This window comes from Aeromonas sp. R2-1 (genome assembly GCF_040908425.1).
Classification (GTDB): Bacteria; Pseudomonadota; Gammaproteobacteria; order Enterobacterales; family Aeromonadaceae; genus Aeromonas; species Aeromonas caviae.
Genome location: NZ_JBFODR010000032.1, coordinates 1 through 45,137, shown reverse-complemented (window position 1 = coordinate 45,137; position 45,137 = coordinate 1). Strand labels below are relative to the sequence as shown.

The 45,137-nt window shown below is 60.6% G+C and carries 42 protein-coding genes and 2 tRNA genes; 17 read left to right on the top strand and 27 right to left on the bottom strand.

Going from position 1 to position 45,137, the window contains the following annotated elements:
- Positions 1-4: 4 nt before the first annotated feature.
- The 9 genes from AB5Y80_RS11815 to AB5Y80_RS11775 form a co-directional block, all read right to left on the bottom strand.
- Positions 5-967, bottom strand: coding sequence for an IS1595 family transposase (locus AB5Y80_RS11815; protein WP_368172475.1), 963 nt, complete (start codon positions 965-967; stop codon positions 5-7).
- 100 nt (positions 968-1,067) lie between these two features.
- The gene (locus AB5Y80_RS11810; RefSeq protein WP_368172959.1) at positions 1,068-1,673 is read right to left on the bottom strand and encodes an NAD(P)H-dependent oxidoreductase; all 606 of its coding nucleotides are present in this window, start codon (positions 1,671-1,673) and stop codon (positions 1,068-1,070) included.
- Positions 1,674-1,727: 54 nt separating this feature from the next.
- The gene (locus AB5Y80_RS11805) at positions 1,728-2,159 is read right to left on the bottom strand and encodes a MerR family transcriptional regulator (RefSeq protein WP_039040195.1); all 432 of its coding nucleotides are present in this window, start codon (positions 2,157-2,159) and stop codon (positions 1,728-1,730) included.
- Positions 2,160-2,344: 185 nt separating this feature from the next.
- Complete coding sequence (locus tag AB5Y80_RS11800) at positions 2,345-2,929, bottom strand: hypothetical protein (RefSeq protein WP_368172958.1); 585 nt, start codon at positions 2,927-2,929, stop codon at positions 2,345-2,347.
- Between the two features lie 246 nt (positions 2,930-3,175).
- Positions 3,176-3,775 carry a hypothetical protein gene (locus tag AB5Y80_RS11795; protein ID WP_323880523.1) on the bottom strand — a complete coding sequence of 200 codons (600 nt, stop codon included), beginning with the start codon at positions 3,773-3,775 and terminating at the stop codon, positions 3,176-3,178.
- Positions 3,776-4,092: 317 nt separating this feature from the next.
- On the bottom strand, positions 4,093-4,560 hold the full coding sequence (locus AB5Y80_RS11790) for a hypothetical protein (protein WP_368172957.1): 468 nt from the start codon (positions 4,558-4,560) through the stop codon (positions 4,093-4,095).
- Between the two features lie 301 nt (positions 4,561-4,861).
- Positions 4,862-5,290 carry a VOC family protein gene (locus tag AB5Y80_RS11785; protein WP_336580583.1) on the bottom strand — a complete coding sequence of 143 codons (429 nt, stop codon included), beginning with the start codon at positions 5,288-5,290 and terminating at the stop codon, positions 4,862-4,864.
- 380 nt (positions 5,291-5,670) lie between these two features.
- Positions 5,671-6,264, bottom strand: a complete 594-nt coding sequence (locus AB5Y80_RS11780; protein WP_368172956.1) for an MliC family protein — start codon at positions 6,262-6,264, stop codon at positions 5,671-5,673.
- A gap of 110 nt (positions 6,265-6,374) precedes the next feature.
- The gene (locus AB5Y80_RS11775; RefSeq protein ID WP_368172955.1) at positions 6,375-6,743 is read right to left on the bottom strand and encodes a DUF2061 domain-containing protein; all 369 of its coding nucleotides are present in this window, start codon (positions 6,741-6,743) and stop codon (positions 6,375-6,377) included.
- A 180-nt stretch (positions 6,744-6,923) separates the two neighbouring features.
- On the opposite strand from AB5Y80_RS11775, the gene AB5Y80_RS11770 reads away from it, so the two are divergent.
- A complete protein-coding gene (locus AB5Y80_RS11770) occupies positions 6,924-7,145 on the top strand; it encodes a hypothetical protein (RefSeq protein WP_010675517.1) in 222 nt (73 codons plus the stop codon).
- A 114-nt stretch (positions 7,146-7,259) separates the two neighbouring features.
- On the opposite strand, the gene AB5Y80_RS11765 is transcribed toward AB5Y80_RS11770, so the two are convergent.
- Positions 7,260-7,856: an FMN-dependent NADH-azoreductase gene (locus AB5Y80_RS11765; protein ID WP_368172954.1), complete on the bottom strand. Its 597-nt coding sequence runs from the start codon at positions 7,854-7,856 to the stop codon at positions 7,260-7,262.
- 110 nt (positions 7,857-7,966) lie between these two features.
- On the opposite strand from AB5Y80_RS11765, the gene AB5Y80_RS11760 reads away from it, so the two are divergent.
- Positions 7,967-8,896: a LysR family transcriptional regulator gene (locus AB5Y80_RS11760; protein ID WP_201925338.1), complete on the top strand. Its 930-nt coding sequence runs from the start codon at positions 7,967-7,969 to the stop codon at positions 8,894-8,896.
- Positions 8,897-8,946: 50 nt separating this feature from the next.
- On the opposite strand, the gene AB5Y80_RS11755 is transcribed toward AB5Y80_RS11760, so the two are convergent.
- Genes AB5Y80_RS11755 through AB5Y80_RS11745 form a run of 3 tightly spaced genes read right to left on the bottom strand, consistent with a single transcriptional unit; the run spans position 8,947 to position 12,159 of the window.
- The gene (locus AB5Y80_RS11755) at positions 8,947-9,801 is read right to left on the bottom strand and encodes a 23S rRNA (adenine(2030)-N(6))-methyltransferase RlmJ (RefSeq protein WP_368172953.1); all 855 of its coding nucleotides are present in this window, start codon (positions 9,799-9,801) and stop codon (positions 8,947-8,949) included.
- Positions 9,795-10,256 carry a DUF2390 domain-containing protein gene (locus AB5Y80_RS11750; RefSeq protein ID WP_368172952.1) on the bottom strand — a complete coding sequence of 154 codons (462 nt, stop codon included), beginning with the start codon at positions 10,254-10,256 and terminating at the stop codon, positions 9,795-9,797. The genes AB5Y80_RS11755 and AB5Y80_RS11750 overlap by 7 nt, the downstream gene beginning before the upstream one ends.
- A complete protein-coding gene (locus AB5Y80_RS11745; RefSeq protein WP_368172951.1) occupies positions 10,249-12,159 on the bottom strand; it encodes an ABC transporter ATP-binding protein in 1,911 nt (636 codons plus the stop codon). Before AB5Y80_RS11745 ends, AB5Y80_RS11750 begins: the two co-directional genes overlap by 8 nt.
- A 147-nt stretch (positions 12,160-12,306) precedes the next feature.
- Between AB5Y80_RS11745 and AB5Y80_RS11740 the strand changes: the two genes are divergently transcribed.
- The 3 genes from AB5Y80_RS11740 (at position 12,307) to AB5Y80_RS11730 (ending at position 15,426) form a co-directional block, all read left to right on the top strand.
- The gene (locus AB5Y80_RS11740; protein ID WP_042865010.1) at positions 12,307-12,717 is read left to right on the top strand and encodes a CBS domain-containing protein; all 411 of its coding nucleotides are present in this window, start codon (positions 12,307-12,309) and stop codon (positions 12,715-12,717) included.
- 328 nt (positions 12,718-13,045) lie between these two features.
- Complete coding sequence (locus tag AB5Y80_RS11735) at positions 13,046-14,146, top strand: porin (protein WP_039040188.1); 1,101 nt, start codon at positions 13,046-13,048, stop codon at positions 14,144-14,146.
- A 335-nt stretch (positions 14,147-14,481) separates the two neighbouring features.
- On the top strand, positions 14,482-15,426 hold the full coding sequence (locus AB5Y80_RS11730; protein ID WP_010675509.1) for a chemotaxis protein CheV: 945 nt from the start codon (positions 14,482-14,484) through the stop codon (positions 15,424-15,426).
- Positions 15,427-15,512: 86 nt separating this feature from the next.
- On the opposite strand, the gene AB5Y80_RS11725 is transcribed toward AB5Y80_RS11730, so the two are convergent.
- Complete coding sequence (locus AB5Y80_RS11725) at positions 15,513-16,121, bottom strand: arylesterase (RefSeq protein ID WP_039040186.1); 609 nt, start codon at positions 16,119-16,121, stop codon at positions 15,513-15,515.
- Between the two features lie 57 nt (positions 16,122-16,178).
- On the opposite strand from AB5Y80_RS11725, the gene AB5Y80_RS11720 reads away from it, so the two are divergent.
- Positions 16,179-16,889 (top strand): ABC transporter ATP-binding protein, encoded by a 711-nt coding sequence (locus AB5Y80_RS11720; RefSeq protein WP_368172950.1) that lies wholly within the window; start codon positions 16,179-16,181, stop codon positions 16,887-16,889.
- A gap of 64 nt (positions 16,890-16,953) precedes the next feature.
- Positions 16,954-19,395: an ABC transporter permease gene (locus tag AB5Y80_RS11715; protein WP_039040211.1), complete on the top strand. Its 2,442-nt coding sequence runs from the start codon at positions 16,954-16,956 to the stop codon at positions 19,393-19,395.
- Between the two features lie 42 nt (positions 19,396-19,437).
- On the opposite strand, the gene AB5Y80_RS11710 is transcribed toward AB5Y80_RS11715, so the two are convergent.
- Positions 19,438-20,343, bottom strand: a complete 906-nt coding sequence (locus AB5Y80_RS11710; protein ID WP_325784125.1) for a TIGR01777 family oxidoreductase — start codon at positions 20,341-20,343, stop codon at positions 19,438-19,440.
- A 245-nt stretch (positions 20,344-20,588) separates the two neighbouring features.
- On the opposite strand from AB5Y80_RS11710, the gene AB5Y80_RS11705 reads away from it, so the two are divergent.
- Entirely contained in the window at positions 20,589-22,130 is a 1,542-nt protein-coding gene (locus tag AB5Y80_RS11705) for a cyclic diguanylate phosphodiesterase (RefSeq protein ID WP_039040184.1), read from the top strand.
- 63 nt (positions 22,131-22,193) lie between these two features.
- Here AB5Y80_RS11705 and AB5Y80_RS11700 read toward each other — a convergent pair whose 3' ends face one another.
- Both AB5Y80_RS11700 and AB5Y80_RS11695 read right to left on the bottom strand, forming a co-directional pair.
- Positions 22,194-23,375 (bottom strand): PLP-dependent aminotransferase family protein, encoded by a 1,182-nt coding sequence (locus AB5Y80_RS11700; protein WP_039040183.1) that lies wholly within the window; start codon positions 23,373-23,375, stop codon positions 22,194-22,196.
- A gap of 199 nt (positions 23,376-23,574) precedes the next feature.
- On the bottom strand, positions 23,575-24,642 hold the full coding sequence (locus tag AB5Y80_RS11695) for a M28 family metallopeptidase (protein WP_266135779.1): 1,068 nt from the start codon (positions 24,640-24,642) through the stop codon (positions 23,575-23,577).
- 260 nt (positions 24,643-24,902) lie between these two features.
- Between AB5Y80_RS11695 and trmB the strand changes: the two genes are divergently transcribed.
- The 4 genes from trmB to AB5Y80_RS11675 all read left to right on the top strand — a co-directional run bounded on the left by trmB (position 24,903) and on the right by AB5Y80_RS11675 (position 28,314).
- Entirely contained in the window at positions 24,903-25,616 is a 714-nt protein-coding gene (trmB, locus tag AB5Y80_RS11690; RefSeq protein WP_010675501.1) for a tRNA (guanosine(46)-N7)-methyltransferase TrmB, read from the top strand.
- A gap of 26 nt (positions 25,617-25,642) precedes the next feature.
- Positions 25,643-25,975 (top strand): YggL family protein, encoded by a 333-nt coding sequence (locus AB5Y80_RS11685; RefSeq protein ID WP_042879866.1) that lies wholly within the window; start codon positions 25,643-25,645, stop codon positions 25,973-25,975.
- A 96-nt stretch (positions 25,976-26,071) separates the two neighbouring features.
- Positions 26,072-26,992 (top strand): glutaminase B, encoded by a 921-nt coding sequence (glsB, locus tag AB5Y80_RS11680; protein WP_010675499.1) that lies wholly within the window; start codon positions 26,072-26,074, stop codon positions 26,990-26,992.
- A gap of 29 nt (positions 26,993-27,021) precedes the next feature.
- Entirely contained in the window at positions 27,022-28,314 is a 1,293-nt protein-coding gene (locus tag AB5Y80_RS11675; RefSeq protein ID WP_368172949.1) for a sulfurtransferase, read from the top strand.
- 82 nt (positions 28,315-28,396) lie between these two features.
- On the opposite strand, the gene AB5Y80_RS11670 is transcribed toward AB5Y80_RS11675, so the two are convergent.
- From AB5Y80_RS11670 to AB5Y80_RS11645, 6 genes are all read right to left on the bottom strand, one after another.
- Positions 28,397-30,484, bottom strand: a complete 2,088-nt coding sequence (locus tag AB5Y80_RS11670) for a YjbH domain-containing protein (protein ID WP_048207000.1) — start codon at positions 30,482-30,484, stop codon at positions 28,397-28,399.
- The gene (locus tag AB5Y80_RS11665; protein ID WP_201925316.1) at positions 30,484-31,233 is read right to left on the bottom strand and encodes a capsule biosynthesis GfcC D2 domain-containing protein; all 750 of its coding nucleotides are present in this window, start codon (positions 31,231-31,233) and stop codon (positions 30,484-30,486) included. The genes AB5Y80_RS11670 and AB5Y80_RS11665 overlap by 1 nt, the downstream gene beginning before the upstream one ends.
- Positions 31,230-31,874 (bottom strand): YjbF family lipoprotein, encoded by a 645-nt coding sequence (locus AB5Y80_RS11660; protein ID WP_141651337.1) that lies wholly within the window; start codon positions 31,872-31,874, stop codon positions 31,230-31,232. Before AB5Y80_RS11660 ends, AB5Y80_RS11665 begins: the two co-directional genes overlap by 4 nt.
- Positions 31,875-31,940: 66 nt before the next feature.
- Positions 31,941-32,186 carry a hypothetical protein gene (locus AB5Y80_RS11655; RefSeq protein ID WP_158657300.1) on the bottom strand — a complete coding sequence of 82 codons (246 nt, stop codon included), beginning with the start codon at positions 32,184-32,186 and terminating at the stop codon, positions 31,941-31,943.
- A 107-nt stretch (positions 32,187-32,293) separates the two neighbouring features.
- Entirely contained in the window at positions 32,294-33,253 is a 960-nt protein-coding gene (locus AB5Y80_RS11650; RefSeq protein WP_041215738.1) for a Wzz/FepE/Etk N-terminal domain-containing protein, read from the bottom strand.
- Between the two features lie 47 nt (positions 33,254-33,300).
- Complete coding sequence (locus AB5Y80_RS11645; RefSeq protein ID WP_052130455.1) at positions 33,301-35,841, bottom strand: SLBB domain-containing protein; 2,541 nt, start codon at positions 35,839-35,841, stop codon at positions 33,301-33,303.
- A gap of 877 nt (positions 35,842-36,718) precedes the next feature.
- Between AB5Y80_RS11645 and AB5Y80_RS11640 the strand changes: the two genes are divergently transcribed.
- A complete protein-coding gene (locus tag AB5Y80_RS11640; RefSeq protein WP_010675497.1) occupies positions 36,719-36,925 on the top strand; it encodes a YgdI/YgdR family lipoprotein in 207 nt (68 codons plus the stop codon).
- 55 nt (positions 36,926-36,980) lie between these two features.
- Here the strand turns inward: AB5Y80_RS11640 and AB5Y80_RS11635 are convergent, their stop codons facing one another.
- The gene (locus tag AB5Y80_RS11635; RefSeq protein ID WP_368172948.1) at positions 36,981-40,541 is read right to left on the bottom strand and encodes an ATP-binding cassette domain-containing protein; all 3,561 of its coding nucleotides are present in this window, start codon (positions 40,539-40,541) and stop codon (positions 36,981-36,983) included.
- A 97-nt stretch (positions 40,542-40,638) separates the two neighbouring features.
- A complete protein-coding gene (locus tag AB5Y80_RS11630) occupies positions 40,639-41,916 on the bottom strand; it encodes an alpha/beta hydrolase (protein ID WP_368172947.1) in 1,278 nt (425 codons plus the stop codon).
- Positions 41,917-42,152: 236 nt separating this feature from the next.
- On the opposite strand from AB5Y80_RS11630, the gene AB5Y80_RS11625 reads away from it, so the two are divergent.
- Together AB5Y80_RS11625 and AB5Y80_RS11620 are read left to right on the top strand one after the other, a co-directional pair.
- On the top strand, positions 42,153-42,287 hold the full coding sequence (locus AB5Y80_RS11625) for a hypothetical protein (RefSeq protein ID WP_080560565.1): 135 nt from the start codon (positions 42,153-42,155) through the stop codon (positions 42,285-42,287).
- Between the two features lie 155 nt (positions 42,288-42,442).
- Positions 42,443-42,664: a hypothetical protein gene (locus AB5Y80_RS11620; RefSeq protein WP_010675494.1), complete on the top strand. Its 222-nt coding sequence runs from the start codon at positions 42,443-42,445 to the stop codon at positions 42,662-42,664.
- 64 nt (positions 42,665-42,728) lie between these two features.
- Here AB5Y80_RS11620 and AB5Y80_RS11615 read toward each other — a convergent pair.
- Positions 42,729-42,804: transfer RNA gene (locus tag AB5Y80_RS11615), tRNA-Asn, on the bottom strand.
- A gap of 5 nt (positions 42,805-42,809) precedes the next feature.
- A tRNA-Phe gene (locus AB5Y80_RS11610) sits at positions 42,810-42,885 on the bottom strand.
- Positions 42,886-43,601: 716 nt separating this feature from the next.
- Between AB5Y80_RS11610 and AB5Y80_RS11605 the strand changes: the two genes are divergently transcribed.
- Both AB5Y80_RS11605 and AB5Y80_RS11600 read left to right on the top strand, forming a co-directional pair.
- Positions 43,602-44,027 (top strand): hypothetical protein, encoded by a 426-nt coding sequence (locus tag AB5Y80_RS11605; protein WP_368172946.1) that lies wholly within the window; start codon positions 43,602-43,604, stop codon positions 44,025-44,027.
- A protein-coding gene (locus AB5Y80_RS11600) for an IS3-like element ISAeca4 family transposase (RefSeq protein WP_139739419.1) occupies positions 43,966-45,119 on the top strand; the annotation gives its coding sequence in 2 pieces (ribosomal slippage) (positions 43,966-44,203 and positions 44,203-45,119; 1,155 coding nt in all). Before AB5Y80_RS11605 ends, AB5Y80_RS11600 begins: the two co-directional genes overlap by 62 nt.
- Positions 45,120-45,137 lie beyond the last annotated feature (18 nt).

Below are 45,137 nucleotides of genomic sequence, written 5' to 3'. Positions count from 1 at the left end.
ATGGCTATGTCCCAATTACGTGTTGCATCGGGTGCCCTAGCGCCTCATGCAAACACATCTTGGTATTTACCTCCCTGCCGTAACGTTCCAGCATCCTGCGCCAGCCCAGATAATTCCTCAGGTAGTGGGTTGCGACTCCATGGAATCGTTCCATCCACTCCTTCAACCGCCGGTGATATCCGTTCACATGCTGGATGTGGTATGCCCCAATGACTCGCTCACCTCGACGGTTGTACACCACCTGATGTGTTATACCCCGCGCTTGGCTGAAACTGGCATACACCCCTGCACCATCACTGCAGAGCACTGCATCGGGCGCGATGAGTGGCTGCAACACCGCTTTCACCGTCTGCGCATCCAGCCTTTCCAGCTGAAAGTCGGCTTGATGGCCCGCCCTGTCCTGCACCACCATCACCGGGATGTAATCCCGCCCGGTCCCCCGGGTACGCCCTTTCCCGCCACGATGTCTTGCCGGACGAGGCAACCCTCGCTGCCCCTTGAACGATTCGAGGAAGAAGGTTTCATCCACTTCCACAATGCCTTCTTCCCGTGTTGCCTGGTGGTTTGCCATCGCCTTCAGGAAGCGGTGACGCCACAAGAATGCGGTGTTCTTGCAAACACCGCAGCGGACGGCGGCCTGGCGGACAGTGAGCCCGTCGATGAGAGCCTGGGCGTAGTCCTCCCAATGCTCAGCCTTACGTAATCTGGCCAAAGGCGTCTTGGTGAGGAGGGAGCTGGTTCGCCGACACTGCTTACAACGGTAACGACGCAGCCCACGGCTCCAGCCCCAGGGGGTCAGCTGGGTGGCATCCGCCTGGCAGTGGGGACAGCCGCAGCATGTGGGTAACTGGGCATGGAGGGACGTAATCGGGTGTGGAGCGGCGAGCTCATGCTGAGCGACACGGCGCTGACGCAGAGTAAGTAATGGAAAGAGGGACAACAGGTGTTGGAAGGCTGGCGTATCCATGATGAAGGTCCTCGCGGTGATGACCTACTTCCAGATTAGCCTTCCAACACATAATTGGGACAGCGCCTTTTTAATGGGCAAAACATGCCCATGGCAGGGATTAGGCGGGACGCCTGCCCAGCCGCTGCACATCCTGGCGGGCGGCGGCCCCGGCCTGGCCGAGCCAGCGCTGGCGGGCCCCCTCATCCGAGGTGTGGACGGGCCCCAGATGCTGGCGGTGGGTCAGCCGGATACCGCACAGCCCGAGCACCGGCTTGTCCAGGGTGCGCTCCAGGGGGGCTCCCTGCCACCAGCGGTAATACCAGGGGGGGCTGTCCATGGTGAGCAGCAGGCGCGCCGTCTTGCCGGCGAGCAACTGCTCCGGGTGCGCCTTCCCCGGCTGGTAGCGAAAGGCGAAACCCGGCAGCAGGGTGCGATCCAGCAGCCCCTTGAGCCGGGCTGGCAGGTGGCCCCACCAGACGGGGGCGACGATCACCAGATGGTGGGCTTGCGTCAGGCTCTGCTGCACCGCCTGCAGATCGGGCTCGAGGGGTTGCGCCTCGTCATAGCCATGGTGAAGATCCGGCGCGAAGGCGAGCTCCCCCACGTGATGCAGGGTGATGCGCGCGCCCCCTTGCTCGGCACTGCGGGCATACTCTCGGGCGAGGGCGTGGCAGAGGCTGTCGGGTTTGGGGTTGCCGTTGAGAACAAGCAGGTTGGGGGTCATGGTATGGCTCCTTGAAGTGAGCCCCCATTACACCTCTTGTCCCATGGGACAGAGTCAAGCCACCTTGTGCGCCCGATCCGCGGCGGCGGGATGATCCCGCCCGTCGGGGGATTGCCGCGCCGGGGCGCCATAGCGGCAGGGGTGCTGCGCCAGCAGCGTGGCGCACTGGCTCAAGCCCTGATGCTGGCGTTGCAGCCGAGCGACCTCCGCCTCGATCTGCGCCAGCTTGGCTGCGATAAGCTGCTCCACCTTCTGCCAAGGGAAGTGATCGAGGCTGGTGACGCCCGCGAGCAGGGGAACCAGCTCCCCGAGCTTGCAGCCAAGCCGCTGGGCCTCGCGGATAAAGCCGACCCACTCCAGATCCTCGGCCCGGTAGACGCGATACTTGCCGCGCCGCCTGGGCTCGGGCAGCAGCCCGAGCTGCTCGTAGAGGCGGACCGCCTTTGGGGTGGTGCCCGCCAGCCGGGCAAATTCGCCGATATACATGGTGCTGCTCGCAAAGGAGGTATGAAGGTGCCCACTATAGGCCAGTGGCAGGGGGGAATGCATCCCCACGGGGGAGGGAAGAGTTGGATTGGTAGGAATTGACGGGGGACGGCTGACAGAGGACACCCACCATGTCAGGCAAGTCTGCTATCGAGAGGGTGGGGACCCAGATTTTTACCAGTGGATTAAGAAGAGGCAAATGGATAATGAATCGCAATAAATTCACGCCATTCAGGTTCAAGGCTGAGTGCTAACCGCTCCTCTTGGCTCAATGCCTCCCAGAAAGGTAACCACAAAGATGTCCACCAGTATTCCATGTCACCCTGAAGCGAGCCCAAACTTTCGGGGTCAATCAATGGGAAGGAGTCTGCCGGGAGAGGTGGCTCTAACCTTATCTGCTGGAGAGCGTCAATCACATCAAGGTCATCACTGGCAAACGAGACTACCGTTCCAGCAAAAGAAGAGTGCTGAAAAAGCATGAGTTTCTTGCTCGCAGGATCCCCTGAGCGATTTAGCACCTGTGTATTCAACTCAGGCTCCACAACATATCCAGTTTGGGATAGGGCTCGGAAAAGCATCGCTAGACTATCTTCTGAAACGAGGAAGCGAACGAAATAAGCTCCGATTGAATGGTCTGGAGGCAGTGGTGTTGGGTACCCGCAGTACGCATTTTCAGATAAGTGGATAAAACCGGAGTCCTTGAAAAAATCTTTGATATCTGGAGGTATTTTATCCTGTTTTCTCCCAAGCAAATTACTTAGTACACCCATGTTCTTAGTCTTTATATATGTGAGGATATTCCCATTTTTGCGCCATAATATCCATGAGCACTTGCAATAACGTGGGGATATAGGAGCGGAAATGTCGAAGTTTTGACAAAGTATAATTTATTGGGACACCCACCTTGTTAGGCTAACCTGCTATCGAGATGGTGGGTGTCCCAAGTTATATCGTTCAGCCGAACCGAAAATGCCAAGCATTAGTTATCGACTTGAGCAATTTCTATAATTTTACATTCAACTAAACCATCTCAACATTGTGTCAAAATCAACCACTGAAGTACCTCCAGACGTTCGAGATAGATTCATAGATTTTGCTGATTCACTCACAACCCAATTAGCATTACATTTTGGCAGTTGGGTTGAGTAAAATTGATATATTTTTTGGTGGCCATGCTTGGTTTCAAGTTCTGATAAAACCTCCATTATATGGTTGTATACAACCTTTCCAAATTCTATAGCTTCATCCACTGATGGTATGTAACCTTTATGAATTACATCATTTCTAAAGCCTCGCTCTTTACTACTTAGTTCTGGAGGTAACTCACCTAGTGATGATAAGTAAAGGTAAGTAAAGGCTCCAAGTTGCCTTTCAGATTGATTTGACACTTTTTTCCAAGCTTCGTCTGCAAGTTCTGAGGCGATGCCTGCGTTCACCATTTGGAATTTAATAAAGAACTCATAAAAGCGTTCTAATGAGCTAGCAAAAGATGAAACAGACTCTCGTGTATAGCCGTCTCCCAAGGCATTCATACCAACGTCATATAAAATTTCATATTTTGCAGCACTTAATACAACTGAATATTCATGGCCTCTGGGGCACTTAATTTTGTGCACTCCACTATCGTGAAGCATGTGAGGTGTAAGTCTAAATTTGAGGGTCTGCATGCCACTGTTGTCAAATGCTTCTTGCATACAATATGGGCAAATGTGATTTATCCTCATAAAGATCCTCTGAAATTATAACGCAGCATTAAGGTATGAGCGACGCAATACCGGTAAAGAATATTGGGAAACCCAGCTTGCCAAGCTAGCCTGATATCGAGATGGTAGGAGTCCTAGGTTCTATATAACGCTTTGCTAATGGGTTACCACCGCGCAGGCAGTCCTGTGGAGGTCACTTTATTTTAGCTGGAACGTAATTGAGAAACTTGTTAGGTTTTTTTTATTCCCAACTCCTTTACTCCAATACCCTTAACTTTCTCAATGCAAATATCGATCGCAGCACCTTGTTCATCTAGGTGATCAAACCAAGATTCTGCGCTTCTTGCATTTGACAGGCCTCTCTCCATCTCTTGGACTGCTTCTAGCACCTCAGATGAAACTAGGAATGATGAGCTCTCAGTAATTTTCCAAACAATCTTTCTAGCTCTTCTAAACTCTTCCCATAATTCTTGACTATATTCTTCTGAAAGTTCCCTGTGCTCTAAACCAGCGTCAAAGTGCTCACTTGATGGCCACCTCATGTTATGAAGTGCTTCTACTAATTCTGAATAAGCCTCAGATTTCTTTTCCCACCATCGCTCATTCCTAAAGCGACGCGACGCAAGCCATGCGCCCAAGAAAGCAGCGCCTATAGACAATAGTATCTGAATAATAATTTTTAATATTTCTAAATTCACAATGGAACCTTATGAATGCCTGACAGTGATTAGATGGATGGCGGTACTAATTCGATAGTCTAACCTTCCGTATAACTCCATAACGGCTTTATTACCGTGACGGAGAAGTTATTTAAAATCATAACATTGCCAGCTGGTTCTGTGTCTGCCTGTATTCGCTTGACTTCCCCTTTTGGCTCAATCATTACGATTGCATAAAAATACATTCAATAAGGAAATCAGCGCATCACTATATTGAGCAAGGCGTAGTCACCTCGCTGCACTATGGCGAGGCCCATATCACTGGCGTTCCGTTCTTTGTCTAAAACCGAATTTCCACAGATCCCGCGCTGCGCGTTGCCTCGCCGTGATACACAGCTTCGATATTGTTGCCGTCCGGGTCGAGCACAAAGGCGGCGTAGTAGCCGGGGTGATAGACCCGCTCGCCGGGGGCGCCGTTGTCCTGGCCGCCGTGGGCCAGCGCTGCCTGATAGAAGCGATCGACTGTGGCGCGGTCCTGCGCCTGGAAGGCGAGATGATGGCGACCGGTCAGTGCGCCGAGCGCTGCCGGGCTGTCGATGGATGTGACAAACAGCTCGTCAGCCCAGAAGTAACCCTCACCCCCGCCGCCGATTGGCACATCGAGGGTGGCCAGTATGGCCCTGTAAAAGCGCTCGCTGGCGGTCAGGTCTTTCACCACCAGCTGGAGATGGTCGATCAGCCGACCCCGATGCAGTGTGTGCGTTTCCATACATTCACTCCACTCGACATGGTTGAAACAGTCACTTACCTCTTGCCGGTTGTGCCCTTTGGCGACGCTACCGCCCTGAATGTCAGCTTCCAGCTTGCTGCGATTGACCAAAGGGGCGTGGTTGGCATGGCTCATGGGAGACTCCGACGAGGCGTGTGTTGCCAATTGGCTATATTAACGGCCCGCGAGCGAAGGGGAAGGAGGAAATGGCGAATTGCCGGGCAAGATCAACAAATGGAGGCCAGCTCGAAAGCCTGGCGTCCGGGCTGGATTGGCGAGAGGGGGCTGGGGATAGGTAAAAGGGGGCGAGTGGTCACCTGTCGGTGACCCTCTTGCTGCCTGTACGGGAGTGGTTGCCCGGCCTCTGGCCGGGCGGGGGATCAGTTGCCCGGGATCTCGTTGCAGTTGAGGGTGGGCTGACCGTAGCGCTCCAGCATGGCGTCGCTCCCCTTGGTCCAGAGGGTGAGGTTTTGCCCCTCGTACCGGGCGCCGCTGGCGCTGGGGGTCTCATAGGCGAGCACCTGCTGCCGGTTGTTACCCTCGCTCAGGTTGATCATGGCGGCGGGCCTCTTGGCCTCGTTGTAGAAGTAGGTGGAGAGGGTGACGCTCTTGCCGCACTGGTAATCGACCGGTGTCGGCACCCTCAGCTGGCCCCCTTTTATCTGCAACTCGGTGATCCGCAACTGGTAGCTCTCTTCCACGCACTGGCGCAAGTCGCCCGCCTTCCAGCAGTCGTTGCGCCCCTTGATCCAGCCGCGCTGGATGGCGCGCTCGCTCTTCTGCTGCTCGGGGGAGAACCCGGCAATCGCCTTGGGATAGAGGGCTGACAGCTCGTTATCCAGCGCAGCCAGTCCGGCATCCTTGCAGATGAGGGTTTCGGCGGCGCCTTTCGCCTTGGCGCACTCGAAGGACGGGGTGGCCGCCGCGGCCAGCAGAGGGGAAAACAGCAGGGTTCCAAGCAAGATCTTGTTCATCGACAGGGCTCCAACAGGGGGCGTGATGCCCCGTGATCAGAGCACACTTTACACCCGAAGTAGGCAGGAGCACCCCGTGTTTTTGGGTGCCGGGCGGCCCTGCATGGCAATCAGACGCCGGCCAGCGCCAAGGTCTGGCGGCTGCGCCACAGCCGCTCGTGGAAGAAGAAGACGACGGTGTTGATGGCAGGTTCGATCAGTGCCATCACGCCGCCGGTGAGCAGCTCGCCACTCAGCAGGTAGGCGACACCGAAGGCCACCGAGAAGTGGACCAGGGCGAAGCTGCTGGTCTTGGCCTGCAGGCTGTGCTCAGGCTTGAGCTTTTGCCAGCCAAGGTCGTGGAAGTAGAAGGCGACCGTGTTCACGGCGGGCTCGATGAGGGCGATCAGGCTGGCGGTGAGCAGTTCGCCGGTCAGCAGGTAAGCCACGGTGAAGGCGACACAAAAGTGCAGGATGGCGAAGCTGATGGTCTTTTTCATGGTGGTGTCTCCTCTGGCGATGAAGGCAGTATCACCCAGAATCCCATCAAATGAAAATCATTCTCATTTATCGGCGAAATAGAAAATGCCTATCGACCGGGGGAGGCACCACCAGATTGGGAGTTGCCTGGGACCGCAACGGCGCTAGAGTGTGCCTTTTGCCATGAAAAAGGAGCTTTCATGACCATCAACTCCAACCTGTTTGTTCTCTTCATGCTGCTGCTGATGATCGTCGTCGGCGTGGTGGCCTGGCGACTGGCCCGGCGCAAGAGCCGCCACCCGGGGCTTGTCACCTTCCTGTGCGTGCTGCTCTGCCTGGTGCCGCCCTTTGCCCTGCTGGCGCTGCTCATTCTGGCGCTCTGGCGGGACATGCCCGCAGGCCCCGATGCCAGACAAGCCTAGTCCCCCTCAGCCGCCACTGCCGCAGTCATAGAAAAGCCCCTTGCGGGGCTTTTTTACTTGGAATGTCCCGCGCAGCAGGTGGCTGGTTTGAAGGGGCAAGATCGGGTGATGGCCCTACCTGCCGAGGCCAGCGATCCGAGCATGGGCCTCGCGCATTCCCTGCTCCGCCCCGTGGGGGCGCAGATCCATCCCCTCTGCGTAGACGAAGTCCACCGGGATGCCCATCAGGCCGAGCACGGATTGGAGGTAGGGGGTGACCGCATCCGTCGCCTGTCCCTGATGCACGCCGCCGCGGCTGCTGAACACCAGGGCGTTGACCCCCTCCACCAGCCCCATGGGGTAGGTGTCGGTGTAACGGAAGGTCACCCTGGCCCGCGCCACCAGATCGAACCAGTTCTTGAGGGGGGTCGGCACGTTGAGGTTGTACATGGGGGCGCCGATCAGCAGCAGGTCGGCGGCCTTGAGTTCGGCAATCAGCCGATCCGACAGCGCCACCGCCTGCCGGATGGCCTCATTGGCAGGTTCCGCCCCGCGCAGGGCGTGAAACAACGGGCTGTCGAGGGCGGGCAAGTCGAGGGCGGTCAGGTCGCGCACCACCACCTGGTCCTGGTGGCCCTGCTGCCGGCGTGTTTGCAGGAAGTGCTCCATCAACTGGTTGGTGCGGGATGCGGGGCCGTTGAGGCTGGATTGCAGCAGCAGGATCTGGCTCATGAGGGGAACTCCATCTGAAACGTGTGAAGAATGAAGGGAGCTTACCAGTCATTTTTTTTCCGCAGTGCTGATAGTATTTCGCCATATTGGTTCCAAAAGGTATGCAATAGATGGCAAACACGCTCAACGGCATCGATCTCTTCGCCACCGTGGTGGAGGCGGGCAGCTTCGCCCAGGCGGCGGAGCGGCTTCACCTCACCCGCTCGGCGGTGGGCAAGGGGGTGGCGCGGCTGGAGCTGCGTCTCGGCGTGCAACTGTTTCATCGCACTACCCGCAGCCAGAGCCTGACCGAGGAGGGGGCGCTCTTCTATCGCCACTGCCTGCGGGCGCTGGAGGAGGTGCGTCTTGGGGAAACGGCGCTGGCCAGCAACAAGCTCACCCTCAACGGCAGATTGAAGGTCTCCATGCCGGTGCTGTTCGGCCAGCAGTGCGTGGCCCCCATTTTGCTGGCGCTGGCGAAGGCGCATCCCGGGCTGGCCCTGGAGCTGTCGTTCAGCGATCGCAAGGTGGATCTGGTGGAGGAGGGGGTGGATCTGGTGATCCGCAACGCAGAGCCGCCGGACAGCCTGGATCTGGCGGCGCGCAGGCTCGGGGAGCACGGCATGACGCTTTGCGCCTCGCCCGCCTATCTGGCCGAGCGGGGGGAACCTGTGACCCTGGCCGAGCTACCGGAGCACGAGTGCATCGCCTATCTGCGCCAGGGGCGGGTGCTGTCGTGGTGGTGGCAGGAGGCCGAGGCATGGCGCGAAGTCCAGCCCAGAGGGCGGTTGCAGATGGACGATCTCAACGCCATCACCCAGGCGGCCATCGCGGGCTTTGGTCTCGCCTGGCTGCCGACCTGGCTGGCGCGGCCCCACCTTGAGCGGGGCGAGCTGCGCGAGCTGCTGGCCCGATTGCCGGGTCGGCGCTATCCCATCAACGCCCTCTGGCCCCATGGACCGCATCTGCCCCTCAAGACCCGGCTTGCCATCGACTGGCTGGCGAGCCGCCTGCCCGAGCAGCTGGCCAGCGTGAACGTGCCGGGTCATCAGCCCCAATGAAAAAGGGCCTGCTGTGACAGGCCCTTTTTCATTTTCTGTGGTTCCGAGGGTCAGGCCTCGGCCTTGCTCAGCCACTCCATCCTGTACTGGGCGCCGGCGCCCTGGGCCAGCTTGGCGCACAACGGCTTGAGGAAGGCTTCAATCTGCTCGTCCAGCATCCAGGGGGGGCTGACGATCAGCATGCCGGAGCCGTTCATGCCCCAATCGCTGGTCTGGCCGGCCACTTCCAGCTCGGCCACCAGGACGTTGCCGAAGTTCTCCCGCTTGATCGCTTTGAGCATGTCGCGGGACTTGTCCGCCTCTTGCCCGAGGATGGGATACCAGAGGGCGTAGATGCCGGTGGCCCAGCGCTTTTGCGCTTTTTTAAGGGTATCGACCACGGCGAAGTAATCTTCCTTCAGCTCATAGGGGGGGTCGATGAGCACCAGGCCGCGGCGCGGGGTGGGGGGCAGCAGGGCCACCAGCCCCTCGAAGCCGTCGCGATGGTGGACGGCGACGCGGGGGTCGTACCCCATGTTGGCGCGAAGATCTTCCACCTCGTTGTTGTGCAGCTCCATCAGCGCCAGCTTGTCCTGATCGCGGATAAGGCGGCGGGACAGCTCCGGCGAGCCGGGGTAGTAGTGCAGTTGGCCATCGCTGTTCATCTCCTCGATGACGCCGAGATAGGGGGCCATGGCGGACCACTGGGCCCGCTCATCCCACAGGCGGCCTATGCCGTCGGCGTATTCCGCCTTCTTCTGGGACCAGTCGCCGCGCAGGTCGTAGAGACCGCCACCGGCATGGGTGTCCAGCACGATGAAGGGTTTCTCCTTCTTCTTGAGGGACTCGATGATCAGGGCCTGGACGGCATGTTTCAGCACGTCGGCGTGGTTGCCGGCGTGAAAGGCGTGGCGGTAGCTCAGCATATCAGGTCTCTGAGGGGGCCCTGCTGGGCACCCAATAACGATAAGTAGTTCAACAAGTTGTGGCTGTTGCCACGAAACAGGGAGAGGCCGCGCAGGGTCTGCAGCAGCACCCCCTGTTGCAACCGCTCCAGCTCCAGCTCGTGGGCCAGCATGGCCTGGTATTCCTCTTCGGCCAGTCGCGCCTTGGCTTGCTGGCGCAGGGTGCGCCAGGGGAGCAGCACGGCCTCGGTCTGCACCAGGGCCGGTTGCAGATCCGTGAGATCGACCGGGATCCGGAGCAGGTCCAGGTGGTGCAGCAGCAGAGCCAGGTTGACGTTGCCCCCCAGCGCCTGCACGTTGAGCCAGTCATGGCTGCGCCGGCCATAGGCGGCGGTGCTCCACTCCCAGAAATCGAGGGGGCTCGGCAGCTCGTGCACGGCGACCCGCTCGCTTGCCATCAACCGTTCGTCACGCAAAGAAGGCCTGCTCCATGGTTTCCAGCTCCTCGCTGAGGCTCATCCACTCCAGCTCCACCTCTTCCAGCTGCTCCTTGAGGGGGCCCTGGGACTTGAGCAGCTCGGAGAGGCGGTTCTTGGCGCTCTCTTCGTAGATGGCGGGATCGACGAGCTGGTGCTCGATGTCGGCGAGCCTGCCTTGCAGCTTCTCCATGCTGGTTTCGAGCTTCTCCAGCTTCTGGCGAAGCGGCCGGGTCGCTTGCCGGAACTGGGCTTCGAGGCGCTTCTGATCCTTGCGCGCCACCGCCGAGTTGGCGGAGACAGTGCCATCTGCCGGCTTGGCATTGGCCTCTTTCTCCTGTTCGCCGAGCCACTTGTGGTAGTCGTCGAGATCCCCGTCGAAGGGCTCGACCCGGCCGCCGTGGACCAGATAGAAGTCATCCGTGGTGGTGCGCAGCAGGTGACGGTCGTGAGAAACCACCACCATGGCCCCCTCGAACCCTTGCAGGGCCATGGTCAGGGCGTGGCGCATCTCCAGATCCAGGTGGTTGGTCGGTTCATCCAGCAGCAGCAGGTTGGGCTTTTGCCAGGTGATGAGGGCCAGCACCAGCCGCGCCTTCTCGCCGCCGGAGAAGGGGGCCACCTTGTCGAGTACCTTGTCGCCATGAAAACCGAAGCTGCCGAGGTAGTTGCGAAGCTCCTGCTCGGTCTTGTCCGGGGCCAGGCGCACCAGGTGATCGAGGGGGCTGTCATCGAGGCGCAGGGTCTCGAGCTGATGCTGGGCGAAGTAGCCGATGCTCACCCCGGCGCTCACCTCCAGCTTGCCGGAGAGGGGCGGGTTGGAGCCCGACAGCATCTTGATGAAGGTGGACTTGCCCGCGCCGTTGCGACCGAGCAGGCCGATGCGCGAGCCCGGCACCAGGTTGAGCTTGATCTTCTCCAGGATCACCTTGTCGCCGTAACCGGCGCACAGGTTCTCCATGGCGATGAGCGGGGTCGGCAGAGCGGAGGGCTCGCGAAACTCGAAGCTGAACTCGGAGTCGGCGTGGGCGGGCAGGATCTTCTCCATCCGCTCCATGGCTTTGAGCCGGCTTTGGGCCTGACGGGCCTTGGAGGCCTTGTAGCGGAAGCGGTCCACATAGGATTGCATGTGGGCCATCTCCCGTTGCTGCTTCTCGTACATGGACTGCTGCTGGGCCAGGTGCTCGGCCCGTTGCAGTTCGAAGTCGGAGTAGCCGCCGCTGTATTCGTTGAGCTTGCCGTTCTCGATATGGATGATGCGATTCACCACGGAATCGAGGAAGTCGCGGTCGTGAGAAATGAGCACCAGCGTGCCCTGATAGCCCTTGAGCCACTTCTCCAGCCAGATGACGGCGTCCAGATCCAGGTGGTTGGTCGGTTCATCCAGCAGCAGCAGATCGGAGCGGCAGAGCAGCGCCTGGGCCAGGTTCAGGCGCATGCGCCAGCCACCGGAGAAGCTTCTGACCGGCGAGTCGAGCTGATCGCCGCCAAAACCCAGACCGTGCAGCAGCTCGGCGGCGCGGGCGCGAATGCTGTAGGCACCTATGGTATCGAGCTTGCCGTGCAGCTCGGCCACCAGCAGACCGTTGTCATCCGCCTCGGCCCGGGCGAGCTCGGCCTCCAGGGCGCGGAACTCCTTGTCGCCGTCGATCACGTACTCCAGGGCGGAGCAGTCCAGCGCCGGGGTCTCCTGGGCCACGCCGGCAATCTGCCAGCCGGCGGGCAGGCTGAAGCTGCCGTTGTCGATGGCCAGCTCGCCCCGCACCAGCGCAAAGAAGGTGGACTTGCCACAGCCGTTCTTGCCCACCAGGCCCACCTTGTGGCCGGGGTGTATGGTGGCGGACGCGTTGTCCAGCAGCGTGCGGCCGCCGCGGATCAGTTCGATTTGACTGGCAACTATCATGGATGGGTCTGCTTGGCTCGATTGAAGGAGAGAAACTGGCGCGGATCTTACGTGAAATGACACAAATTTGCACTTGAGGGCGGGGGGGATGGCTGCCGCCGGAAAAACGTGTCATAACAGAGACATCTGGGGGGCAGGAGGCTGACCATGTTGATTAAAGAGATCATGACGACCCGGGTCGCGACCGTTTCCATGGATGACAGGCTGAGCGTCATCAAGGAGATCTTCGAGCAGGCCCATTTCCGCCACCTTCTGGTGGTGGAAGAAGAGGAGCTGGTGGGGGTCATCTCGGACCGGGATCTGCTGCGTGCCATCAGCCCCTATCTGGACACGGATGCCGAGATGAACCGGGACACCGAGACCCTCAACCGGCGCGCCCACCAGATCATGAGCCGTGAACCCATCACCGTCTCCCCCGAACGCTCCCTGAAAGAGGCCGCCGGCCTCATGCTGGAGCACCAGATCTCCTGTCTGCCTGTGCTGGAGAACGGCGCCCTGGTGGGCATAGTGAGCTGGAAGGACCTGCTGAGGGTCATGAGCGGCTGGCAGCCGGTCTGACGGGGCGGGGAAGGTGTGCGGGGAGCCCGTGTCGCCCGGCAGGGCTTCCCTGCTTCTCGCCTTGTTGAAGGATTAAACTGATTTTATCCCATTTTATAGATCACTTGTATTGCTATATTGATTTTATTGGTCATAAGTTCCGCAAAAATTATTTCGCGTGACACTATGTGTCGCGGCGTCAGCTCGAATTGACGCTTTTATAATTAATCGTTCGCCGCTTCAGTTCCCATCAAGGTTTCCGGATCTACCTTAGGCCATCGGCACATCAACCGATCATCACGACCGAACTCTGGTCTGACAGAGAGTGCTTACACCTGAGGAAAGAACAATGAAAAAGACAGCATTGACGATGGCCATCTCCAGCCTGCTGCTGGCCGGTGGTGCACAGGCCGCCAACGTTTACGATCAGAATGGTACCAAACTGGACATCGGCGGCCGCGTCAACGGCATGTACTACGGCACCGATGACAACGCCACCGAAGGCGATGCCAGCTACCTGCGTCTGCACATCGCAGGTGAAACCAAGGTTGACGAGGATCTGACCGCGTTCGGCTTCGCCGAGTACAACCTGCCGGTTTCCGGTTCTGACAACGACGAGCTGCGTTACGCCTATGCGGGCATCAAGCACGATCGCTTCGGTGCCTTCAGCTACGGTCGCCAGGACGGTCTGTTCACCAAGGCGGTGAACAACTACACCGACGTGCTGCCGGAGTGGGGTGGTGATGGTCTGGGCAAGGACACCGAGGTGTTCGGCACCGGTCGTACCAACGGCCTGGCCCAGTACATGTACAACTGGCAGGGGCTGACCCTGGGTGCCCAGTTCACCGGCAACAACGACCCGCAGAACGCGAGCCGCAGCGAGCGCGTCGGCCCGAACAGCACCTGGAGCCCGAAAGGTTCTTCCGAGGGGTATGCCCTCTCTGCCAACTATGACTTCAACATGGGCCTGAGCCTGGGTGCCGCCTACAACCAGGCTGGCAAGACCGACGAACAGGCCGAGAACGTGAGCTTCGGCGGCGACAACGACGCCAAGCTGTTCGGGGTGGGCGCCAAGTATGCCGTCGGCAACCTCTACATGGCCGCCACCTACTCCCACGGTGAAGATCACCTCTTCGTGGACACCGGCTCCATGCGCGGTTACGCCGAGAAGATGGATGGCTACGAAGCGGTCGTGCAGTACAACATCACGCCGAAGTTCAAGCCCTCCCTGGCCTACCTGCGTACCGACGTGAAGGACAGCGCTCACGGCATCGATGACACCGCGACCGAATACGTCTCCGTGGGTGCCTGGTACAACTTCACCGACAACTTCAATGCCTACGTGGACTACAAGATCAACCTGCTGGACGAAGTGGGTTCCACCGGCAAGAACAGCCTGAACAAGTCCACCGACGACATCGTCGCCGTGGCCCTGCAGTACAACTTCTAAGTCGTCCCGGACGCACTGCACATCTCAGGACCGGCCCATGTGGCCGGTCTTTTTGTTGCTGGCGGACCGCGCTGGATGACAAGAGCGGCACGCCGGGGTTCAGCAATGCCCCTGTGTGGTCGATACCCTTGTTGTCGGGGCCGATGCGTGGCTGTGCTTGCCATGAGGCAGTGATGGGGCGATGATCACGCCCCGTGGTCAAGATCCTATCTTTCCTCGACGCTTTTCATTATTTCTATATAGGCTTGCGTTGTCCCGACAGGGAAAGCGGGGCTGGTTGGCATGTCGCAGCTCCGGTGCGGGGCAATTTCGGGAAATGGACGTAAGGGCGTTATATGGCGAGCATATTGGATTCAGTGGATCAACGTACCCAGCTTGTAGGGGAGAATCGCCTGGAACTGCTGATGTTCCGTTTGGGTGCCCAGCAACTGTTTGCGATCAACGTCTTCAAGGTGCGGGAAGTGGTCAAGCTGCCCCATCTGAACAAGATGCCGGGGTCCCACCACAACATCAGCGGCGTCGCCAACATTCGCGGCGTCTCCATCCCCGTCATCAACCTGCGCGGTGCCATCGGGATGCGTCCCATGGCCATCGATCAGGAGTCCAACCTCATCATCACCGAGTACAACCGCACCATTCAGGGGTTCCTGGTGGGGCAGGTGGCCCACATCGTCAACATGACCTGGAAGGACATACTGCCGCCGCCCCGTTCGGCGGGTCGTGCCAACTACCTCACCGCCATCACCCGCATCCCGGAAGGGGGCGTTGACCAGATCGTCGAGATCATCGACGTGGAGAAGGTGCTGGCGGAGATCATCACCTATGACGTGCGCATCTCGTCCGAGGTGCTGGACGAGGAGATCCTGCCCCAGATGCAGGGACGTCGGGTGCTCATCGTCGATGACTCCAGCACGGCCCGCAACCAGGTGCGCGAGACCCTCGCCCAGCTCGGGCTCGAGGTCATCGAGTGCCAGGACGGCTTGCAGGCCCTCAAGCTGCTCAAGGGGTGGTGCGATGGGGGCAAGAAGGTGACCGACGAGATCATGCTGATGATCACGGATGCCGAGATGCCGGAGATGGATGGCTATCGCCTGACTCACGAGGTGCGCAGCGATCCGCGCATGTCCGATCTCTTCATCACCCTGAATACTTCCCTGAGCGGTAACTTCAACGAGGCCATGGTCAAGAAGGTGGGGTGTGATCGCTTCATCTCCAAATTCCAGCCCGACTTGCTGGTGGACGTGGCCCAGCAGCGGATGCGGCAGATCCTGGGCCGTTGAACCCGGCACGCCGAACCATGAAAAAGCCCCCGCCATGCGGGGGCTTTTTGTTGGGCAAGGGGAAGGCCAGGGGCCCGGCCACCGGGCTACTGTGTCAGCAGAGGCTCGACAAAGCGGGCGACCTTGTCGCGGATCCGGGGCTGGGCGGCGGCCGTCGGGTGCAGTCCATCGTTCATCATGAGTTCAGGGCGCAGCACAATATCATCCAGAAAGAAGGGCATCAGCGGCAGGTCGTTGGCCTTCGCAAGATCCGGGAAGATCTGCTCGAACTGTTGCAGATAGCGCGCCCCATAGTTGCGGGGCAGCAGGATCTGGGTCAGCACCGTCTTCGCCTGGTGCGCCCGGGTGAGCTCGATCATCTTGGTCAGGTTGGCCCGGGTGATGGCGGGAGCAAAGCCCCGCAGCCCGTCGTTGGCGCCGAGTTCGATCAACACCCAGTCCGGTTTGTGGGTTTCGAGCAGGGCGGGCAGGCGGGCCAGGCCGCCCTGGGTCGTTTCACCGCTGATGCTGGCATTGATGAGGGTGTGTTCTCCCCCCTGCTGCTGCCACTTTTCATTGAGCAGGGCAGGCCAGCTCTGTTCGGCCTGCATCTGGTAGCCGGCACTCAGGCTGTCGCCCAGTACCAGCAGGGTCTGGGCCTGGACGGACGCTGCCCAGCAGCACAGGCAACTCACGGCAAACAAGAGACGCATCATGCAGTCAACTCCCACGTTCTATTGTCATTACAGGTTCAGGCAAACAGGATACCCAAGATGAGTTCAACGCCCATTATCGCCGTCAGGGGGCTCGGTAAAACCGTTTGCCTCGGTCAGGAAAGCCTCACCATCCTTGAAGGGATCGATCTGCAAGTCAATACCGGCGAGACGCTGGCGCTGGTCGGTGCGTCCGGTTCCGGCAAGTCCACTCTGCTCGGTTTGCTGGCCGGTCTCGATCTGCCGAGCCGCGGCGAGATAGAGATCCTCGGCCACTCCCTCACCCGGCTGGACGAGGAGGGACGCGCCAGGCTGCGGGCCGAGCAGGTGGGGTTCGTGTTCCAGTCGTTCCTGCTGCTGCCCACCCTGAGCGCCCTGGAAAACGTCATGTTGCCGGCCGAGCTGCGGGGGGAGACCGACAGCGAGCCCCGTGCCAGGGAGCTGCTGGCCCAGGTCGGTCTGGGAGAGCGGTTGCACCACCTGCCGCCGCGCCTCTCTGGCGGCGAGCAGCAGCGGGTCGCCATTGCCCGTGCCTTCATGACCCGCCCCAGCCTGCTGCTGGCGGACGAGCCCACCGGTAACCTCGACAGCAAGACCGGGGAGACGGTGATCGAACTGCTGTTTCGTCTCAACCGCGAGCACAACACCACCCTGGTGGTGGTGACCCATGACCATGAGCTGGCCCAGCGCTGCCAGCGGCAGCTGGTGATGTCAGCCGGGCGGCTGGAGGCACAGGCTGTCATGGCGGCCAGGGTGGGAGAGCTGTCATGAGTCAGTGGAGACAGAGCTGCACCAGGGGATCGTTGGCAGCAGCATGGACGGTGAGGGAGGCGTCATGAGTCAGTGGCGACTGGGATTGAAGCTGCTGCGCCGGGAAGGGTTCAGCGGCGAGCTGCGCTGGTTTGTGCTGGCGCTGGCGCTGAGCGTCGCCTGCGTGCTCAGCGTGGCTCTGGTGGCGGATCGGCTGGACGCGGGGCTCAAGGCCTCCGGGCGGGATTTCATCGGAGGGGACAGGGTGCTGCGCTCCGCGACGCCGGCACCGGCAGAGTGGCTGGCGCAGGCGCATCAGGAAGGGTTGGCCGTGCAGACCACGGTCAGCTTCAACAGCATGCTGTTTCACGGCGATACTCTGCAACTGGCCTCCATCCGCGCCGTGCCCGGGGATTTTCCCTTCTACGGCAAGCTGGAGCTCACTCCCCAGCGCGCCCCGGCGCCCGGCGAGATCTGGCTCTCCGCCAGGGTGATGCAGCTGCTCGGCGCCAAGGTGGGGGAGGCACTCGAGGTCGGCAACACCCGGCTGACGGTGGCAGGGGAGCTGGGCCAGGAGCCGGATCAGGGGTTCAGCCCCTTCCAGATGGCGCCAAGGGCCTTGATCCACAGCGCCGATATCGAAGCGACCGGGGCCCTGCTGCCGGGCAGTCGCCAGCAGTGGCGCTATCTCGTCAAGGGACCCCGCGACGCCATCGCCCGCTATGAGGCCTGGCTCAACCCCAGGCTGAGCGCCGGGCAAAAGCTCGTCAAACCCGATGATCAGGGTACCCAGGTGGGGAAATCCTTGGGCAATGCCGAGCGCTTCTTCCGTCTGGCATCCCTTGCCGGCGTGCTGCTCGGCGCCCTGGCCATGGGGATAGCGGTGCGTCATTTCGCCGAGCGCCAGACCAACATGGTGGCCCTGCTCAAGACCTTGGGGGCCTCGCGGCGCACCCTGTGGCAACTGATGGGCACCCTGCTGTTCTCCCTGACCCTGGTGGGGGCCCTGATGGGGCTGGTGGCGGGCAGCGCCATGCAGTGGCTGACCCTGAACCTGCTGGGGGATCTGCTGCCTGCGGATCTGCCGCCCCCCTCCTGGCGACCCTTCGCCCTGGGCCTCGCGGTCGCCTTCTTCATCACCCTGATGCTGGCGTTCGTCCCCTTCCTGAGGCTGCTCAAGGTACCGCCGCTGCGGGTGCTGCGCCGGGAGCTGGAGGCGGGGATCCCCCCCTGGCTGACGGTGCCCGTGGGGCTCATCGGGCTGTTTGCCCTGGTGTGGGGCTTTACCGCCGACATCAGGCTGGCCTGCGGGCTCATCGGTGGCATGGGGGTGTTGATGGCGCTGCTGGCCCTGCTCGCCTCCGTGCTGCTGCGTCTTGGCAGTCGGCTCAAGGGGCCCCATGCCCTGCGCCTGGCCATCAATCACCTCTCCCGGGAGCGGGGCAGTGGTCTGTTCCAGCTGGCGGGCTTCGCCCTGGCCCTGATGCTGTTCGGGCTGCTGTGGGCGGCGCGGGTCGATCTGCTGGAGGATTTTTCCACCCGGTTGCCTGCCGATGCCCCGAACCGCTTTCTGGTCAATGTGGCGGACAGCGAGCGGGAAGGGATCCTGGCCGATCTGCACCAGGCCGGGGCCATCACCTCGGACTTCTACCCCATGGTGCGCGGGCGCCTGACCCGTATCGCCGGTGAGGCGGTGGGGGAGGATGCGGCGCGGGAGGGGGTGGACAGAGAGCTCAACTTCACCACCACATCGGCCCTGCCCGCCGACAACAAGGTCACTGCCGGTCAATGGCTGGCCGGCAAGGGGGAGGTCTCCGTCGACGAGGCACTGGCGGGACGGCTCGGCATCGCGCTCGGAGACGTGCTCGGCTTCACCATAGAGGGGCAGGCGTTCGAGGCCAGGGTGACCAGCCTGAGGTCCATCAAGTGGGACAACATGAGGCCGAACTTCTACATGATCTTCTCGCCGGATGTGTTGGCCCCCTTCTCCCAGACCTGGCTCGGCAGCTATCGTCTGCCGCCTGAGGGGCGAGGGGCAGAGGTGGAACTCATCCGCCGCCACCCCACGGTGAGCCTCATCGATGTGGAGGATCTGATAGGCCGCCTCACCCTGGTCTCCGATCAGGTGAGCCGCGCCCTAGGGTTGATGCTCGGGCTGGTGACGGTGGCCGCCCTGCTGGTGCTGCTGACCCAGACCCAGGCCGGCATGGCCCATCGGCGCCGGGAGCTGCTGCTGATGCGCACCTTGGGGGCGGGCAGCGCCCTGCTCGAGAAGATGCTGCGCTGGGAGCTGGTGGCGAGCGGTGCCCTGGCAGGGCTTTGCGCCGCCATGGTGGTGGAGCTCTGCTCCTTCGGCCTGCAGTGGTGGTGGGAGGGGGCGCAGTGGCAGTTCCACTGGGCCATCTGGGCTGCACTCCCCCTGCTTGGGGCCGTGCTGGTGACCCTGGCCGGACAGGGCATGCGCCGCCAACTGCTGGCGGGTACCCTGAGCGACCGGCTCAGGGGACTGGGGCAGGGGCTGCTCTGATGGCTCGACACATCCCGACCTTGGTCGGGATGTGTCATTGGGTCAACGGGGTGAGTGCAGCAGATTGTCCAGAGCGCCGGGCAGGGCCGGGAAGCTGAAGTGAAAACCGGCCTGCTGCAAGCGGGCGGGCAGCACGTGCTGTCCGGTGAGCAGCAGATCCGCCGCCTCTCCCATCAGGAGTCGCAGGAGGGGGGCCGGTACGAAGAAGAGGTGCGGGCGATGGAGCGTGGCGGCCAGGATCTCGCTGAACCGGCGATTGCTGACCGGTTGCGGGGCCGTGCCGTTGAAGATGCCGTCACACTCGCCGTGCTCGACGAGAAACAGCATGGCCCGCACCAGATCCTGCACGTGGATCCAGCTCATCATCTGGGTGCCGCTGCCCATGGGGCCGCCGAGGCCCAGGCGGTAAGGGGGCAGCATCCTGGGCAAGGCGCCCCCCTCCATGCCGAGTACCAGGCCTATGCGCAGGATGCAGACCCGGGTCTGGGCCGAGCGGGCCTGCTGGGCAAGCTGCTCCCACTGCTGACAGAGACGGTGGGTGAATTCGTCGTGAGGGTTCTGGCATGTTTCATCCAGAGGGGCGTCATCCTGGCGGCCATACCAGCCGATGGCGGAGGCATTGAGCAGCAATCTGGGGGGCGTGCTGGAGAGTTTGACGAGATCCACCAGCTGTTCGGTCAGCAGCCAGCGGCTGTTGCAGAGCAACTGCTTGCGGGACTCGCTCCAGCGTCCGGCGGCGATGGGTTCGCCGGCCAGGTTGATGACGATGTCCACGTCATTGAGGTGATCCAGCCTGTCCAGACTGTCCAGCAGGGTGACATCGTGGCCGAGCAGCTCGTAGGCCCGGCTGCCCTGGCGGGTCAGCACGACTACTTCGTGCGCCACCTTGAGGTGTGCCACCAGACGGCGGCCGATAAACCCCGTGCCCCCCGTGATCAGTATCTTCATGTCCTGCCTCCCTGACGCTCTAGGGTCTACTCTAGAGCCTGGGTGCCCGATGGACAAGCTCCTGTTTTTATGAGCATTATGATTTTTGTCTCCCAAGACGCCGCCCCCTTTATCCACGGGGTTGCCGGGCGTTGCGACCACGGGGGGCGCCGTGGCGCGGCGGTATCAGGGGCTCATTCCGGCTTGCCAAACGGGCGCCAGCGGGTAAACTCGAGCGCTTTTTCGCCATGTTCATGAGGGCCGTTATGCCATTTCGACGTTTGAAGGTGCGTCAATTCTATGTTCGGCTGCTCTGTGCCTTGCTGGCCGGTCTGTTGCCCATGCTCCTTGGGCTCGTCATCGTCATCTGGCAGACCGCCACCGGCGTGAAACAGGATGCGGTGGCGCGCCTGGAACATGCCAGGGTCATGTTCGACCGCACTCTGGACAATGCCCAGTTGGCGGCGTCGGCCCTCACCGGCAGCCTGGGCAGGCCCTGTCTCGAGGTGGTGCAGGGGCTCAGGGATCAGGTGGCTACGGTGCCGGATGTGCGCAGCGTCAACCTGGCCAGGGGGGATCGGATCTACTGCTCTTCCCTCTATGGCCCGGTCGATGGCGGCATCAAGCTGGATGACTATGTCGGGGGCAGGCTCGACCTGATGAAGGGCAACCCGGTCACCCCGAATCGCCCCCTCATCGCCTACCGGGAAGAGGTGGGCGAGTTCAGCGTGCTGGTGGGGGTCGACGGCTACTACCTGCTCAACATCCTGGACATGCTGAGCCGCAACTCCCCACTGGGGCTGGTGGTCGGCAACGAGATGCTGCTGCGAAACAGCGAACTCACCGACAAGCTGATCCCCAAGGATCGCAATGGCTATCTCGAACAGGTCTCGACCAGGTACCCGTTCAAGGTCGTGACCACGGTGTCGGTGGATGAGTACCGTGCCCACATCTGGGACTACTCCAAGGTGGGCGTCATTATCTATCCTCTGCTGAGCCTGCTGCTCGGGGTGGCGGTCTTCTGGCTGATGGGCCGTTCGACTTCGCCGGCCCAGGAGCTGAAACGGGCACTGTCCCAGCAGGAGTTCATCCCCTATCTGCAACCCGTGGTGAACGGGGAGGACGGCCAATGGAGCGGTTGTGAGGTGCTGATGCGCTGGCAACACCCCCGTCAGGGGATGATCTCGCCGGATCGCTTCATTCCCCTGGCAGAGGACAGTGGCCTCATCGTGCCCATGACCCGGCTGCTGATGGCGCAGGTGCGCGAACAGTTTGCGGGCAAGGCGCACCATCTGCCGCGAGGGTTCCACTTCGGCTTCAACATCAGCGCCAGCCACTGCAAGGATCTGAGCCTGGTGGAAGATTGCCGGGATTTCATCAACGCCTTCAAGGGGAATCCCATCAAGCTGGTGCTGGAGCTGACCGAGCGCGAGCTCATCGTGGCGGACGAGACGACGGACCGGCTCTTTGCCGAGCTGCATGCCCTCGGGGTCTTCATCGCCATCGACGATTTCGGCACCGGCCACTCCAGCCTGACCTACCTGCAGACCTTCCAGGTCGACTTCCTCAAGATCGATCAGAGCTTCGTCGGCATGATTGGGTCGGACGCGCTCTCCAGCCACATCGTGGAGAACGTCATCGACCTGGCGACCCGGCTCGGTCTGCAACTGGTGGCGGAAGGGGTGGAGAATCAGGTGCAGGCCGACTATCTGAAGGCCCGCGAGGTGACCTTCCTGCAAGGCTACCTGTTTGGCAGGCCCATGCCCATGAAGGAGTTTGTCAGCCAGCTGGCCGGCCAGGGGCGCTGAGGGGAAAGCGCGAGGCGAAAAAAACCAGCGACCGGGTCGCTGGTTTTTTTATGGCCGGATGGCTCAGAGCATGCGGGCCAGGGCGCGGCACAGACGCTGAACACCCTCTTCCGTGGTCGCCTCATCCACACAGGAGAAGCTCAGGCGCAGGGTGTTCTGGATTTCGGGGCGCACATAGAAGGGAGCGCCGGGCACGAAGGCAACCTTCTCCTTGATGGCCTCGTCGAACAGGGCCATGGCACTGACGCTGGGCGGCAGGGTCAGCCAGAGGAACATGCCCCCTTCGGGACGGGTGTAGCTGACGCCGGGCGGACAGTGGCGGGCGAGGGCGGCTTCCATGGCGGCACGCTGGCGACCATAGACCTCCTTGATCTTCTCCAGGTGAGCGTCGAGGGAGTTGTCGGTCAGGAAGCGGTGCAGCACCTGCTGGCTGAAGGCGTTGCTGTGCAGGTCGGTGGCCTGCTTGGCGATGGTGACCTTCTTGCGCAGCCAGTCCGGCACCACCATCCAGCCCAGGCGGAAGGCGGGTACCACCGTCTTGGAGAAGGACCCGAGCAGCACGGTGTTGTGGGGGGCCAGCTTGGCGATGGGGGGCAGGTGCTCCCCTTCGAAGCGCAGCTCGCCATAGGGGTCGTCTTCCACCATCAGCAGATCGTGGCGCACCAGGCGCTCGGCCAGGGCTTCCCGGTTGGCGCGGCTGTAGGAAACACCGCTCGGGTTCTGGAAGTTGGGCACGCCGTAGAGCAGCCTGGCGCTGGAGCCCTGCTCCAGCAGCGCATCCAGCGCGGCCAGATCCAGCCCCTCTTCACCCAGGGTGATGGGCTTGAAGTTCGGTTGATAGACGGAGAACGCCTGGATGGCGCCAAGGTAGCCCGGCTCTTCGATGATGAGATCCTGCCCCTCGTTCACCAGCACCTTGCCCAGCAGATCCAGCGCCTGCTGGGAGCCGCTGGTGATGAGGATGTTGTCCGGATTGACCTCCATGCCGTGGCGGCTCAGGTAGCGGTCGGCGATGAACTGGCGCAGCGGGGCAAAGCCCTCGGTGGTGGCGTATTGCAGCGCGGCGGCTCCCTGCTCGCGCAGCACGTCCTGGCAGGCTTGCTCGATGGCCTTGACCGGGAACAGATGAGGGTTGGGCAGGCCGCCGGCGAAGGAGATGATCTCCGGATTGGCGGCAACTTTGAGGATTTCGCGGATAAAGGAAGGCTCGACCTTCTCGAAGCGCTGGGCAAAAAACGGCTGCATAGGGTTCTCTCTGACTAGGTGGCGGTCGCTCCATTCAACCGCCAGGTTATCCGTTTGTATCAGATTTCAGAAATGAGGCAATGGCTGTCACAAAAATCCATAAAAAAGGGCAGGTTTGGCACCTGCCCGAATTTTATCGTCCCGACCCCGGTCAGGGGCGCAAAAACCCCTGTCAGGGGGGCATCGGGCGGGATGGGGGTCAGAGCCCCGGCGCCTTGAGGAAGCGGATCATCAGGTCGGTATTGGCCCCGAGTTGCTGCTCGATCCGGCCCGGGAAGAGCTCGGCCATCTTGTCGAGGCGATCATGCTCCGTGTGCCAGATCTTGCCCCACTGGGTCTCGCTGTCCCGGTCGCAGGCGCTCTTGGTGGCGTCGTCGTAGCAGTCCCACAGCGCCGGATTGGTGCTCTGGGAGTAGCCGTCATAGCCATCTTCCCCGTTGATGGTGAAGTTGGTGGCCTCCACGTAGGCGATGGGCACCCCCAGGCAGGCAAAGGGGGCATGATCGGACCAACTGCCGGTCTCCCCTTCCGGGTAGCCGCTGTAGCTGGGGTGAATGGCGAACGGGGTGGCGGTCTGCTGGGAGATGGCCAGCAGGCGATCGCGCACCTTGGGATCGAAGCTGTAGCGGCTCGGGTCGGCGCAGTTGTACTCGGCCACGTCGGAGTGGGCCGAGTGGACATAGACGATGTCACCCCCGGCGATGGTGTCGTAGTTCACCATGGCCAGCAGCTTGGCGACGGCGTCGGTGTCGAGACTGGCGGCATAGGCTTTGGAGCCGTTGAGGCCGTTCTCCTCGGCGCCGAAGAAGGCGAAGCGCACCGTGTAGGGCAGGGTCTCTCCCTTGAGTGCCTCGGCAACCGCCAGCAGGGCGGCGACGCCGGCCCCGTTGTCGGTGGCACCTTCGGATCCTTTCTTCTCGCCGGTGCTGTCATAGTGGGCACCGATGAGGATCACCTTGTCGCTCTGACCCTTGAGCTCGGCGACGATGTTCTGGGAGGTGCGTTCGGTGCCGCCCCGGGTGTAGGTGAATGGCTGGTTCTGCACCTCGTAACCCCAACCGGCCAGGTGATCCTGGATCCAGGCGGCGGCGCGGGTTTCGGCCTCGGTGCCTGTGGGACGAGCGCCTATCCCTTCTGCACCAGAGCTCAGTTGCACCAGAAATTCATGGGCCTGAGCTGCGGGGGCAGGGGGTTGGGAGTCGTTGTCTGAGGGGTTGCAACCGGCCAGCAGGGCAGGCAGGGCGAGGGCCAACAGGGTTTTCTTCATACTGCAATCCTTTGTTGTATATGGTTTTATTTTTCCGCGTCAGGATGAACCCGACGTCCGGCAGATTCTGTGAAGGGAGTGGCATTTGTCAACCTTGCCGGTGGATGTGGGCAGTCCCGGGGGATTTGTTGTGGGAAACACTTGCGCCTTGTGCCTATCTTGGGATAATTCGCTCCCCTGTTTTTGCGAACTGATGCAATAACGAGCGATCCATTTATGTCGGCTCTGTTCCAGAGCGATGCAATAACGAGCAATTTACTATGTCTGTGACCCAAGATGTGTTTAACGAAGACGGCAAGTTCATGCGCAAGATCCGCAGCTTCGTCCGTCGCGAAGGCCGCCTGACCAAAGGGCAGGAGAAGGCCCTGGAAGAGCTCTGGCCGGTCATGGGCATCGATTTCGCACCAGAGCCGCTCGACATGGTGGCCCTGTTTGGCCGCGAGGCACCCGTGGTGCTGGAGATCGGGTTCGGCATGGGCGCCTCCCTGGTGGAGATGGCCAAGAATGCCCCCGAGAAGAACTTTATCGGCATCGAGGTGCACTCTCCGGGTGTGGGCGCCTGCCTTGGCACCGCCCAGGAGGCGGGTGTCACCAACCTGCGCGTCATCTGCCACGATGCGGTGGAAGTGCTGGAGCACATGATTCCGAACGGTTCTCTCTCCTGCCTGCAGCTCTTCTTCCCTGACCCCTGGCACAAGAGCCGCCACCACAAGCGTCGCATCGTGCAGCCTGCCTTTGCCCAGGATATCCGCCAGAAGCTTGCCATCGGTGGCGTCTTCCACATGGCCACCGACTGGGAAAACTACGCCGAGCACATGCTCGAGGTGATGAGTGCCGCCGAGGGGTACGAGAACACCTCCGCCACCGGCAACTGGGTGCCCCGTCCCGACTGGCGCCCCCTGACCAAATTCGAGCAGCGTGGCCATCGTCTGGGCCACGGTGTCTGGGATCTGATTTTCAAACGAGTCAACTGAGTCAACGTATCAACTAAGGAGCTATCATGGCCAACCGTAGCCGCCGTCTGCGTAAGAAACTGCGCGTCGATGAATTCCAGGAAATGGGGTTCGACATCAGTTTCAACTTCCCGGTCGGCACCGCCGAAGAGACCATTGATGCCGTGGTCGATGCGCTGATCGACGAGGTGATTGAGCCTCGCAAGCTGGCCTTCGCCGGCTCGGGTCACCTGGCCTGGGAAGGGATGATCTGCACCCAGCAGCTCGGCAAGTGCTCCGACGAAGACCGTTCCGCCGTTCAGACCTGGCTGCAAGGCAAAGGGCTGGAGGCCGTGGTGGTCACCGAGCTGTTCGATCTCTGGTACGGCGAGCCGGCCTGATATCTGACTGCCTCCCGGGCAGATAGAAAATCCCGCCGCCGGCGGGATTTTTGTCGGTGGGCTGGCCCCGCCTCGTTTCACGTCATGGAAAAGCCAATGGTGTTGTCATCCGAATTACTGGCCGGCATCCTGGAAGAGGTGCGTCCGCTGCTCGGGCAGGGGAAGGTGGCCGATTACATTCCCGCCCTGGCCCAGGTGCCTGCCGATCGGCTGGGGATCGCGGTCTGTACCGTTGAAGGGGAATTGTTCACCGCAGGTGACGCTTTCGAGCCCTTCTCCATCCAGAGTATCTCCAAGGCCCTGAGCCTCACGCTGGCCTTGACCCTCTATCAGGAGGAGGAGATCTGGGCCAGGGTGGGCAAGGAGCCCTCCGGCCAGCCGTTCAACTCCCTCGTCCAGCTGGAGTTCGAGCAGGGCATTCCCCGCAACCCCTTCATCAACGCCGGTGCCCTGGTGGTGAGCGATCTGCTGGAAACCCGGCTCACCGCTCCCCGCCAACGCACTCTGGAGCTGGTGCGCCGCCTGTGCGGCAACCCGGCCATCATGGCGGATCAGGTGGTGGCGCGCTCCGAGTACCAGCACTCCGCCCGCAATGCCGCCATCGCCTATCTGATGAAGGCCTATGGCAACTTCGAGAACGAGGTGGACAAGGTATTGCAGAGCTACTTCAATGCCTGCGCCATCCGCATGAGCTGCGTCGATCTGGCACGAGCCTTCGTCTATCTTGCCAACCGGGGCGTGCCCCTTGGCGAGAGCACGCCCCTGCTGCCGGCCCGGACCACCAAGCAGGTCAATGCCCTGCTCGCCACCTGCGGCCTCTATGACGAGGCGGGCGACTTCGCCTACCGGGTCGGCATGCCGGGGAAATCCGGGGTGGGGGGCGGCATCATGGCGCTGATCCCGGGAGAGCTTTCCATCTGCGTCTGGTCACCCGAGCTCAACAAGGCGGGCAACTCCCTGGCCGGGACGGCGGCGCTGGAGCTGCTGGCCGAGCGCCTGGGCCGCTCCATTTTTTAACTCTCTTCACTATGCATCGAGACGACATCATGAAACGAATGACTGGACTGTGGCGAAGCTGCCTGACCGCCTTGCTGCTCTGGTGTGCCTGGCCCGCGCTGGCCGCCGAGCTGCCCCCGCTCTCCCTGGCGGATGCCAAGGGCAAGGAGGCGGTGATCCTGGATACCCGCCCGAGCTATTTCTATCAGGGCTGGCCCATGGACGGGGAGAAGCAGGGGGGCCATGTAGCCGGTGCCGAGCTGCTCTCCGCAGAGTGGAAATACAGTGACGAGGAGTGGCCTGTGGCGCTTGCGAGCAAGGGGCTGAAGGCCGACAAACCCGTCGCCCTCTATGGCACCCCTCGCGAGGTGGCCGAGGTGGCCCGTCTGCTGCGCCTGCAGGGCATCAAGCAGCTGTTCGAGCTGCAGGGATGGAAAGAGGCGCCCCGGGAGCATCTGGCACGCTGGCAGCAGCTGGTCCATCCGCTCTGGCTGGCAGACTTGCAGGCAGGCAAACCGGTCATCGCCGCCCCCAAGGGGGAGTGGAAGGTGTTCGAGGTGGACTGGGGATCCCCCAAGGCCTATCTGCTGAGCCACATTCCGGGAGCCGGCTACATCGACACCAACCGGCTGGAAGGGGAGCCGCTGTGGAACAAGGTCTCTGACGAGGCGCTCAAGGCGCTGCTGCTGGAGAACGGCATCCGTCATGACACCACCGTCATCCTCTATGGCCGCAACACCATGGCGGCGGCCCGTGCGGCCCATCTGATGATGTATGCGGGGGTCGAGGATGTGCGGCTGCTGGATGGCGGGCTGGAGGCCTGGTTCGTGCAGCATCTGCGCACCGAGACCGGGCTGGCCAACAAGTTCACCCCGGCCAAGGAGTTTGGCGTGGCCATCCCGGCCCATCCCGAGTACTACACCACCCTTGACCAGGCCAAGGCCCTGCTCAAGCAGCCGGACGGCGCCCTGGTCAGCGTGCGCACTTGGGACGAGTTCGTGGGCAATACCTCGGGCTACAGCTACATCAAGCCCAAGGGAGACATTCCCGGGGCCAGATGGGGTCATGGCGGGGTGGATGCCAACAGCATGAGCGACTTCCACAACCCGGACGGCACCATGAAGCCCCCCCGCGAGATCCTCGCCATGTGGGATGAGTGGAATATCGAGCCGACCCAGCAGGCCGCTTTCTACTGCGGCACCGGCTGGCGCGCCTCCGAGGCGTTCTTCTACGCCTGGTTGATGGACTGGAAGCGGATCAGCGTCTACGACGGCGGATGGTTCGAGTGGAGCATGGATCCGGCCAACCCCACCGTCACCGGCGAGCGCAAGCCGGGCAACTGAGACGGCAAAGCCGAGCAGCGGAAATAAAAAAGCACCTTCAAGGAAGGTGCTTTTTTTGTCTGCAAGGCATGGTGAACCGGGATCAGAAGGAGGCCACGCTGGTCTGGTCGTAGAGGCCGTACTTCCTCGACAGCATCTGGCCGCCGTCCCGGGTCAGGGGGACCCAGCTGATGTTGGCGCTGTCGATGGTGGACTTGAACATCATCAGGTCGAACGGGATGGTGATGTAGAGGCCCTTGGTGAAGCTCCCTTCGCCGTACTCTTCTGCCGACACATTGGTGAAGGTGGCAAAGAAACCGGCGCTGATCCCCGAATCAAAGGTCTTGGCGAAGTTGAACGTGGCGCCATAGTCCCCCGCGAGATAGCGACCCACCGAAATCTGGGCGGTCACCTTGTCCAGAAACGCCGGTTGCCAGTAGGTGGTGACATGGCCGGTGGCGATCTGGTAATCGGCGAGCTGGAGGGTGTTCTCCCAGTCCCGCTGCCTGACCAGGTTGAGATCGGCACCGATGGCCCAGTTGCGGTTGAAGGGGCGATACAGGGCCTCCCCGCCGACACCGGCATACATCATCTCCAGATAGCCGCCATAGGCCTGGCCGTACCAGCCATCGGCAAACTTGTCCATGTGGGTGAGCTGCAGGTTGTTGAGCAGCACATTCGATGACGTCACGTACTCCCGCACCCAGGTACGGACCCGGGGCAGGGCCTCTCCATCGGGCGGCGGCTCGGTGTAATTGAACTTGTCGTAGTTGTTGACGAGGTTGACGAAGACGGTGCTGCTCACCCAGTCGTGCTCGGTCATGTGCCAGTCGGTGTTGGCATTCAACCCGAGCTGGTACATGTAGAAACTCTCGGCTCCCCCGATGGACTGGCTCAGCTTGGGCACTATCTTGAAATCCCATGAGCGGGGTTCGGCTCCATGGCGCAGTGTGCCTTCGACGGGGGCCGGTGGCTGGCGGCTGACCTCGATCTCCTGTGTCTGGCCGAGGGGGAGATCGCTGTTGGCACGACGCACGGAGTCGAGATCGACTCGGCTCTCCTGCAGGGGCATCCCCTGCTTCTGCTCGATGATGCGCAGCTCTTTCACCGTGGAAGGCAGGGCATTGACGGCCAGCAGGGTGGCTCGCTGCTCGCTCTGGGCCTGATCCCTGTATCGGGTCTGCTCTGCCTCCAGCGTCAGGGTCTCCTTGTCACTGTAGAGTGAGGCCTGTTGCCAGCCCCCATTGCTGGCCAGCTGGGAAGAGAGCGTCGACCAGTCGACCTGCTCCAGGGAGTCGACCTGGCTGGCCTGATAGGCCGGAACGGGGGGATCCATGACCTTGGGCAGCGACAGGGAGGGATCGTTGAAGTTGGTATGCCATGTCAGCCCCCACATCAGGGTATTGCCGCGTTGATAGCTGAGGTGCATGTCGAACACATCGTAAGGCTGGTAGACGATGCCCACATTGATGGGGGTGCTCTGAACGATGGCCCCCGCCGACTCGTGACTGTAGTCGTTGCCCTCGTATTCGAGCTTGAGCCTGAGGGGCTGCCAGGGGGTCTGGTACTCTATCCCTCCATAGAGGGCCGCCGGGCCATGGAACAGGCTGCCGAATTCAAACTTGCCGCCGCTGCCCGAGAAGCCGTCATCACGCTGACACCAGCCTTCACGGACTTCACAGAAGGGGTTCTTGATATTGCCGCTCTGACCCATGTTTCCCCACGCCATTCCCAGGGTGAAATCAAGGTTCTTGTAGCGTTTGCTGGCGACGATGTATTCGCTGTCAAAGAGCCCGGTCCCCATCACATCGCGCAGGCCCACAGAGACCTGTGGGCGCCAGGTGGATTCGGTCCAGAGTCGGGCTTTGACATCCAGCCCCTTGTCCTTGTAGGTCTGGTCGCCACTGAAATTCTCGTCATTGCTGTAGAGCCGGGTGCGAATGTCGGTGTATCTCAGGGTGGCTTCCAGCCAGGAGAATGGCTGCATGGAGATGGACCAGCGCCGGTATTCCTGGTCATCCATGTAGTTGAATGAAAACTCGCCTTCCGGAGCCATGCGTGCCGTCGGCATCTGGAGCAGGCCCACGCCACCAAAATCACTCTGGGTGGGGAGGAGAGGCGAGAAGCTGTCCGTGTTGGCAAACGCGAAGGGGGAGGCAAGCAGCGAGAGAGTGGCGATTCTGGTCAGCATTACTCGGGTATCCGATTAGCAATCATGTCGGCAATACGGAGATTGATGTTCTTGAACTGGGCAGGCAACAGCGCCGGATCGAAACCGGCAAACAGGGTTGCACCCGGCATGGGCTCGATATGGTATTCGTTCCACACCGCGACGGGGGACAACTGGACGCGGCCATCCGGCTGGATGAGATAGACCTCACCAGGGTTGGCGCCGGGTAGCAGACTGTGGCCCTGCCAATATTCAGCCAGCCCCTTGGCGGGTTCATGGGGCATGGACCTGCGACTGTTGATCAATCCCAGCAGGTAGAGGCTGGATGGTCTGCGAGAGAGATAGAGAGAATAGTCGCCAGACAGACGAGGGTTGTTTGCAGGCTCCACTCTGCTGAGATCCGGATCCAGCTTGATGTCAATCCGGCCGGCCACATCGAGCTGATCCAGCTCGCGCAGCAGTTGCTGGGTGGCCTGAACCAGGCCGCCCTGATGCGCTCTCATCCAGAGAACCTGGAGGGCTTTCAGATCGCTGAGCAGCTGTTCTTTGGCTTGCTGTGCAGACTCATCTCGGGCGGGGGAGGAGATGATGGCGGCAGGCCAGTAGATGTCGCCGGGCAAGCCGGGCGCATTCAACAGTTGTTCCAGACGCTGGCTATCGGAGAGGGAAATGGTGGTCTTGCTGGCATGGCCGACCATCACCCGGGTGATGCTGTCGGCATGAAGCCATGGGGCATAGCCAATCAGAAGCGAGAGTATGATTTTTTTCATGGTGCATAGGGCTTGGTGAAGACCATCTCGATGGTGCTGTTGTCAGGGCCGATGTGCTGAATGGTTTTTCTGACCAAGCCCGTCTTTTTGTCCAGCCAGTAATAATTCCGCCACGTCAGGTCATCCTTCACCGACTGGACCGTCTCTTCGTAGAGGGAGGTCGTCAGCACGGCGCCATTGATATCCAGATTTTCATCAGCCAGCTGTTTGAAGGTGGCGTGGAGGTTTCTTCCGCTGTGGCGAAGTTGCGCCCATTCGGCCAGATAACTGAATTGGGCATCACCTGGAATGACGGCCTGACTCAAGGGATCCGCCATGGTGGCGGCGAAATAGCGAAGATCATTATCCAGCTTGAGCGTCTTGGTAATTCGACCATGCTCGGTCACTATCAAGCCTCTGTCGCTGCTGACCCAGGAGAGGCGATCCCCCTCGGCAAAGGCGAGCACGAGCAATACAGGTGGTCTGTCATCAACGGTGAGCAATGCACTGGCATAGGGCAGCTTTTCGATGGCTTCCGGGGAAATGGTTATCTCATCATCCGCAGTGAAGATATATTTGAGCTGTTGATAGCTATCAACGTTGCTGTCTGCACAGCCAAACAACAACATTGATAGCAATAAAAGAATGCGCTTGATTAGCATGAAAGCATCACTGAATAAATAGAAAAACAATAAAGACTGCCCTGAGGCAGTCTTTATTTCATTATATCAACGAGCTGTGCTGGTGACAGTCGAGGGGTTGTCGTCGTTGTTGTTGCTGGCAACGGCAACGGCAACACCGATGGCAGCAGCAGCGGCTACGCCAACGGCGATGGCACCAGCGGTGATGCCACCGACAGCAGCAGCGCTAGCAGCACCGGCACCGGCAGCGGCGCCACCAGTGCTGGCGCCTGCGCCAGCAGCGACTTCTTCAGCAGCCATGGTCGGGCTGGACAGGGCCAGCAGTGCAGTCATAATCAAAACACTCTTCTTCATATATTTCCCTTATAAAATCAGAATAGTCGACGATCGTTCTACTCTATTGTGATGGCAAGCCATCGTTTTTGATCAATTTGCATCCATTATTTTTTATCATGACGGAATGCAAATCGAACCAAAATTATCATCACCCCCAACATGCCGCCCAAGAGGGCACCCAATACGACGATGAGTGCCCGTTTCGGCTTTATTTTCTCTTCGGCGATAACGGCAGGGTCAAGCACTTTAAAGACATATTCCTGATTGACTTCGGCGAGCATCAAGGTTTTGGTCTGCTCTTCTATCAATTGATAAAAGACTTTCTGCATATCGGCAACGGAAGTCTTGGAGAGTTGTTCGGTCAAATAGGCGATATTGCGTTTTGACTCCTCCTGATCCCGCTGTTTCATGGTGCTGTTGAGATCGTCGATCAACCAGTCCACCCACTGTTTTGCCAGTTGCGGGGAGTAGAAGTCGACGCTGACGGTCAGCAGCCCTGTCTTGGGGTCGCTGTTGAGATTGACCAGGCTCCTGAACGCCTTGATGAGCTCCCAGTCAGTGGGCTCTGGAGACCTGCCGGGCGGCATCTCGCGGACCCACTGATGGGACTGGGTGTCATAGACCTCGGGGTCGATGAGCAGCTCCCCCGTGGTTTTATCCATGCCGGTGGCGGCGATCAGGGGGACGGCCAGTTGATGGCGACGAATGAACTCCCCGAGAAACAGCCGCGACTTGCCCACCTCGATGGCGATGGAAGCCTTGTCTCCTCCTTTATTGCCCAGATCGACCCCGGCCAGACTGGCCAGCCCGCCGAAGCGGGAGGCCAGCGCGGAGAGTCCTCCCCCCTGTTGTTCAAGGGAGGGGGTCAGGAGCGCTTCTGCACGATAGATGTTGGGACTCCACAGTGCGAAGGCAACGGCGAGACAGGTAGCGATCAATGTGGTGGCAAAGAGCCACCACTTGCCTTGCCACAGGGCAATAGCCAGCTCTCGCAGGTCGATTTCATCGCTTGCCGGAGCAAGATCCCTTGGCAAGGGAATGACGTTCGCTTTTTGTGCTTCCATGATGATTTGATGAGTCCTATGGAATATGACTGGACGCGTCCAGCGCGTTACTTGATGGCGGACCAGGCGACGCCCAACTGATACATGATCTGGGTCGCCGAAGACATGATGCTCAGGTTGTCCAGATAGTCGGAATCCACCGGCACTATGATGGTGTCCCCCGGCTCCAGGCTCTTGCGTCCGCCAAACCAGCTGTCATTGGGCAGCATCACGCTGCCATTGGCCTTGATGACATAGACGCGATCGGTATCGGCTTGTTTCTTGGTACCACCGGCCAGGCTGATGTACTCGTTGATGCTGGTCTCCTCTTTGTAGATATGGGAAGAGGGGAACTGCACCATGCCCGCGATGGAGACCACGTTCTGCATGGTCGGGATATAGAGTTTGTCGCCATCCTCAAGCAGGACGTCTGACTGCTTCTCTCCGGCCAGCAGGGCTGGCATGTCGATGGTCATGCGTCCTATGGCCTTGCTGTTTTCCAGCTGGTTGACCACCGACATGGCTTCGGCAGGGGAGCTGCTGTAGTTGGCAATGGTGCTCTGTCTGCGCAAGGTCATGGTCGAGATCTCCTGGCGAAGTTCATCGCGCAGCATCACCAGCCGCTCTTCCTCCTGCTTGCGCAGGGCCTTGCGGGCGAAGATGGCCCCGTTGGGGTTGGCGTAGGTCGTGATGCCACCCACGCGCTCGATCAGATCGTGCAGGCTCTCTCCCCTGCGCACGGTGTAAGTGCCCGGGAATTTCACTTCACCGAAGACCTGGACGGTCGCCTCTTCCCGCCATTGGGGATGGGGCAGGACGTTGATGTTGTCCTTGGATTGCAGCAGCGGTGAACCGTAAGGGCTGTTGGCGGTATCCAGCGAGAATCGTTCGTTCTGTACCAGGATGCTGTCGCCCCGCTCATTGACGCGGGAGAGTTCGACCACGTTGGCCTGCTCGTTGAATCCGCCGGCGGCCAGGATGGCATCGGACATGCGGCTGTTGTCGGTCAGCGGGTAGAGGCCCGGGTATTTCACTTCGCCACGCACTTCCATGATCTTCACCGGCTGACCCAGGGTAGACTGTGCCTTCAGGCGCTCGATGACAGGCGCCAGAAGGGCTTGCCGTGAATCGGCGACCACTGCGTCCGTGGCGGTCTTGTCGGACAGGGAGGAGAGCTTGATCTGAGAGTCATTGTTGAGCTCGTCACTCTTGACATCGGCGCCGGTGGAAACATCGGTCCGCATCATGGCGGCGTTGTCCAGCTCCCTCGTCTTGGTCTTGAGATCCTTCACTCTGGTCGAGGTTGCGGCAGTCTCTCTGAGCCGGTCAGTGGCATCGTTGCGGAACACCAGTACCTGGTCCCTGGCCTGGAGTACCACGTCGTCCTTGCTGCCCGGCTGTTGCAGCGCCTTGCCCAAGTTGAACTGGATCACGCTGATATTGCGTTGGGAGTCCACTTCCCGGACGACCAGGGCATAGCTCAGATCGGTCGCGGAGATGAGATCCCGCTGAACGCTCTTGAGCAGGTTGCTGATGCGGGTGCCCGGGGTGTAGCTGTAGACGCCATCACGTACTACGGCCCCTTTGACGACGATGGCCTGACTGTACTCGGTGCTGCTCGGTTTGACCGAAATCTTGTCGCCGTCCCGGATGCTGAACTGACGGTCATGGCCATTGGCCAGCGTCAGGTTGAAGACTTTCAGACCGGTGTCCGTATGGCGTTCTACCGAGACTTCCTGCAAGGCTGACGCCTTTACGCCACCGGCCAGGGCGAGCACGTCCGCCAGGGGCGCCGAATTTCTCAATTCGTAGATGGCGGGGCGCTTGACCAGTCCGCTGATGGACACTTCACTGCCTTTGGCCGGGACGAAGACGGTATCCCCCGCCTGCAAGCGAATATCCTGGCTGGTATCCCCCCAGACCAGCATCTTGTACAGATCCACATCGATGACTTTCTGTCCGGCCCGCTTGACCTGGATCTTGCGCAGGGAGCCGACGGTGTCGATGCCGCCAGCCGCCTGCAAGACCTGGGTGACGGTCGCCATGCCGCTGACATTGTAGGCACCGGGGCGATAGGCATCCCCCATCACAAAGACCTGCATGGCGCGCATGGAACCAAAGCTGATGAAGGAATTGACGCCTATCATCTGCTCCTTGATCCGGGTTTCAAGGTCGCTTCTGAATTGCTGGAAGGTCAACCCACTGGCGGAGATGGGACCGAGACTGGGGAAATCGATGAAGCCTTCGCGACCGACACTCAGGTCATAGACCGCGTTTTCCTTGCCATACAGCTGTACATGGATTTCATCCCCCGGGCCAATGACATAATCATCAGCAACGGGCATGTCGGTCACGGGGGCATCCAGAATGGGTTCCCCGGCGAACACATTGTAACCGAATGGTTGGAGCTCCCCTGGCTGGGCTACCCCTGCGATCAGCGGGCGCTGGGATACCTGGCTGTAGTCGACCTCCCGTGGCGCCGCTACCGGCGTTGACGGGGTGACAGGGGTCATGGCGCTGGCATTCTGGAACTGGTCGACAGAAATACCGTATTGCTTGGCCAGAGCCTGCTGCTGATCAGCGGGGAGGCGCTTGAATTGTTCCATCATCTGCGGGCTGATTTGCGGCGCAGCGAATGCATTTAAACTAATCGCAGCTAATATCCATGGCGCTGTTATAAATTTCATTTTAGGTAAAGCCTTGCAATGTGTTTGTTCAGATTGCTGAAGATGGTGGGTAATAAATAGGGTGTTTACTCGGCGATTGAGTAAATTAGACTTTCTTTATATATCCGTGAAAAATAACAAGCCCCGTATATTAGAACATGCTTGTGTGACGTTTTTATATGCAAGGCACCCAGGTATATGGAAGGCCTGGGTATGCTCAGTGTTGTCAGCATGAGGAGCAAACCACCCGCAGGGGCAGGGATGGCATGACTGGTACTTGGCGTCAGCGTGTTGCCCCGTGCACGGTAATTATTGTGTCTTCGCTCATTATGAGTGTCACAACGTCCATGCTGGTCGGGAGTAAAAAGACATGGCTACCGCATCCGAAGGGCAAATCGGCATGGGATGTGTATTTTTTGTTATTTTTCCAGGCTGACTGACAGTGTGCGTCGCACCTGATGGTCAAAGCGTCAAATTATTGATTGTGTTGGCAATGACAATGACATTTGTTTTCCGCGCGGAAATCTATCAAAAGTGTATTTTTTTGCAACATATATCAGACAATTCCTACAGCTGATATCGGATTATTCCTTTGTTTGATCAGAAGGCACATTAAATGGCCGGGTATGAGACCACATGTTGATAACTCAGCATGCCGAATGTTACGGCTTTGTTTCTGGTGCCTGACTAGGGTGTCGTATAAGGCTTGTCTGGCAGGGTTGACTTTTTGCTCTAATTTTATGGCTGCTGCAGTCAGAAACCCATACTGAGCTAGGCTTCACCTATCACCGCTAGGGTGAGCGTGAAGAAGGGGAGAGTGATGAAAGCTGTGATGATGCTGATTTGTCTGTTGGGATTGGCGGGGTGCAGCTCCCAATACATCATGAGCACCAAGGATGGCAAGATGATTGCCACCGACAGCAAACCCAGGTTGGACGAGACCACAGGCATGTATCGCTATTACGATGAAGAGGGGCGGGAGGTGCATATCAACAAGGACGACATCACCCAGATCATGGAGCGTTGAGGCTCTCCTCAAGCAACAAGGGCTGCCCGGGGGCAGCCCTTGTTATTGTTGGTGCTCATGCCGTTTGGGGCACCTGACGGTTGACCTGGCCGGCAAACAGCTGGTGGAAGCGGGAGTGGGAGTTGGCCAGCAGGCTCACCGGCGAACCCTGCTCTACCACGGTGCCGGCCTCCATCACCACCACCTTGTCCACCGACAAGAGCGGCTCCAGATGGTGAGCGATCACCAGGTAGCTGGCCTCCGGCCGGTAGCGGTAGAGCAGCTCCGCCATCTTGCGCATGCCGCCGTGATCGAGGTCCGAGGTGGCCTCGTCCAGCACGATGAGCGGTCGGCGCGACAGCAGGATGCGGGCGATCACCAACAACTGGGTCTCGCCGGCGGAGAGTTGCAGCCTGTCGAGATCCTCGTCCAGCCGCCCGGCGCAGCGCTCGGCGAGGCCCACCCGGGCAAGCGCCTGCTCAAGCATGGCGTCCTCATGCTCGGTCAGGGGCGCCAGGTTGGCCCGCAGAGTACCGAAGAAGGTGAGCGGGATCTGGGAGACGGTGTCATAGAGATCGCGCACCGCCTCCGGTGCAAGTCGTGACAGTGGCTGCTCGCCGTAGAAGATCTCCCCCTGGGAGGCGGGATACATGGCCTGCAATACCCCCAGCAGGGAGCTTTTGCCTGCCCCGGTACGCCCGCACACACCCACCTTTTCACCTGGGGCCAGCTCGAAGTTCACCCTGTGCAGCGCCCACTGGCTGGTCTGGGGGTAGCGCAGCCCCAGGTTGTCGAAGCGCACTGCGGGGTGAGGGGTGGCGAGGGCCTCTCCCTCCTGGCGTTCGCTCTCTATTTCGCTGTATTCGCGCACCCGCTCTACCGCGTTCATCACCTGTTCCACTTCGGCAAAGGTGCGGATGAGGGAGTTGAGCATGGCGGAAGCGGTAAAGGCATAGGTGATGGCAACCGCCCCCAGCAGCGGGCTGTTGCCAAAGGCCACCATGAGTGCCACGGCCCCCACCAGGGCGGCGGAGAGCAGGGTCTGGTGCATGCCGAGCCAGCGGTTGATGGAGGTGGTGGTGTACCAGCTGCGCAGGTTGTTGTCATAGTGGTGCAGCACCTGGTCCAGCGCGAAACGCTCGGCCCCGGCCAGGCGCAGGGCGGGGGCGCCGCGGATGGTCTCGCTGATGCTGATGTAGAGCGGGGAGCGCAGCACCGAGGACTGGCGCCGCAGCTTGAGTTGCACCGCCCGGTAGCGGCGCTGCAACACATAGAGCGCCCATCCCACCAGGGGGGCGATGAGCAGCAGCAGGGGAATATTGATGCCGATCACCACCACCTGCAAGGCCACGGACACCAGCATGCCGAACAGTCCCACCAGCATGGAGAGCAGCATCTCTTGCGCCTCCCCCAGATCCCGGTCGAAGCGGTTGAGGATGCGCCCCTGGGGCACCTTGTCGAAGAAGGCCATGGGGGCGCGGCTGATGCGCCCCAGCATGCCGTCAAACAGGGTCCAGGCCAGCTTGAGGCCGAGTTTGTAGTTGATGACTCGCACCGCCATGATGCAGGCGAGGGAGCCCGCCCCCAGCAGCACATAGATGCCGAGCAGGGTCGTGACGTCGCTCACCTCGGCCTTGCCGCCGAGCCAGAGATCCGAGGCGATGCGCAGCCCCTCCTGGCCCAGGGTGAGCAGCAGGACGAGCAGGATGGCTCCGGGGGCGGCGAGGCGCTGCCACATGAAGCCAAACAGCCCCCAGTCCACCTTGCCCTCCACCACTTTCTCCTCGCTGAACTGCTCCGCCTCCTGAGGGGGCACCGGCGGGGCGGGCTGGGGATGCTGGACAAGATCCGCCAACTGGTGGGCATCGAGCTCCACCAGGCGCCCCTGCTCGATGCGGATCACCCGATCGCACCTGGCCAGCACATCCGGGTCGTGGCTCACCAGCAGCCGGGTCGGCCCCGGCTTGAAGGCGAGCCCCTGCTCCAGTACCTGGGCCGCGACCATGGGGTCGAGCGCAGACAAGGGGTTGTCCAGCAGCAGGATATCGGCCCGGGCGTAGAGGGCGCGAGCCAGGGCGACCCGCTGCTGCTGGCCGCCGGAGAGGCGGGTGCCGAGCTCCCCCACCAGGGTTTGATCCCCGTGGCTGAGCAGCGCGAGATCGGCCGTGAGGGCGCAGGCGCCGAGCACCCAACGATAGCGCTCGGCGTGCCAGGGCTGGCCGAACAGGATGTTGTTGCGGATGGTGTCGTTCATCAGCCAGGGTTTATGGCCCAGATGGGCAACCCGGCCGTGGCGACGGATGCTGCCGGCAAACTCGCTGTCAAAGCCGGCAACCAGATGCAGCAGGCAGCTCTTGCCCGCCCCGGTGGCCCCGGTGATCCCCACGAGCTCCCCCGGTGCGATGGCGAGGTTGGCTCCCTCGAGCACCGGTTTTTGCTGGTGCAGGGCACTGACGCCTTCCAGGTGGAGGGCCCCCGCCGGCAGGGCGGGATCATCGAGTTCCCGGTGCTGCTCCGGGCTGTTCAGGAACTCGCACAGCCGGTTGAAGCCGGTGTTGAAGTTGATCAGGGTGCGGATGAGGTAGGGCAGTCGCATCATGGGAATGCGCAGCACGGTAAACAGGGCGATGGTGGTGAACACCTGGGGCAGGGTGAGGGTGTTGCCCGACGCCAGGTAGGTGGTGAAGGTAGCCAGGGTCACCAGCAGGGGAGTGCTCAGCATCAGCCCTTCGTTGATGGCATCGAGCCTGAGCACCCGGCCCAGCACTCCCAACTCCTGCTGGCGCTTGGTGTTGGCCGCCCGGGTGAAGAAGGGGCCAAGCCCGTTCTGGCGCACCAGCCTCAGCTTCTTGATGTATTCCGCCAGGATGCCGTTGCGCTCGTCCTGCTGACGCTTGAGCTGCTGCTCCTGCTGGTTCATGCGCCGTACCACCCGGGTGGAGATGAGCAGCAGCAGGGCCAGCACCGCGAAGCCCACCAGACCGGCACTGCCCACCTGCCACACCAGCAGGGCGATGGTGCCGATGAGTTGCAGCGCCATGGTGACCGGCATGGCGGGGTCAGCCAGGATCCAAGTAATGTCCCACACGTCCCGGTTGATGAGGTTCTGAACCCGGCCGCCGGCCCTGTCGTCGAAGCTCTTGCCACCCTGCTTCATCACCTTGGCGAGCAGGGATTCGGCCAGCAGACGGCGGATGGGCACGTGCATCTTTAGGGCCAGTTGCAGGGAGTGCTCCGCCAGCATGCCGGCGGCGAGCACGGAGGCGAACAGGGCCAGGGCCAGCAGCAGCTTGTGGCCGGTGGTGGCATCGGTGCCGAGCTGGGTCATGCTGTGGTTGAGCAGCCAGGGGCTGGTCAGGGTGGCGAGCATGCCGAGCAGTTGCAGCAGGGTGAGCAGGCCAATCCGTCCCTTGTAATGGCGCCAGATAAAGGCGGTTAGGGGCCAGGGGCGCACCGGCTGGTGGGCAGTGAGCGCGAGGAAGGCGTCGGCGCGGCCGTCGCGCCTGTCTTCCGGCAGCAGGGGATAGAGATCGTCGAGACTGACCTGGGGCTGGGTCAGCCCCTTGCGCAGCAGCGGGCCGGTCCAGCGATAGAAGAGGCGACTCAGCCAGCCGGCCGAGATTTCCGGATGATCCAATGGGTGTCCTTGTTGTTTTGTGTTGCTTCCATGGGCGGGGCGGCTCATGGGCCGCCCTCGAACTTGTTGTCTTGCTGCGGGCGTGCGCCCGGCGGGATCAGCGATCCCGGTTCATGCGGATGAGCCGATCCAGGATCCGCTCGCCATCGACCCGCAGGCCGTTGTGTTCGTACTCGTTGGTGATCCAGGCGCGGCTGTTGCCAAGCCCCTTCAGGGTGTCGCGGCTGTAGTCAAACTCCACGTACATGTCCTCGGCATAGACGGCGCAGGCCACCGGCACAGTGTTGCGGGCCAGCTGCGCCGGGTCGTAGAGGGGACCCCAGTCCGCTTTCTGGGCAAGCAGGTGGGCGGCCTCCTTCAGGGGAATGAGCTCGCGGAACTGCTCGAACATCCAGGGGAAGATCATCTCACCGGTGAAGGCGAAATCTTTGCCTGGCGCCCAGGCCAGGGAAGGGAACTCCCTTCTCACCCGCTCGGCCGCCCAGTTGCTGGCACTCCCTTCGCAATAGATGAGCTCGTGCAGGATGGCGAACACCGGGTTGGTGTTGAACGGCTGCATGGCCTGCACCTGATAGAGGAAGGCGGGGTTGAGGCGTTCGCCGATGAAGGCGTCTTCCAGCAGGTAGTAAAGTGCCTCGAAGGCGCCGCTGGCCCCCAGATCCAGCCCCTGCTGCTGCAACTGCTCCACCGTCAGGCGCTGGCCGTTGGGCAGGCGCACGTCGTGGTGGTGCAGGTGATTGGCCAGCCGGTTGGCCAGGGCCTGTGCATGGGGGAAGCGGGTGAAGAAGGCGCGGTTCTTGTCCGCCACCCGCTGGTAGGTGGCGCGGTAGACCTCATCCGCACTGCGCCCGATGGGTGCTACGCCGCCGGTGAGGTAGACCTCGTGCAGGCTCCGCGGGAACAACGAGAGATAGGTAAGGCTGCAAAAGCCGCCGAAACTCTGGCCGAGCAGGCTCCAGGGGCGCCCCGGGCTCAGCACCTCGCGAATGCATTCGGCGTCGCGCACTATGCTGTCGGCACGAAAATGGCCGAGGTAGTCCGCCTGCTCATCTGGGGTCATCCCCGCCAGGGCGTCAGCACTGATGGGGGTGGAGTGGCCGGTGCCGCGCTGATCGAGCAGCAGCACCCGAAACTCCTGCAGGGCCCGCTTGATCCAGCCGCCATCGGCGGTCGGGCGAGGAGCGCCGAAGCCCGGGCCCCCTTGCAAATAGAGCAGCCAGGGCAGGTCATCATCCAGCTTGTCCTTGCGGCAGAGGGTGCGGCCAAACAGGGTGAGGGTCGCCTCCTCGTCGGGATGCTGGTGGTCGAGGGGCACGGTAAAAAAGTGTGGCTCGCAATGGATGCCATCCAGCACATAGTGCAAGGGGCTGCTCATCTGGGGTCTCCCTGAGGGTAGGAAAATCGTCGGGCTCATCATAGCCCTGGCGCAGGAGCGGGTCACGCCGGTTTTCCAGATGGTTAACAGAGATGGAGCCTGAGGTCGGTGTCGTACAAGGTGTGGTTTCGCCGCGGTTGACGGCGGGCTGCAACTGGACAAAGATGAGCCGCCTGCCGGGATGGGCAGGAATAGGTCAGCACCCCGGGTGCAGGAAACTGGATGGAGTTGGCTCGATGAAGCCGAGATGGATACGTGTTCGCAAGAGACGCACGCAGAGGGATCCGGAGGGGGTGCTGCAGGTGGGTTTGCTGGTGTTCAGCGCCACCTGTGGTGCCACTCTGTTGCTGGCGGCCTGCAATGGCGGTTAGCTGAGTGAAACAGACCCGCTTGTCATGAGCGGGTTTTTTCATGCCGGAGCAGAAGGTCGGGACCTGCCTGTAGCCCTTTGCTGGCGCGGGTTTGCGGTATGCAGAGTACGGCTGCTATGGTCAATTTACGACCGGATCCACAGAGGGAGGCGATCATGAACAGTCGTGAAAAAGTCCTGGCTCATTTGGCCACAGATCACCGGGTTGCAGGATTGACCGCTGGCGAGGCACTGGCTGGCATGAGCCACTCGATGAGTTCGCTCCTGCTGCAACAGGATCAGCACTTCTTTCGCCGCCATGCGGACGACCCCTGCCACGAAGTCGCCCGGGCCTGCTCGGCTGGACACGTATGGCATGGGGACGAAAACCACTACTAGCCCCGGCATGTGAGTAAATGACAGATGCAAAAAGGCCCGCTCATCTAAGCGGGCCTTTCGAATTTGGCTCCTCCTACTGGACTTGAACCAGTGACATACGGATTAACAGTCCGCCGTTCTACCGACTGAACTAAGGAGGAGTAGTTGGTGCCCAGAGACGGAATCGAACCGCCGACACGGGGATTTTCAATCCCCTGCTCTACCGACTGAGCTATCTGGGCAACGGCGCGCATTAAACCCTTTCTGGACTGGGGTGTCAACCTTGCACCCCCAGTTTCTGGCATGTTTTTGCATAGGTTGAACCAAGTGGCGAGAGAGTGTGCAAGGAGCCCCTGACTCCACACCGGGATCCGGTTGTCGGCAGGTTCTGCTATCGAGGTTTTTTCCCTGGATGGAATTGGCTTTTTCGCTGTCTCACATATCCCGTGTCGCCCGTAAATGCGCTCATTTTTTGTTAAATCCAGATGAGCCGAAGTGCATGTTTTTTGTGCGCTGAAAAGTTACCAGAAATTGACCAGACAGGGTTTGGTGCGTCGATACCGAAGGACCTCCGGTCGCTCAACTTTCGGATCTGCTTTTTGAAGAAGAGTGATAACCCCCTACAGCAAGAGCTGTAGGGGGTAAATAGCTAGTGCTTTACGTGGTGTTTTAGTTCAAAAAATAAACAGCTCTCTGGGGGGATCAAAAAAAAAATATAAAAATTTTGCACATCAAAATTGGGACCCTTATGGGGCTTTTATTTTTTGAGAAGGAGAGGATATTCGAGTGAGATTAGAAGCAGGCGAGTCAAAAAAATCAAAAAAGCATAAATCGGGCCACATCAACCGCTGCTTCAGATTGGGGAGGTTTGGCGGCATGACCACCTATTTTCAAGCATTCGTTTTTCGTCCAACATGCCTGAGCCGCCAAGGTGGGGGCTTTAGATAAAGGAGGTACGATGCCCGAACAGGCTGTAGCTCCAACTGAAGATGCTACTAAGTTGGAGGAGTGCAGTTCAAAGCAGCGTGAAAGTAAAGATAAATACGAGCGTTCACTTACGTGGATCACTTATGCCACAGGTCGCAAGGTAGGTTGTCTTAGTTTCACTAGAAACAAAGTTCGTTATCGGCTAAAAATCGCGAGTACGGACGAATTCAGCGTTAAAGAGATACGTGAGCAGGCAAGAAAGCTAAAAGCGGAGTTTGTACTGGACCCTGTGGGATTCAACCAAACCTATCTTTCGAGCTTGTCAGTAGAACTGAATCGCCCCTACTTTCCTAGACACCTCAAGAGCCTCAAACTGAGGTCAATCAGGAGGTGTTATGAGCAAGCAGCAACGTTACACGGAAGAATTCAAACTGGCCGCCGTCAAGCAGGTGACTGAGCGCCATTACCCAGTGGCAGAGGTCGCTGAGCGACTTGGTGTTTCCAGCCACAGTCTTTACGCCTGGATCAGGCGCTACAGCCAGCCCGCCGTGCAGCAACAGCATGACTCCAGCCAGCAAGCCGAAATTCGGCGCCTCAAGGCTGAACTGCGCCGCGTCACCGATGAGCGAGATATCTTAAAAAAGGCCGCCGCGTACTTTGCCAAGCTGTCAGGGTAAGGTACGCCTTCATCCGGGTGCACGCGTCCACACATCCCATCCGCCGACTGTGTCGGATGATGAATGTCCACCCGAGCGGTTATTACGCCTGGCAGCACCAGCCTTTATCTGCCCGCGCACTTGAAGACCAACGCCTCCTGGGCCAGATCAAGCAATGTTGGCTAGAAAGCGGGGGCGTCTATGGCTATCGCAAGATCCGGGATGACCTGCGAGAGATGGGCGAGACCTGTGGGAAACACCGGGTGGCGCGATTAATGCGTCATGAAGGTTTGCGTTCACAAACCGGTTATCGTCGCCGTCCCGGTCATTATGGTGGCCGGCCAACGGTGGTTGCACCGAATCATCTTGAACGCCAGTTCGATGTGACTGAGCCAAATAAGGTCTGGGTAACGGACATCACTTATATTCGAACCCATGAAGGCTGGCTCTATCTGGCCGCGGTATTGGATTTGTTTTCACGACAAGTCATTGGTTGGTCAATGGGGCCACGGATCGACCGAGAGTTGGCCATCAGCGCGTTACTGATGGCAGTGTGGCGACGGCGACCCGAGCAGGAAGTGCTGGTTCATTCTGACCAAGGGAGCCAGTTTAGCAGCTATGACTGGCAGGATTTTTTGCGGGAGCACCGGCTCAAGGCCAGCATGAGCAGACGTGGCAATTGCCATGATAACGCGGTGGCGGAGAGTTTCTTCCAACTCCTCAAACGCGAGCGGATCCGACGTAAAACCTATGCAGATCGGGAGGAGGCCCGGCAGGATGTGTTCGATTACATTGAAATGTTTTACAACCCCAAGCGTCGGCACAGTTTCAACAATGGGCTATCGCCAGTAGAGTGTGAAAAGCAATATTTCGAACGGCTCAAAAGTGTCTAGAGAAGCCGGGGCGATTCA

Bases quoted from the DNA above. Each gene is read 5' to 3' on its own strand.
- AB5Y80_RS11815 (WP_368172475.1), bottom strand. From the start codon at position 967: ATGGATACGCCAGCCTTCCAACACCTGTTGTCCCTCTTTCCATTACTT.
- AB5Y80_RS11810 (WP_368172959.1), bottom strand. From the start codon at position 1,673: ATGACCCCCAACCTGCTTGTTCTCAACGGCAACCCCAAACCCGACAGC.
- AB5Y80_RS11805 (WP_039040195.1), bottom strand. From the start codon at position 2,159: ATGTATATCGGCGAATTTGCCCGGCTGGCGGGCACCACCCCAAAGGCG.
- AB5Y80_RS11800 (WP_368172958.1), bottom strand. From the start codon at position 2,929: ATGGGTGTACTAAGTAATTTGCTTGGGAGAAAACAGGATAAAATACCT.
- AB5Y80_RS11785 (WP_336580583.1), bottom strand. From the start codon at position 5,290: ATGGAAACGCACACACTGCATCGGGGTCGGCTGATCGACCATCTCCAG.
- AB5Y80_RS11780 (WP_368172956.1), bottom strand. From the start codon at position 6,264: ATGAACAAGATCTTGCTTGGAACCCTGCTGTTTTCCCCTCTGCTGGCC.
- AB5Y80_RS11775 (WP_368172955.1), bottom strand. From the start codon at position 6,743: ATGAAAAAGACCATCAGCTTCGCCATCCTGCACTTTTGTGTCGCCTTC.
- AB5Y80_RS11770 (WP_010675517.1), top strand. From the start codon at position 6,924: ATGACCATCAACTCCAACCTGTTTGTTCTCTTCATGCTGCTGCTGATG.
- AB5Y80_RS11765 (WP_368172954.1), bottom strand. From the start codon at position 7,856: ATGAGCCAGATCCTGCTGCTGCAATCCAGCCTCAACGGCCCCGCATCC.
- AB5Y80_RS11760 (WP_201925338.1), top strand. From the start codon at position 7,967: ATGGCAAACACGCTCAACGGCATCGATCTCTTCGCCACCGTGGTGGAG.
- AB5Y80_RS11755 (WP_368172953.1), bottom strand. From the start codon at position 9,801: ATGCTGAGCTACCGCCACGCCTTTCACGCCGGCAACCACGCCGACGTG.
- AB5Y80_RS11745 (WP_368172951.1), bottom strand. From the start codon at position 12,159: ATGATAGTTGCCAGTCAAATCGAACTGATCCGCGGCGGCCGCACGCTG.
- AB5Y80_RS11740 (WP_042865010.1), top strand. From the start codon at position 12,307: ATGTTGATTAAAGAGATCATGACGACCCGGGTCGCGACCGTTTCCATG.
- AB5Y80_RS11735 (WP_039040188.1), top strand. From the start codon at position 13,046: ATGAAAAAGACAGCATTGACGATGGCCATCTCCAGCCTGCTGCTGGCC.
- AB5Y80_RS11730 (WP_010675509.1), top strand. From the start codon at position 14,482: ATGGCGAGCATATTGGATTCAGTGGATCAACGTACCCAGCTTGTAGGG.
- AB5Y80_RS11725 (WP_039040186.1), bottom strand. From the start codon at position 16,121: ATGATGCGTCTCTTGTTTGCCGTGAGTTGCCTGTGCTGCTGGGCAGCG.
- AB5Y80_RS11720 (WP_368172950.1), top strand. From the start codon at position 16,179: ATGAGTTCAACGCCCATTATCGCCGTCAGGGGGCTCGGTAAAACCGTT.
- AB5Y80_RS11715 (WP_039040211.1), top strand. From the start codon at position 16,954: ATGAGTCAGTGGCGACTGGGATTGAAGCTGCTGCGCCGGGAAGGGTTC.
- AB5Y80_RS11710 (WP_325784125.1), bottom strand. From the start codon at position 20,343: ATGAAGATACTGATCACGGGGGGCACGGGGTTTATCGGCCGCCGTCTG.
- AB5Y80_RS11705 (WP_039040184.1), top strand. From the start codon at position 20,589: ATGCCATTTCGACGTTTGAAGGTGCGTCAATTCTATGTTCGGCTGCTC.
- AB5Y80_RS11700 (WP_039040183.1), bottom strand. From the start codon at position 23,375: ATGCAGCCGTTTTTTGCCCAGCGCTTCGAGAAGGTCGAGCCTTCCTTT.
- AB5Y80_RS11695 (WP_266135779.1), bottom strand. From the start codon at position 24,642: ATGAAGAAAACCCTGTTGGCCCTCGCCCTGCCTGCCCTGCTGGCCGGT.
- trmB (WP_010675501.1), top strand. From the start codon at position 24,903: ATGTCTGTGACCCAAGATGTGTTTAACGAAGACGGCAAGTTCATGCGC.
- AB5Y80_RS11685 (WP_042879866.1), top strand. From the start codon at position 25,643: ATGGCCAACCGTAGCCGCCGTCTGCGTAAGAAACTGCGCGTCGATGAA.
- glsB (WP_010675499.1), top strand. From the start codon at position 26,072: ATGGTGTTGTCATCCGAATTACTGGCCGGCATCCTGGAAGAGGTGCGT.
- AB5Y80_RS11675 (WP_368172949.1), top strand. From the start codon at position 27,022: ATGAAACGAATGACTGGACTGTGGCGAAGCTGCCTGACCGCCTTGCTG.
- AB5Y80_RS11670 (WP_048207000.1), bottom strand. From the start codon at position 30,484: ATGCTGACCAGAATCGCCACTCTCTCGCTGCTTGCCTCCCCCTTCGCG.
- AB5Y80_RS11665 (WP_201925316.1), bottom strand. From the start codon at position 31,233: ATGAAAAAAATCATACTCTCGCTTCTGATTGGCTATGCCCCATGGCTT.
- AB5Y80_RS11660 (WP_141651337.1), bottom strand. From the start codon at position 31,874: ATGCTAATCAAGCGCATTCTTTTATTGCTATCAATGTTGTTGTTTGGC.
- AB5Y80_RS11655 (WP_158657300.1), bottom strand. From the start codon at position 32,186: ATGACTGCACTGCTGGCCCTGTCCAGCCCGACCATGGCTGCTGAAGAA.
- AB5Y80_RS11650 (WP_041215738.1), bottom strand. From the start codon at position 33,253: ATGGAAGCACAAAAAGCGAACGTCATTCCCTTGCCAAGGGATCTTGCT.
- AB5Y80_RS11645 (WP_052130455.1), bottom strand. From the start codon at position 35,841: ATGATGGAACAATTCAAGCGCCTCCCCGCTGATCAGCAGCAGGCTCTG.
- AB5Y80_RS11640 (WP_010675497.1), top strand. From the start codon at position 36,719: ATGAAAGCTGTGATGATGCTGATTTGTCTGTTGGGATTGGCGGGGTGC.
- AB5Y80_RS11630 (WP_368172947.1), bottom strand. From the start codon at position 41,916: ATGAGCAGCCCCTTGCACTATGTGCTGGATGGCATCCATTGCGAGCCA.
- AB5Y80_RS11625 (WP_080560565.1), top strand. From the start codon at position 42,153: ATGAAGCCGAGATGGATACGTGTTCGCAAGAGACGCACGCAGAGGGAT.
- AB5Y80_RS11620 (WP_010675494.1), top strand. From the start codon at position 42,443: ATGAACAGTCGTGAAAAAGTCCTGGCTCATTTGGCCACAGATCACCGG.
- AB5Y80_RS11605 (WP_368172946.1), top strand. From the start codon at position 43,602: ATGCCCGAACAGGCTGTAGCTCCAACTGAAGATGCTACTAAGTTGGAG.